General features: G+C 72.5%; 54 protein-coding genes and 1 pseudogene (1 of these 55 cut by a window edge). 26 read left to right on the forward strand and 29 right to left on the reverse strand.

What is annotated here, in order from left to right:
* Window positions 1–112: pseudogene (locus ABT127_RS27385) on the forward strand (phospholipid scramblase-related protein); the annotation flags it as partial.
* Window positions 113–2143: 2031 nt separating this feature from the next.
* On the forward strand, window positions 2144–2602 hold the full coding sequence (locus ABT127_RS27390; RefSeq protein WP_351455300.1) for an ATP-binding protein: 459 nt from the start codon (window positions 2144–2146) through the stop codon (window positions 2600–2602).
* Window positions 2603–2610: 8 nt separating this feature from the next.
* On the opposite strand, the gene ABT127_RS27395 is transcribed toward ABT127_RS27390, so the two are convergent.
* Window positions 2611–3489 carry a SigB/SigF/SigG family RNA polymerase sigma factor gene (locus ABT127_RS27395; RefSeq protein WP_351455302.1) on the reverse strand — a complete coding sequence of 293 codons (879 nt, stop codon included), beginning with the start codon at window positions 3487–3489 and terminating at the stop codon, window positions 2611–2613.
* 143 nt (window positions 3490–3632) lie between these two features.
* Here ABT127_RS27395 and ABT127_RS27400 point away from each other — a divergent pair, with 143 nt between their 5' ends.
* Window positions 3633–5018, forward strand: coding sequence for an FAD-binding oxidoreductase (locus ABT127_RS27400; RefSeq protein ID WP_351455305.1), 1386 nt, complete (start codon window positions 3633–3635; stop codon window positions 5016–5018).
* 18 nt (window positions 5019–5036) lie between these two features.
* On the opposite strand, the gene ABT127_RS27405 is transcribed toward ABT127_RS27400, so the two are convergent.
* Window positions 5037–7442 carry a GH92 family glycosyl hydrolase gene (locus ABT127_RS27405; RefSeq protein ID WP_351455308.1) on the reverse strand — a complete coding sequence of 802 codons (2406 nt, stop codon included), beginning with the start codon at window positions 7440–7442 and terminating at the stop codon, window positions 5037–5039.
* Between the two features lie 269 nt (window positions 7443–7711).
* Between ABT127_RS27405 and ABT127_RS27410 the strand changes: the two genes are divergently transcribed.
* Entirely contained in the window at window positions 7712–8584 is an 873-nt protein-coding gene (locus ABT127_RS27410; protein ID WP_351455311.1) for a universal stress protein, read from the forward strand.
* A 25-nt stretch (window positions 8585–8609) separates the two neighbouring features.
* On the opposite strand, the gene ABT127_RS27415 is transcribed toward ABT127_RS27410, so the two are convergent.
* From ABT127_RS27415 to ABT127_RS27430, 4 genes are all read right to left on the reverse strand, one after another.
* Complete coding sequence (locus ABT127_RS27415; protein WP_502971798.1) at window positions 8610–8810, reverse strand: ferredoxin; 201 nt, start codon at window positions 8808–8810, stop codon at window positions 8610–8612.
* A 5-nt stretch (window positions 8811–8815) separates the two neighbouring features.
* Entirely contained in the window at window positions 8816–10066 is a 1251-nt protein-coding gene (locus ABT127_RS27420) for a cytochrome P450 (protein WP_351455317.1), read from the reverse strand.
* Window positions 10067–10358: 292 nt separating this feature from the next.
* On the reverse strand, window positions 10359–11174 hold the full coding sequence (locus ABT127_RS27425; RefSeq protein WP_351455319.1) for a family 1 encapsulin nanocompartment shell protein: 816 nt from the start codon (window positions 11172–11174) through the stop codon (window positions 10359–10361).
* Window positions 11175–11179: 5 nt separating this feature from the next.
* Window positions 11180–12166: a Dyp-type peroxidase gene (locus tag ABT127_RS27430; RefSeq protein WP_351455322.1), complete on the reverse strand. Its 987-nt coding sequence runs from the start codon at window positions 12164–12166 to the stop codon at window positions 11180–11182.
* Between the two features lie 303 nt (window positions 12167–12469).
* Between ABT127_RS27430 and ABT127_RS27435 the strand changes: the two genes are divergently transcribed.
* From ABT127_RS27435 to trpS, 3 genes are all read left to right on the forward strand, one after another.
* Window positions 12470–13510: an NAD(P)-dependent alcohol dehydrogenase gene (locus ABT127_RS27435; RefSeq protein ID WP_351455324.1), complete on the forward strand. Its 1041-nt coding sequence runs from the start codon at window positions 12470–12472 to the stop codon at window positions 13508–13510.
* Window positions 13511–13649: 139 nt separating this feature from the next.
* On the forward strand, window positions 13650–14873 hold the full coding sequence (locus ABT127_RS27440) for a cytochrome P450 (RefSeq protein ID WP_351455327.1): 1224 nt from the start codon (window positions 13650–13652) through the stop codon (window positions 14871–14873).
* Window positions 14874–15073: 200 nt separating this feature from the next.
* Window positions 15074–16162, forward strand: coding sequence for a tryptophan--tRNA ligase (gene trpS, locus ABT127_RS27445; protein WP_351455330.1), 1089 nt, complete (start codon window positions 15074–15076; stop codon window positions 16160–16162).
* A 15-nt stretch (window positions 16163–16177) separates the two neighbouring features.
* Here the strand turns inward: trpS and ABT127_RS27450 are convergent, their stop codons facing one another.
* From ABT127_RS27450 to ABT127_RS27485, 8 genes are all read right to left on the reverse strand, one after another.
* On the reverse strand, window positions 16178–17428 hold the full coding sequence (locus ABT127_RS27450) for a cytochrome P450 (protein ID WP_351455333.1): 1251 nt from the start codon (window positions 17426–17428) through the stop codon (window positions 16178–16180).
* Window positions 17425–18042, reverse strand: a complete 618-nt coding sequence (locus ABT127_RS27455; RefSeq protein ID WP_351455336.1) for a GTP-binding protein — start codon at window positions 18040–18042, stop codon at window positions 17425–17427. The genes ABT127_RS27450 and ABT127_RS27455 overlap by 4 nt, the downstream gene beginning before the upstream one ends.
* Window positions 18023–18382, reverse strand: a complete 360-nt coding sequence (locus ABT127_RS27460; protein ID WP_351455338.1) for a DUF742 domain-containing protein — start codon at window positions 18380–18382, stop codon at window positions 18023–18025. The genes ABT127_RS27455 and ABT127_RS27460 overlap by 20 nt, the downstream gene beginning before the upstream one ends.
* Window positions 18379–18798 (reverse strand): roadblock/LC7 domain-containing protein, encoded by a 420-nt coding sequence (locus ABT127_RS27465; RefSeq protein ID WP_351455340.1) that lies wholly within the window; start codon window positions 18796–18798, stop codon window positions 18379–18381. Before ABT127_RS27465 ends, ABT127_RS27460 begins: the two co-directional genes overlap by 4 nt.
* A 142-nt stretch (window positions 18799–18940) precedes the next feature.
* Complete coding sequence (locus tag ABT127_RS27470; RefSeq protein ID WP_351455343.1) at window positions 18941–20743, reverse strand: sensor histidine kinase; 1803 nt, start codon at window positions 20741–20743, stop codon at window positions 18941–18943.
* A 348-nt stretch (window positions 20744–21091) separates the two neighbouring features.
* Window positions 21092–21283, reverse strand: a complete 192-nt coding sequence (locus ABT127_RS27475) for a hypothetical protein (protein WP_351455346.1) — start codon at window positions 21281–21283, stop codon at window positions 21092–21094.
* Between the two features lie 252 nt (window positions 21284–21535).
* On the reverse strand, window positions 21536–21817 hold the full coding sequence (locus tag ABT127_RS27480) for a zinc-ribbon domain-containing protein (RefSeq protein WP_351455349.1): 282 nt from the start codon (window positions 21815–21817) through the stop codon (window positions 21536–21538).
* 76 nt (window positions 21818–21893) lie between these two features.
* Window positions 21894–22535, reverse strand: a complete 642-nt coding sequence (locus tag ABT127_RS27485; protein ID WP_351455352.1) for a MerR family transcriptional regulator — start codon at window positions 22533–22535, stop codon at window positions 21894–21896.
* 86 nt (window positions 22536–22621) lie between these two features.
* Between ABT127_RS27485 and ABT127_RS27490 the strand changes: the two genes are divergently transcribed.
* Together ABT127_RS27490 and ABT127_RS27495 are read left to right on the forward strand one after the other, a co-directional pair.
* Entirely contained in the window at window positions 22622–23083 is a 462-nt protein-coding gene (locus tag ABT127_RS27490; RefSeq protein WP_351455699.1) for a DUF4188 domain-containing protein, read from the forward strand.
* Window positions 23084–23185: 102 nt separating this feature from the next.
* On the forward strand, window positions 23186–23677 hold the full coding sequence (locus ABT127_RS27495; protein WP_111664444.1) for a peptidylprolyl isomerase: 492 nt from the start codon (window positions 23186–23188) through the stop codon (window positions 23675–23677).
* A gap of 82 nt (window positions 23678–23759) precedes the next feature.
* On the opposite strand, the gene ABT127_RS27500 is transcribed toward ABT127_RS27495, so the two are convergent.
* From ABT127_RS27500 to ABT127_RS27525, 6 genes are all read right to left on the reverse strand, one after another.
* Window positions 23760–24503 (reverse strand): ferredoxin reductase, encoded by a 744-nt coding sequence (locus ABT127_RS27500; RefSeq protein WP_351455356.1) that lies wholly within the window; start codon window positions 24501–24503, stop codon window positions 23760–23762.
* Complete coding sequence (locus ABT127_RS27505) at window positions 24496–25107, reverse strand: sulfite oxidase-like oxidoreductase (protein ID WP_351455359.1); 612 nt, start codon at window positions 25105–25107, stop codon at window positions 24496–24498. Before ABT127_RS27505 ends, ABT127_RS27500 begins: the two co-directional genes overlap by 8 nt.
* A 105-nt stretch (window positions 25108–25212) precedes the next feature.
* Window positions 25213–27453, reverse strand: coding sequence for an FUSC family protein (locus ABT127_RS27510; protein ID WP_351455362.1), 2241 nt, complete (start codon window positions 27451–27453; stop codon window positions 25213–25215).
* A 266-nt stretch (window positions 27454–27719) separates the two neighbouring features.
* On the reverse strand, window positions 27720–29303 hold the full coding sequence (locus ABT127_RS27515; RefSeq protein WP_351455365.1) for a penicillin-binding transpeptidase domain-containing protein: 1584 nt from the start codon (window positions 29301–29303) through the stop codon (window positions 27720–27722).
* A 100-nt stretch (window positions 29304–29403) separates the two neighbouring features.
* Entirely contained in the window at window positions 29404–30282 is an 879-nt protein-coding gene (locus ABT127_RS27520; RefSeq protein ID WP_351455368.1) for an SGNH/GDSL hydrolase family protein, read from the reverse strand.
* A 175-nt stretch (window positions 30283–30457) separates the two neighbouring features.
* Complete coding sequence (locus ABT127_RS27525) at window positions 30458–30619, reverse strand: hypothetical protein (RefSeq protein ID WP_351455371.1); 162 nt, start codon at window positions 30617–30619, stop codon at window positions 30458–30460.
* A gap of 235 nt (window positions 30620–30854) precedes the next feature.
* On the opposite strand from ABT127_RS27525, the gene ABT127_RS27530 reads away from it, so the two are divergent.
* From ABT127_RS27530 to ABT127_RS27585, 12 genes are all read left to right on the forward strand, one after another.
* Window positions 30855–31064, forward strand: a complete 210-nt coding sequence (locus ABT127_RS27530) for a hypothetical protein (RefSeq protein ID WP_351455374.1) — start codon at window positions 30855–30857, stop codon at window positions 31062–31064.
* 35 nt (window positions 31065–31099) lie between these two features.
* Window positions 31100–31585: a GNAT family N-acetyltransferase gene (locus ABT127_RS27535; protein ID WP_351455377.1), complete on the forward strand. Its 486-nt coding sequence runs from the start codon at window positions 31100–31102 to the stop codon at window positions 31583–31585.
* 514 nt (window positions 31586–32099) lie between these two features.
* Complete coding sequence (locus ABT127_RS27540) at window positions 32100–33245, forward strand: ROK family transcriptional regulator (RefSeq protein ID WP_351455380.1); 1146 nt, start codon at window positions 32100–32102, stop codon at window positions 33243–33245.
* A gap of 104 nt (window positions 33246–33349) precedes the next feature.
* Window positions 33350–34159: a Cof-type HAD-IIB family hydrolase gene (locus tag ABT127_RS27545; RefSeq protein WP_502971799.1), complete on the forward strand. Its 810-nt coding sequence runs from the start codon at window positions 33350–33352 to the stop codon at window positions 34157–34159.
* Window positions 34160–34224: 65 nt separating this feature from the next.
* Entirely contained in the window at window positions 34225–34494 is a 270-nt protein-coding gene (locus tag ABT127_RS27550; RefSeq protein ID WP_351455386.1) for an HIT family protein, read from the forward strand.
* Window positions 34495–34657: 163 nt separating this feature from the next.
* Complete coding sequence (locus tag ABT127_RS27555) at window positions 34658–35809, forward strand: S1 family peptidase (protein WP_351455389.1); 1152 nt, start codon at window positions 34658–34660, stop codon at window positions 35807–35809.
* 75 nt (window positions 35810–35884) lie between these two features.
* Window positions 35885–36598, forward strand: coding sequence for a hypothetical protein (locus tag ABT127_RS27560; RefSeq protein WP_351455392.1), 714 nt, complete (start codon window positions 35885–35887; stop codon window positions 36596–36598).
* Between the two features lie 120 nt (window positions 36599–36718).
* Window positions 36719–37657: a dioxygenase family protein gene (locus ABT127_RS27565; protein WP_351455395.1), complete on the forward strand. Its 939-nt coding sequence runs from the start codon at window positions 36719–36721 to the stop codon at window positions 37655–37657.
* A gap of 102 nt (window positions 37658–37759) precedes the next feature.
* Entirely contained in the window at window positions 37760–38824 is a 1065-nt protein-coding gene (locus ABT127_RS27570) for a maleylacetate reductase (protein WP_351455398.1), read from the forward strand.
* 166 nt (window positions 38825–38990) lie between these two features.
* Window positions 38991–39422 (forward strand): hypothetical protein, encoded by a 432-nt coding sequence (locus ABT127_RS27575; protein ID WP_351455401.1) that lies wholly within the window; start codon window positions 38991–38993, stop codon window positions 39420–39422.
* A gap of 117 nt (window positions 39423–39539) precedes the next feature.
* Complete coding sequence (locus ABT127_RS27580; protein ID WP_502971795.1) at window positions 39540–40310, forward strand: NPP1 family protein; 771 nt, start codon at window positions 39540–39542, stop codon at window positions 40308–40310.
* A 236-nt stretch (window positions 40311–40546) separates the two neighbouring features.
* The gene (locus ABT127_RS27585; protein ID WP_351455407.1) at window positions 40547–40957 is read left to right on the forward strand and encodes a RidA family protein; all 411 of its coding nucleotides are present in this window, start codon (window positions 40547–40549) and stop codon (window positions 40955–40957) included.
* Between the two features lie 71 nt (window positions 40958–41028).
* On the opposite strand, the gene ABT127_RS27590 is transcribed toward ABT127_RS27585, so the two are convergent.
* The 5 genes from ABT127_RS27590 to ABT127_RS27610 form a co-directional block, all read right to left on the reverse strand.
* Entirely contained in the window at window positions 41029–42483 is a 1455-nt protein-coding gene (locus ABT127_RS27590) for a SulP family inorganic anion transporter (protein ID WP_351455410.1), read from the reverse strand.
* Window positions 42484–42491: 8 nt separating this feature from the next.
* The gene (locus ABT127_RS27595; protein ID WP_351455413.1) at window positions 42492–43073 is read right to left on the reverse strand and encodes a carbonic anhydrase; all 582 of its coding nucleotides are present in this window, start codon (window positions 43071–43073) and stop codon (window positions 42492–42494) included.
* 920 nt (window positions 43074–43993) lie between these two features.
* The gene (locus ABT127_RS27600; RefSeq protein ID WP_351455416.1) at window positions 43994–45358 is read right to left on the reverse strand and encodes an FAD-dependent oxidoreductase; all 1365 of its coding nucleotides are present in this window, start codon (window positions 45356–45358) and stop codon (window positions 43994–43996) included.
* Window positions 45359–45463: 105 nt separating this feature from the next.
* A complete protein-coding gene (locus ABT127_RS27605) occupies window positions 45464–46435 on the reverse strand; it encodes a serine hydrolase (protein ID WP_351455419.1) in 972 nt (323 codons plus the stop codon).
* On the reverse strand, window positions 46432–47376 hold the full coding sequence (locus ABT127_RS27610) for a LysR family transcriptional regulator (RefSeq protein WP_351455425.1): 945 nt from the start codon (window positions 47374–47376) through the stop codon (window positions 46432–46434). The genes ABT127_RS27605 and ABT127_RS27610 overlap by 4 nt, the downstream gene beginning before the upstream one ends.
* A 199-nt stretch (window positions 47377–47575) precedes the next feature.
* Here ABT127_RS27610 and bla point away from each other — a divergent pair, with 199 nt between their 5' ends.
* Complete coding sequence (bla, locus tag ABT127_RS27615) at window positions 47576–48544, forward strand: class A beta-lactamase (protein WP_351455428.1); 969 nt, start codon at window positions 47576–47578, stop codon at window positions 48542–48544.
* Between the two features lie 383 nt (window positions 48545–48927).
* Entirely contained in the window at window positions 48928–49137 is a 210-nt protein-coding gene (locus ABT127_RS27620; RefSeq protein ID WP_351455431.1) for a hypothetical protein, read from the forward strand.
* An 88-nt stretch (window positions 49138–49225) separates the two neighbouring features.
* On the opposite strand, the gene ABT127_RS27625 is transcribed toward ABT127_RS27620, so the two are convergent.
* From ABT127_RS27625 to ABT127_RS27640, 4 genes are all read right to left on the reverse strand, one after another.
* Window positions 49226–50428: a CU044_5270 family protein gene (locus ABT127_RS27625; protein WP_351455434.1), complete on the reverse strand. Its 1203-nt coding sequence runs from the start codon at window positions 50426–50428 to the stop codon at window positions 49226–49228.
* Window positions 50425–50988 (reverse strand): RNA polymerase sigma factor, encoded by a 564-nt coding sequence (locus ABT127_RS27630; protein ID WP_351455437.1) that lies wholly within the window; start codon window positions 50986–50988, stop codon window positions 50425–50427. The genes ABT127_RS27625 and ABT127_RS27630 overlap by 4 nt, the downstream gene beginning before the upstream one ends.
* 125 nt (window positions 50989–51113) lie before the next feature.
* A complete protein-coding gene (locus tag ABT127_RS27635; protein ID WP_351455440.1) occupies window positions 51114–51614 on the reverse strand; it encodes a GNAT family N-acetyltransferase in 501 nt (166 codons plus the stop codon).
* 60 nt (window positions 51615–51674) lie between these two features.
* The gene (locus ABT127_RS27640) at window positions 51675–52940 is read right to left on the reverse strand and encodes a bifunctional class I SAM-dependent methyltransferase/NUDIX hydrolase (RefSeq protein ID WP_502971796.1); all 1266 of its coding nucleotides are present in this window, start codon (window positions 52938–52940) and stop codon (window positions 51675–51677) included.
* A gap of 157 nt (window positions 52941–53097) precedes the next feature.
* Here ABT127_RS27640 and ABT127_RS27645 point away from each other — a divergent pair, with 157 nt between their 5' ends.
* From ABT127_RS27645 to ABT127_RS27655, 3 genes are all read left to right on the forward strand, one after another.
* The gene (locus tag ABT127_RS27645; RefSeq protein ID WP_351455443.1) at window positions 53098–53937 is read left to right on the forward strand and encodes an IclR family transcriptional regulator; all 840 of its coding nucleotides are present in this window, start codon (window positions 53098–53100) and stop codon (window positions 53935–53937) included.
* Between the two features lie 134 nt (window positions 53938–54071).
* Window positions 54072–55745 (forward strand): OPT/YSL family transporter, encoded by a 1674-nt coding sequence (locus ABT127_RS27650; protein ID WP_351455446.1) that lies wholly within the window; start codon window positions 54072–54074, stop codon window positions 55743–55745.
* A gap of 66 nt (window positions 55746–55811) precedes the next feature.
* Window positions 55812–56371: the 5' portion of a 2,5-dihydroxypyridine 5,6-dioxygenase NicX family protein gene (locus ABT127_RS27655; RefSeq protein ID WP_351455448.1), read on the forward strand. 508 nt of this gene lie beyond the right edge of the window; the window shows 560 of its 1068 coding nt (coding positions 1–560); the start codon lies at window positions 55812–55814; the stop codon falls past the right edge of the window.

The following is a 56371-nucleotide window of genomic DNA, read 5'->3' on the forward strand; positions in this document are numbered from 1 at the left end:
CAAGACGTGGGAGGGCCTGGCCAAGACGATGTTCACGACCGCGGACAACTACGTCCTGCAGATCCACTTCCAGCTGCCCGACCCGCTGCTCAGCCGGGTGGTGTCGACCGCGCCGCTCGCCGAGATCCCGACGACCGCACGGCTGCCCGCCGCGACCAGGTACCAGTGGTCCTTCGGCGACTTCCACCGTGTCGACGCCACCACGTGCTGCCCGAACCGGCTGCACGCCGCCGTGTTCCGCGCCTGCCCCACCAGCTCGGCGGGCGCTGTCAGCGACGAGGTGGGCGTGCGCAGCAGCAGCGCCACGTCGCCGGGTCCCCGCCACGTCGTCGCGCGCGCACACATCCACACCGCGTGGCCGCCGCCCTCCGGCAGCTCCTGCTCGGCGTAGTCCCAGGCGTTGACGGCGCGCACCGCTCCGCCCTCCCACGATCCGAGCCGGCACGCGCTGCGCGCCCACGCGAGCAGCGCCTGACTGCTCGTCGCCTCACGGGGCTGGCGCGCCGGGGGAGTGCCGTGCCCCGGCAGCGGCGTGTACGTGAGGTGCACGGGCGAGAGCCCGCCGAGATCCGCGACCACGAACGCGTGGTGCTCCACGATCCGCGACGAGGAGCGCAGTTGCAGCACCGGACGCCGCGCGCAGTCCCCCGCCGCGACCACCGGGACCGCGTCGGTCACGCCGTCCCCCGACACGTGCAGCGGCCGGGCCGGACTGTCCGGCCGCAGCAGGTCACGGGTCGTCGACTCGGCGACCCACGGGGCGGTCAGATAGCGGGCCGAGCCCTTGGACCGGGCCAGCACGACGACGGCGGCCGAGGTGACGTCCGCGTCGTCCGCCCGGGCGAGGGCGAGCGCGGCGGGCCTGTCGCCGTCGGCGTCGGTGTACCGCGCCAGCCGCTCGCCGTCGCTGAACAGCACCACGCCCCGGCCGCCGACATCGCCCGCGTACAGCAGTTGCGGACTGCGCGGCGGCGCGTCGACCGGAGTACCGGGCGTCGACGTCACCCGTACGTCGGTCGTGGGCGCCGCCCAGGTGCCGAGCGCGCGGGAGAGCAGATCCTTGTCGTCGGTGCGGTCGCCGCGGGCCGGCCACGCCGTGAAGTCGACGCGGGAGGTGTCCGCCCACTGCCCCGCGCCGGTCCGCACCAGGCGGTCGGCGGAGAGGTAGCGGGGCGTGGCGGCGCGCGCCGACGTCGTGGGCCGCCCGGATCCGTCGGTGGTCTGCGGGACGATCACCGCGGCCAGCGCGACGGTGGCGGTGGCGGCGGCGAGCCACACGGCCCGCTTGCGCCGGCCGCGACGCACCAGGTCGGTGGGCCGGCTCTGGATCGAACAGGCGTCGAACTCCTGTGAACGCAGCAGGGCTTCGGCGGCGGCCCCCGCGCCCTTGTCCAGGGCCCTGGCCGCCCGGACGCTCGTCGCGCCGTCGGGCACCCCGGCCGCCTCGAGGAGCGCGGCGGTCCGCTGGTCCGGCAGACCGTCGACGCGGCGCAGCACGAACGCGGCACGCGTCGGCGCGGGTGCGTCGGCGAGCGCCTGCCCCAGTGCGATCTCCTCCGCGCCGCCCGCGTGCGGGAACAGCCGCAGCCCCCACACCACGGGCAGCCGCGGCACGAGGGTGCGGGGCGGTGGCAGCGCGCCGGGCCAGCCCGCGGGCCGGTGGGCGGCGGACAGGGCCGCGCGCAGGACCCGTACGCGCAGGGCGTCCCCGGTGACGGCGTCGCCGTCCTGCGGACCGCGCGGGCGGGGCACGAGCGTGCCGCGCGCTCCGGGCAGCGCCCGTTGCGCGGCTCCGTGGGCCAGCAGCACCCGCCGATGACGGGAGAGAGCGGCCGGAAGCGTGAGATACGCGAGGCGTACCAGTGCCGTGTACTGCGCCACGAGTGCGGCCTCGGCGCGGTCCTTGGCTATCCTGGTGCGCTTGATCGGACGGCCGGTTCGGAGAACGGACATGATCGGGCCTTTCGGGTCGGAAGACGGACCGAAGGACACGTCGGACCACGAGACGTGTCGACGACCGTCAAACGACCGGAACCCGATGCGGTCACTCGGCCGGCCCGATCAGGACTGCGGAGCCCGAGTCGGGGTATCAGCATGGCTGCGGAGGCCGTGCCACGCGGGCCGGCCGGCGAGAGAGACATGGATGAGCGAGTACACCGAGTGCATGGGCGGAGAAGTGATCCGATCGGGCTTCGAGGCGTCGGTCGAGCCGCTGCGGCAGGTGACGCACTACACCGGTGAACCGGGTTGCATAGCCGACGCGCGCGCCTTCACCGGTGCCTTCCTGACCCGGCTGCGCCAGGAGTGGTGCGTGGGTCTCGCCCCGCACGTGACCGGCGACGTGATGCTCATCGTGAGTGAACTCGTCACCAACGCGGACCGGCACAGTGCGGGCCCCTACGTCCTGGAGCTGGAGGGGACGGAACGGCACATCGCCGTCACCGTCTACGACAGCAGCGCGGCCGTGCCCCTGCGCTACCCGAAGGACCCGGGGCGCATCGGGGGGCACGGCCTGGAGATCGTGGACGCGCTCGCCGAGGTCACCGTGGAGCGGGTGCCCGTCGGCAAGCGCGTACGGGCAGTACTGGCACTGCCCTCCTGAGGTCCGCCTCAGCCGTTGTCCGCCTCGGCGAGCATTCCCGACCGCAGCCGGGAGATCACCTGCTTGATGAGGCGCGACACGTGCATCTGCGAGTACCCGAGCCGCTCGCCGATCTCCGCCTGCGTCAGCTCCTCGACGAACCGCAGATGCAGCAGCTGCCGGTCGCGGTCGCGCAGCCCGGCCACCAGCGGGGCGAGCGCCTGGAAGTCCTCGACGAGCTCCATCGCCCCGTCCTCGACCCCGATGAAGTCGGACAGCACCGACTCGCCGTCCTGCCCGCCGTCACCGGTCAGCGCCGCGTCCAGGGACGCGGACGTGTACCCGTTCGAGGCGAGCTGCGCCTCCACGACCTGGCTCTCCGAGAGGTCCATCAGGGTGGCCAGCTCGGCGGTGGACGGCTCCCGGTCCAGCCGGCTGCACAGCTCGTCGCGCGCCTTGGCCAGTTCGATCCGCATCTCCTGCAGCCGGCGCGGCACGTGCACGGCCCAGGTCGTGTCCCGGAAGAAACGCTTGATCTCGCCGGAGATGTAGGGCAGCACGAACGAGGTGAACTCGACCTCGCGCGAGATCTCGAACCGGTCGATCGCCTTGATCAGGCCGATCGTGCCGACCTGCACGATGTCCTCGAAGTCCCCGGTCGAGTCGCCGCGGTGCCGGAAGCGACCGGCCGCGAAACGGACCAGCGACATGTTCATCTCGATCAGGGTGTTGCGCGTGTACTGGTACTCGGCGGTGCCCTCCTCCAGCTCCGCGAGGCGCCGGAAGAACTGGCGCGACAGCTCCCGCGCGTCCCGCGGCGCCACCCGGCCGGGGTCGGAAATGTCGTACGCGGATGCCTCACCGACCGTGGTCCGGGTCCTCTGCGCAGTGACGTCCGTCCCGCTCATGGTGGAATCCACCGTCCCTCCCGCGCCGTGAGCCGGCGCAACACCCTGTTCCATCATGGTGTTCGGCAGTTACCCGCGAACTCGCCGGTCATGCACATTTGCTCAGGAGGTACGCCATCAACACGGCAGACACAGCAGAGGCGGTGCGCGAACTCGCCGCCGCGCTCCCCGACAGCACCCTCGTCACGGACCCGGACGTGCTCGCCTCACTCGGCCACGACGACGCCGAATGGGCGCCCGCGGGCCGGGCCCTGGCGGCGGTGCGCGCCACGTCCGCCGACGAAGTACAGGCCGTCGTCCGGGCGTGCGCCGCCCGGCGGATACCGGTCGTCACCCGGGGCGCGGGCACCGGCCTGTCGGGCGGCGCCAACGCCGTGGACGGCTGCCTCGTCCTCGACGTGTCGCGGATGAACCGCATCCTGGAGATCGACACCGAGAACCTGATCGCCGTCGTCCAGCCCGGCGTCGTCAACAACGACCTCAAAGCGGCCGTCGCCGAACACGGCCTGTGGTACCCGCCGGATCCTGCCAGCGCCCCCTGGTCCACGATCGGCGGCAACGTCTCGACCAACGCGGGCGGCCTGTGCTGCCTCAAGTACGGCGTCACCCGGGACTACGTCCTCGGGATGGAGGTCGTCATGGGCGGCCCCGCGGGCGAGTACGGATCCCGCGTCCGGCTCGGCCGGCGCACCACCAAGGGCGTCGCCGGGTACGACCTGACGAGCCTGTTCGTCGGTTCCGAGGGCACCTTCGGCGTCGTCACCGAGGTCACGCTGAAGCTGCGGCCCGCCCCGGTGGCGGAGCCCCGCACCGTCGTCGGCGCTTTCGACAGCCTGGTCGCCGCGGGCGCGGCCGTCGCCCTGGTCACCAGCCGCGGCCTGGCCCCGGCCGCCCTCGAACTCCTCGACCGGGCCTGCATGCAGGCGGTCGAGGACTGGAAGCACCTCGGCATCGAACCGGGCGCCGAGGCCCTGCTGCTCGCCCGGATCGACGCCCCCGGCGACGCGGGCGCGGCCGAGGCCGACGCCATGGCCGCCGCGTTCCGCGAGGCCGGGGCGCTGTGGGCCGAGCAGTCCACCGACGCCGTCGAGGCCGAGGCCCTGTTCGACGTACGCCGTCTCGCCTATCCGGCGCTGGAGCGGCTCGGCCCGGTCCTCACCGAGGATCTGTGCGTGCCGCGCTCCGCCGTGCCCGAGATGCTCGCCACCATCGAGAAGATCGGGCACCGGCACGGCGTGCGCATCGCCACCATCGCCCACGCGGGCGACGGCAACCTCCATCCGCTGCTGATCACCGAGCCCGGCGACGAGGCGGCCCGCGTCGCCGCGCAGGCCGCCTTCGAGGAACTTCTCCAAGCCGCGATCGCCGCGGGCGGCACCGTGACCGGGGAGCACGGTGTGGGGTTGCTCAAGCGCGCCGGGATGCGCGACGAACTCGGCCCGTCCGTGCTCTCGTTGCAGCGCGCCGTGAAGCAGACCCTCGACCCGCTGGACCTGTTCAACCCGGGGAAGGTCGTCGGCGAGGACTGACCCTCCCCGGGCGGCGCGTCAGCGCGGCAGCCCCGTGGGATTGGTGGCCCACCGCGTGTCCGGCCGATCCGTCAGCCGGTAGGAGAGGGTGCCACCGGTCCGCAGGAGTCCGGCGTCGGTCCAGGACCGGTCGTGGTCACGGCCGTCGCGCCGCAGCCCGGCCACGTAGGCGTGGGCGTCGTCGGCCGCCGGGGCGTCGACCACCAGGTCCGCGCGCCCGGGCCGGTCCACGACCGCGTGCGGGAACAGCGGGGCGCCGAGCAGCAGATCGGCGCTGCCCGGCGCCTTCGGGTACAGCCCGAGCGCGGAGAAGACGTACCAGGCGGACATGGTCCCGAGGTCGTCGTTCCCGGGCAGGCCCGAGGGCCCGGTCCCGTACACGGTGTCGACGATCTCGCGGACCGTGGCCTGCGTCTTCCAGGGCTGGCCGAGCGCGTTGTAGAGCCACGGTGCGTGGATGCCCGGCTCGTTCGTCGGGTCGTAGCGCAGCGCGTCGCCGCCCTTCACGGACCAGGAGCCGTCCGCCTTGTGGAAGAACCCGTCGAGGCGGCCCGCGGCGGTCTCCCGGCCGCCCATCGCGTTCGCGAGGCCCCGCACGTCCTGGGGCACCATCCAGGTGTACGTGGCGCTGGTGCCCTGCGCGAACCCCAGGTCGCTGCCGGGGCTGAACGGCGTCACCCACGACCCGTCGGCGTTGCGCGCCTGGACGTAGCCGGTGTCCGCGTTGAAGACGTTGCGCCACCAGGTGCCGCGCTCGGTGAAGTACGCGGCCTCCTTCTCCCTGCCGAGCAGCTTCGCCCACGAGCCGAGCGCGGCGTCCGCGACCGAGTCCTCCAGCGTCTCGGCGGCCCCGCCCCAGCAGTGACACACGTCCTGCGGTGCGTAGTGCGAGGTCAGATACTGCGCCAGGTTGGGGCGTTGGCCCTCGCACTGCCCGGGGCAGCCGGCGTCCGACAGGCCCGCGTCGCGCGGCTCGGTCGCCTGCCGCGCCAGCGACGCGAAGGCGCCCTCGTAGTCGAAGTTCCGTACGCCCATCGCGTAGAAGGTGGCGAGGGTGGCGGCGGACGGATCGCCGGTCATGACGTGCGTGGCTCCGCTGATGTGCACCCAGCGGTCCCACACCCCGTCGTTCTGGCGCGCGAAGTTGAGGAGCGACTGCGCGAAGTCCCCGGCCACCTGCGGTTTCAGCAGCGCGAGCAGCTGGATCTGCGCGCGGTACTGGTCCCAGCCCGAGAAGTTGCTGTACTGCGCGCTCTGCCCGCGCGCGAGGCGGTGCGGGGCGCCGTCCATGCCGGGATAGCGCCCGTCGGTGTCGCTGATGATGTTCGGCTCCATCAGGGAGTGGTAGAGCGCCGTGTAGAAGGTGGTGCGCTGTGCGTCGCTGCCGCCCGAGATCCGCACGGAGCTCAGCTCGCGGTCCCAGTCGCGGGACGCCTCGGCCGCCACGGAGTCGACGCTCGCCCGCGGCGCGATCTCCTCGCGCAGATTGGTCTCGGCGCCCTTCAAGGACACGTACGAGATCCCGAGCCGCATGTGGACATCGTTGTCAGACGCCGTGTCGAAGCCGACCCAGCCGCCGGAGCCGCGTCCCGCGCGGTCCGCGCCGGTGGCGTAGCCCTCGCCGCCGTCCGCGCTGGTGGACCCGGGGGAGACGGTGGCGTCCTTCCAGGTTCCGTAGGAGGCGAAGTCCCGGTCGAAGGAGGCGCTGAAGTGGAGCTTGTAGTAGCTCTTGCGGTTGTTGGTGCCGCCGTTGGCCCGGCGCCCGCAGAACGCGCCGGTCAGCACCCAGCCGGTGACCTTGCGGTGCGCCCGGTCGATCTCGACGTGCGCGTCCTCGCTGCCGTTGAGGGAGTTGGAGGTGCGGAACAGCAGTGAGGCGGCCTTGCCGGCGGGGAAGGCGAAGTCGGCGACGCCCGCGCGGCGGCTCACCGCGAGATCGGCCGCCGCGCCCGAGGCGAGCCCGAGGGTGTAACGGCCGGGCACCGCGCGCTCGTCGGTGTGCGAGAAGTCGGACGCGTACACCGCGTCCTTCGTGTCGGCCGACGGCGACGAGGTGACGTCACCGACGAACGGCATGATCGGCACGTCGCCCGCGGCGCCCGGATGGCAGCCCGCGCCGTTGACGTGCGTGAGGCTGAGCCCCCGTATCCGGGTGGTGTTGTACGCGTACCCGTTCGCCGCGCCGGTGTTCGTCTGGTCGCCGGTGGTGCTGGTCGGGGACCAGGCGATCATGCCGTACGGGCGGGTGGCCCCGGGATAGGTGTTGCCGCCGTTCGCCGAGCCGATCAGCGGATCGACGGAGGCGGTGGGGCGGTCCTGCGGCGCGGCGGCCGAGGCGAGCGGGCCGGGCACGGTCAGGGCGAGGGCGGTCGCCAGACCGAGCACGGCGAGGCGGCGCGCGGGCGCCGCGGATCTGTCGGGCACGGAGTCGGCCTTTCGTCGTCGGGGCGAAGATCGCCGCCGAGCGTAGATCCCAGCACCGTCCCGGGGAACCGGGCGGTACGGATCGCAGATGAACACCCGGTGAAACCAGGCCACTTGAGTCACTTCGCCCGCGCCGGGCCACCGGGTCGGCGAGACTGCGGTGGGGACAAACCCGGCAGTAGGGCAAGATCGACGACAGCGGCCCGTCCGCGGCGGTGCGGAACGGGCGACAACCGACAGTGCAGTGCACGGATGAGGGAGGCGGTCCCATGGCTCGGCCGATCACCGCGGGAGTGGACGGATCACCCGAGAGCGCGGCGGCGGCCGCCTGGGCGGCACGCGAGGCGGTACGGCGCGGGCTGCCGTTGCGTCTCGTGCACGTGAGCGAGGCCGTGCCGGAGAGCCTTGCGCTCGCCGCCGACGAGGCCGCCCGCGTGCAGTGGGCGCACGACCTGCTGGAGGACGCCGAGCAGGAGATCGCCGAGCGCCACCCGGGTCTCTCCGTCACCATCGACGTCCTCGACGACGGTGCCCCCGCGGCGCTGACGGGCGCCGCGCGCGATGCGGAACTCCTCGTGCTCGGCTCGCGCGGGTACGGCACCCTCGTCGGATTCCTGCTCGGCTCCGTCGGCCAGCAGGTCGTCGCCACGGCGGAGCGGCCCGTGGTCCTGGTCCGGGCCGGTGACGAGGCGAGCGGTGAGGCGGCCGGGCGCGAGGTCGTCGTCGGGCAGGAGGGCGACGCCGAGGACAGCGCCGCCGCCCTGGAGTTCGCCTTCCGCACCGCGGCAGCCCGCGGCGCGACCGTGCGGGCGGTGCGCGCCTGGAGCCTGCCGCCGGTGTTCGCCTACAGCCCGGCCTCGCTCCAGCTGCTCGACGAGTCCGGAGGCATCGAGCCGTACGAGAAGAAGGCCCTGGGCGCGGCCCTCGCACCCTGGCGGGAGCGCTTCCCCGACGTGCCGGTCGTCGAGCACGTCGAGATCGGCAGCGCCGGCCAGGTGCTCCTGTCGGTCGCCGCAGGGGCCCAGCTCCTGGTCGTCGGACGCCGGGCCCGGCGCACCGCCGTCGGCGCTCGCATCGGTTCCGTCGCGCACGCCGTGCTGCACCACGCGCCGTGCCCGGTGGCCGTGGTGCCGCACGTCTGAGGGCCTGTCCCGGAGTACGGCCGGGTCAGTCCTCGGCGGTCAGTGACACCGCGCTGACCGGACAGGCCCGTACCGCCTCCTTCAGCAGGGGGTGTTCCCCGGCCGCCGTGGCGCGGCCTGGGAGCACCTCGCTGAGTCCGTCGTCGTCCTGCGTGAACACGTCCGGCGCGGTCAGCGCGCACATGCCCGCGCCCACGCACCGCTCCTTGTCGATGTCGACCCGCACGGCGCTCACCACGCGACCGGCAGTTCGAGCATGCCCTGGATGGTGTCCCCGGGCTTGAACGGAATGTCCTCGGCGGGGGCCGCGAGCCGCAGCGCGGGGAACCGTTTCAGGAGACTTTCGAGAGCGATCTCCAGCTCGGCGCGCGCGAGGTTCTGGCCCAGGCACTGGTGGATGCCGAACCCGAACGCCAGGTGGTGGCGCGCGCTGCGGTCCCAGTCGAGGCTCTCCGGTGCCGCGAAGGCGCCGTCGTCGCGGTTGATCAGCGACGTGGAGAACACCACGCCGTCACCGGCCCGGACCGTCGCCCCGGCCACCTCCATGTCCTCCTTGGCGATCCGCAGCAGCCCGTCCGCGATGGACAGGTACCGCAGCAGCTCCTCCACCGCGACGGTCGTCGAGGTGCGGCCCGCGCGCAGCGCCGCCAGCTGCTCGGGGTGGCGCAGCAGCGTGAAGGTACCGAGCGAGATCATGTTCGCGGTCGTCTCGTGCCCGGCGACGAGCAGGATGACGGCGTACGCGATCAGCTGATCGCGGTCCGGCGGACCGTCCGGTCCGTCCCGGTGGATGAGCTCGTCGAGGAGCCCGTCGCCCGGATCGGCGCGCTTGCGGTCGATCAGGTCTCCGAGATATCCCTCCAGCTCCTCCCTGGCCCGCTGGACGTCGGAGGGGGCCGGGCCGCGCAGGAGCCGCCGTGAGCGCTCCTCGAAGAACTCGTGGTCCGCGTACGGCACTCCGAGCAGCGCGCAGATCACCATCGAGGGCACGGGCAGCGCGAACGCGCTGACGAGGTCGGCGGGTGGGCCCTGCCGCTCCATCGCGTCGAGCAGCCCGTCCACGGTCTGCTGGATGCTCGGGCGCAGCCCGGTGATCCGTTTGAGCGAGAAGCTCGGGATCAGCATCCTGCGCTGGGAATTGTGTTCGGGATCGTCCACGCCGAGCAGCGCCAGGCGGCGCGAGGCCGCCTTGGCGAACCGTTCGGTGGGCGCCGGGAAACCGGGCCGTTCGCGGTCGCTCGACAGCCGGGGGTCGGCGAGCAGTTCCCGGGCCAGGGTGTGCCCGGTGACGGCCCAGACCGTGCTGCCGTCGTAGAACGTGACCCGGCCGAGCGGGCCCTGCGCGCGCAGGGGCGCGTAGGCGGCCGGCGGGTGGTAGGGGCAGCCGCGGTCCTGCGGGAAGGGGACCGGGCCGGTCGATGAGCTGGACGTGTGCGATGTGTGGGGGGCCTGGCGGGCCGGTTCCGTCGTGGATTCCGTCATGGATCGGATCGCCTCGCAGTGCTCGGTCGTGCGCGCGGAGCTGGCCGTTCCGCGCTCCCTCGTCATTGGATGCCCCTACCACCGATCAGGTCGACACGAAGACCGGCCAGTTCGTACGCATGGGGTATCTGGCCGGGGTTTTTCGTCCCCGGCCGGGGGCTGAGGCCGCATCTCGGCCCGGGACGGCGGTACGGGAGGGGCGCCGGGCGCGCGATGCGGCCCCTCGGTGGCCGGATCGGGGTGTGAGAGCGACCTGAATCGTGCCGTCCCGGGGCGCCGTGATCGCGTCCCCTCAGGCCTGCAGCGCGACCACGGCCTCGTCGGTGTACGGCAGGAAGGTCAGCGTCTGGTGGAAGTACAGCTCGATGCCGCGCGCGTCGTGCGCCGTGTAGCCGATCGCCAGATCCTGGCCGAGGCGCAGTTCGAAGTCGCCGCCGCGCGTCGAGATCACGAACGCGCCGTTGAGGGCCGGGGCCCAGATCAGCTCACCGTCGAGGATGCGGCTCAGGTGGTTGGCGACGGGGTAGCCGTGGTCGGAGGTCTCGCTGACGGCCGTGTACGCGTCGGCGCCGAGCAGCAGCGCGTACGGACCGTCGACGCCGGCCAGGCGCAGCGCGGTGAGGGCGCGGCTGATGGTGTCGGGATAGTCGCGCGGCTCGGCCGGCAGGCTCAGCACCGGGTTCGAGGTCCGCTCCCGCAGCCCGGGGATGCCGGCGGCCTCGTAGCCGTCGAAGATCGCCCGGTCCTCGGCGAAGGCCATGGACCGTGCCGCGTCCTTGACCGGCTGCCAGTCGGAGTCGAGCGACCCGCGCTCCACGTCGTCGACCGCCTCCCGGCTCACGACGAACGGGACCCGCAGCTCGACGAGCGGTCGGGCCCCGCGCAGCCGCGCGGTGACGCCCGGCGCGGGCGGGGCGATCTCCGCGAGGTGACCGGTGCCGACGGCCGCGAGCTCCGGCCCCTGCGGGCCGGTGACGTCCACGACGCGACGCCCCGCCACGTGGCGCTGGAACGTGCGGCGCGCCTCCTCCTCGATCTCCGCCCATGCGGCGGGTGTGATCGGCGCGAGCTCACGGTGCAGATTGGTGCTGGATGTGGGGGTGCTCATGGTGCTCAGGCTCCTTTGAGGCTGCCGATGCCCAGCGAGCCGTCGACGAGGTCGGCCGCTGCGGGCGGTGGGTCGGGCAGGTCGTCGAGGAAGTCGGCGCTCGGCACGTGGAAGAGACACCCCGTGATCGCCGTCGAGAAGTCGAGGATGCGGTCGTGGTTGCCGGGCGGATCGCCGAGGAACATGTTCCGCAGCATCCGTTCCGTGACGTCCGGGGTGCGTGCGTAACCGATGAAGTAGGTGCCGAACTCGCCCCGGCCGAGGCTGCCGAACGGCATGTTCTCGCGGAGGATCTGCCGCTCGGTGCCGTCCTCGTCGACGATCGTGTTCAGCGCGACGTGCGAGTTCGCGGGCTTGACGTCGTCGGCCAGTTCGACGTTCGCGGTCTTGGTGCGGCCGATGACCCGCTCCTGCTCGTCGGAGGGCAGCGCCTCCCAGGCCGCCATGTCGTGCACGTACTTCTGCACGATCACGTAGCTGGAGCCGCGGAAGTCCGGGTCCTCGTCGCCCACGTACACCGCCTCGGCGGCCGCTCCGCCGACGGGGTTCTCGCTGCCGTCGACGAAGCCGAGCAGGTCGCGCTCGTCGAAGTACTTGAAACCGTGCACCTCGTCCACGACGGTGACGGCGGAGCCGAGCCGGTCGACGAGGAGCCGGGCCAGCTCGAAGCAGAGGTCCATCCGGCGGGCGCGGAGGTGGAAGAGCAGATCGCCGGGGGTGGCCGGGGCCAGGTGGCGCGGTCCTGCCAGGGCCTGGAACGGGTGCAGCTCGCGCGGCCGTGGACCGGCGAAGAGCCGGTCCCAAGCGGTGGAGCCGATTCCGGCGACACAGGTCAGTCCGTCGTCGGGGGAGCGGAAGGCCACCGAGCGCAGCAGCCCGGACAGGTCCTCCAGGGTGTCGCGCACCGCGCTCTCGCCGCCGGGCGCGACGGTGACCACGAGGAACACCGCGGCCTTCGCGGGCGGGGTGAGGACGGACTGGGGCTCGACCACGAAGTCTCCCGTCACAGCTGCCGTGTTTCTAGTTTTGTCACTTTATGGGTAGATTCGGGGCGCGGCATGTGCGGCAAGTTGGGTGGGTGTGCCCCATCTCACCTGGAGGGGGCCGCCGAAGGGGGAGGAGCACGGTCGGTTCACTGTTAAACTTTGAACCAAGGCCCCGACCGTTCTCCCCCGTACGGTCGGGGTCCTTTTTTTGTCGTGTCGCATGTCTCATTGGGACACATGTCTCAATGGGACGCGAGAGAGTTACTGTGGCAGGGCGGGGGTGAGTGAGATTGACGAAGGAGTCGAGTCATGAAGGCACTTCAGTACCGGACCGTCGGAGCGGCGCCCGAGGTCGTCACCGTTCCCGACCCCGAGCCGGGTCCCGGACAGGTCCTCCTGAAGGTGACCGCTGCCGGCGTCTGCCACTCCGACATCGCGGTGATGAGCTGGCCCGCCGAGGGATTCCCTTATGAGCTGCCGCTGACCCTCGGCCACGAGGGCGTGGGCACCGTCGCCGCGCTCGGTGCGGGCGTGACCGGCCTGAAGGAGGGCGACCCGGTCGCCGTCTACGGCCCGTGGGGCTGCGGCACCTGTGCGAACTGCGCGCAGGGCAAGGAGAACTACTGCCTGCGCGCCGACGAGCTGGGCATCCGCCCGCCCGGACTCGGCGCCCCCGGCTCCATGGCCGAGTACATGATCGTCGACGACCCGCGCCACCTCGTGCCGATCGACGGCCTCGACCCCGTCGCCACCGTGCCCCTCACCGACGCCGGCCTCACCCCGTACCACGCGATCAAGCGCTCGCTGCCCAAGCTGGTGCCCGGCTCCACCGCCGTCGTCATCGGCACCGGCGGGCTCGGCCACGTGGCCATCCAGCTGCTGCGCGCCATGACCGCCGCGCGTGTCGTCGCCCTCGACGTGACCGAGGACAAGCTCGCCCTCGCCCGCACCGTCGGCGCCCACGAGGCGATCCTTTCGGACAAGGAGGCCGCCGCGAAGGTGCGCGAGCTGACCGGCGGACGCGGCGCCGAGGCCGTCTTCGATTTCGTCGGCGTCCAGCCCACCGTCGAGACCGCCGGCGCCATCGCCGCGGTGGAGGGTGACGTGACCCTCGTCGGCATCGGCGGCGGCACGCTCCCGGTCGGCTTCGGTGCGACCAACTTCGAGGTCAGCGTCACCGCGCCCTACTGGGGCAGCCGCGGCGAGCTCATCGAGGTACTGGACCTGGCCCGGGCCGGAGCCGTCTCCGTCCACACCGAGACGTACTCCCTCGACGACGCGCCCCTGGCGTACGAGCGCCTGCACGACGGCAAGATCAACGGCCGCGCGGTGATCCTCCCGAACGGCTGACCGAGGATGCATACCGTGGTCGAATTCCGGCCACGGTATGCGTTCATCATTCAACTGTCGGCGTGGAGAGGTCTGTTCCGGCCCACGGGTGATCAATAGCCTGAGGTGAACCGTCCGTACATCCCACTGAGGGAGTGCCATGTCCACCGCGCAGATCCCCGACATACTGTCGCCGGAGTTCGCCGCCGACCCCTACCCCGCCTACCGCCTGCTGCGCGAGTCGGCGCCGCTCCTGTGGCACGAGGCGACGCAGAGCTGGATCGTCTCGCGCTACACCGACGTGGAGCGCGTCTTCAAGGACAAGGCGGGCCAGTTCACCACCGACAACTACGACTGGCAGCTCGAGCCCGTCCACGGCAAGACCATCCTCCAGCTCAGCGGCCGTGAGCACGCCGTGCGCCGCGCCCTGGTCGCCCCGGCCTTCCGCGGCAGCGACCTCCAGGAGAAGTTCCTGCCGGTCATCGAGCGCAACTCCCGCGCCCTGATCGACCAGTTCCGCGCCACCGGCTCCGCCGACATCGTCGGCGACTACGCGACCCGCTTCCCGGTCAACGTCATCGCCGACATGCTCGGCCTCGACAAGGCCGACCACGCCCGCTTCCACGGCTGGTACACCGCCGTCATCGCCTTCCTCGGCAATCTCGCCGGGGACCCGGACGTCACGGCGGCGGGCGAGCGCACCCGGGTCGAGTTCGCCGAGTACATGATCCCGATCATCCAGGCCCGCCGCGAGAACCTCGGCGACGACCTGCTCTCCGCCCTGTGCGCCGCCGAGGTCGACGGCGTACGGATGAGCGACGAGGACATCAAGGCGTTCTGCAGCCTGCTCCTCGCGGCCGGCGGCGAGACCACCGACAAGGCGATCGCCAGCATCTTCGCCAACCTCCTGGTGAACCCCGAGCAGCTGGCCGCTGTGCGGGAGGACCGCTCGCTGATCGACCGGGCCTTCGCGGAGACGCTGCGGCACACGCCCCCGGTCCACATGATCATGCGGCAGTCGGCCACCGACGTGGAGCTGTCCGGCGGCACCGTCCCCGCGGGCGCCACCGTCACCTGCCTCATCGGCGCGGCCAACCGCGACGGCGACCGCTACGCCGACCCCGACCGCTTCGACATCTTCCGCGTTGACCTCACCACCACGACGGCGTTCTCGGCCGCCGCCGACCACCTCGCCTTCGCGCTCGGCCGCCACTTCTGCGTCGGCGCCCTGCTGGCCAAGGCCGAGGTCGAGATCGGTGTGAACCAACTCCTCGACGCGATGCCCGACGTACGCCTCGCCGACGGCTTCGACCCCGTGGAGCAGGGCGTGTTCACCCGCGGCCCGCAGTCGCTCCCGGTGACGTTCACGCCGGTCGCCCCCTGAGCTCCCGGGTGTTAGCCTCGTACACATGCTTCGTTCCACGTGTCTGAACTGGGCGCGCCTCACTTAGAGGCGGCCGCAGCCATGCACGAACAAGGGCCGTCCCCGGACGGCCCTTCTTGCTTTCCTCCCGCGGATCTCCGCCGACGGAGGCCGGGCCGCCCCGAGGGCGGCCACGACCCGTCGAACCGCAGGGAGAGACCATGACCACCACCCTCGAACACCCCACCACCGACGTCCTCGGCACCACCGCCGCACGGGCCCGCAGCGCCGAACTGGAGCGACTCGTCCGCAGCGACCCGGGCCGCTTCCGGGTCCTCACCGGGGACCGGCCGACCGGACGACTGCACCTCGGCCACTACTTCGGCACGCTCCACAATCGCGTCAGACTCCAGGACCTCGGCGTCGAGACCTTCGTCCTCGTCCCCGACTACCAGGTCCTCACCGACCGCGACGTGGCCGAGAACCTCAAGCAGTACGTGGCCGAACTCGTCCTCGACTACCTGGCCATCGGCATCGACCCGGACCGCTCCACGATCTTCACGCACAGCGCCGTCCCCGCGCTGAACCAGCTGCTGCTGCCGTTCCTCAGTCTCGTCTCCGTCGCCGAGCTGAACCGCAACCCCACCGTGAAGGACGAGATCGCCCACTCCCGGCAGTCGGCCGTCAGCGGCCTCATGCTCACCTACCCGGTGCACCAGGCCGCCGACATCCTCTCCGTCAAGGCCAACCTGGTGCCCGTCGGCCAGGACCAGCTGCCCCACCTGGAGATCACCCGCACCGTCGCCCGCCGCTTCAACGACCGCTACGGCCACGGCACGGAACTCTTCCCGCGCCCCGAGGCGTTGCTGTCCGAGGCGCCTCTGCTGCTCGGCACCGACGGCACCAAGATGAGCAAGAGCCGGGGCAACGCCATCGCGCTGTCCGCCGACGCCGACGAGACCGCACGCCTGCTGCGCGGCGCGAAGACCGACGCCGAGCGCCGCATCACCTACGAGCCCACGACCCGCCCCGAGGTCTCCTCCCTCGTCCTGCTCACCGCGCTCTGCGAGGGCACCGACCCGCGGCAGGTCGCCGAGGAGCTGGGCGACGGGGGAGGGGCCGCGCTCAAGCGCCGCGCCACCGAGGCGGTGAACACCCGCCTCGCGCCGATCCGCGCCCGGCGCGCCGCCTGTGCCCGGGACCCGCAACTGGTCAGGGACGTGCTGCGGGCAGGCAACGAGACCGCGGGCGCCGTCGCCGAACAGACCCTCGACGACGTACGCGCCGCCATGGGCACCGACTACCGCTGACAGCCGGGGGCCGGCTCAGTGCACGACCGGTGTGAAACTCACCGGCAGCGCGGTCAGCCCCCGCATCCAGATCGACGGCCGCCAGGACAGCTCGGCGGGCTCCACCGCGAGGACCAGATCCGGCAGCCTGTCGAGCAGGGTCTCCACCGCGGTGCGCGCGATGACGTCGGCGAGCAGCGGAGCGGGGTAGGGGCAGCGGTGCTCGCCGTTGCTGAACGACAGGTGCGCCGCGTTCTCCGCGCCGACATGGCCCTCCGGCCAGATCTGCGGGTCCGAGTTCGCTGCCGCGAGCCCCAGGACCACACAGTCGCCCGCGCGGATCTGCCGGCCACCGAGCTGGGTGTCGCGCACCGCCCAGCGGCCGATGAAGTTCTGTGTCGGGGTGTCCAGCCACAGCACCTCGTTCAGCGCCTCGCCGACGCTGAGCCGGCCGCCCGACACATTGATCGCGAAGCGCTCGTCGGTGAGGAGCAGCCGGAGCGTGTTGCAGATCCAGTTCGCCGTCGGCTGCTGGGCCGCCGCGATCACCGAGATCAGGTCCTGCACGATCTCCTCGTCGGTCAGCCCCGCCGGATCCAGGATCATCCGGGACGTGACGTCGGCCCCCGGCCGTTCCCGCTTCTCCCGCACCAGGCGCGCGATGCGCTCACCGACCCGGACGTACGCCGCCACCGGGTCGTCGCCCTCGTGGGCGTCCAGGGAGATCCGCAGATCGTCCACCAGATCCTGGGTCTCGTCGGCGAGTTCCGGCATCCCGCACATCTGGACCGCGGCCCGCATCGGCAGCGCGTGCGCGTACGCGGACATCAGCTCGGCCTGCCCGCTCCCCGCGAACGCGGTGATGAGGCGGTCGGCGATCTGTGCGCAGTCCCGCGCCAGTTCGAACTGGTCGACCTGCTCCAGGGCGTGCGTGATCACCCCCGCGCGGCGCCGGTGCTCGTCGCCCTCGGTGAACAGCACCGACGGCTGGTACCCGACGAACGGCATGAGCGGCCAGTCGGCCGGGATGTGCTCCCACTGGTTCCAGCGGCGCGAGTCCCGCGCGAACAGCTCGTCGTGCGAGGTGACGTAGCCGAGCTCGGCGTAGCCGAGCACCAGCCACGCGGGCACGTCCCCGTCGAGCAGCACGGGCGCGACCGGGCCGTGCTCCGAACGCAGCGCGCGGTACAGCTGCGACGGTGTCTGCTGGTACTGCAGGCCGCTGAGCGGGACGGCGCCCGCGTGCGCGGGGCAGGCCGATACGGCGGGGGGCGTCGATTCCGTCACGGTGTCGTCTCCTGGGCCATGGCGATGGCGTAGAGGTGGTCGACGAGGGTGATCAGCACGTCCTTGCCGGACGACCTGACCCGCGCGTCGCAGTCGACCATCGGAATGTGCGCGGGCAGCGCGAGGGCCTGACGGATCTCGTCCAGGGAGTGCCGCACCGGCTCGTCGTCGAACCGGTTGACCGCCACCACGAACGGGGTGCCGTGGTGCTCCAGGCGGTCGATCGCGTACCACGAGTCGTCCATGCGCCGGGTGTCGACGAGCACGACCGCGCCCAGCGTCCCGGAGAACAGCCGGTCCCACAGGAACCAGAACCGCTCCTGGCCGGGGGCGCCGAACAGATAGAGCACCATGTGGTCGTTGAGGCTGATCCGGCCGAAGTCGAAGGCGACCGTGGTGGTCGTCTTGGAGGACACGGCCGACGTCTCGTCGACGCCGACGCCCGCCTGCGTCATGACCTCTTCGGTGTTCAGCGGACGGATCTCGCTGACCGAGCGGACCAGTGTGGTCTTGCCGACCCCGAACCCGCCGACCACGACGATCTTGAGGCCGGTGTCCGCGCCGGCGCCGAGCGGTGTGCGCTGCGCGGGCAGCTCAGAGGTTGCGGAGCCCATGGAGCACCTCCTTGAGAAGAGCGGAATCGGGGAGTTCGGCGACGGACGGGGCGGCCCCCGGATGGCGGGCGGTGATCTTGCCGCCCGCCTGCAGGTCGCCGAGCAGGATCCGGACGACCGTGATCGGCAGCCGCAGCTCGGCGGCGACCTCGACGACGGCCGTGGGCCTGCGGCACAGTTCGAGGATGCGGACGTGCTCGGACTGCATCCCCGAGGCCGGCTCGCACTCGCTCACCACCAGGGTCACCAGGTCGAAGGAGGCGTCGTCGGCACGGCTGCGGCCCCCGGTGACCGTGTACAGCCGGTCCGGGGCGCCGGTGTCCACCGGCCGCCGCGTCACTGGACTCCGCCTCCCGCGCCGGCCTGGCGCGGAGCGGCCCGCAGATGCTCCCCGATCTGCTCGACCAGCTCCGACATCTGGTGGCCCACGACGCCCGGGTCGGCCTCCTCGTCGGCGACGACCGCGAGGTGCGCGCCGTCGCCCGCGTCCACGATGAAGAGCAGCCCGCCGTGGAACTCGGTCATCGAGTGGCGTACACCGCCGCTGCCGTTGCCGAACTCCACGGACGCGCCCTGGGCGAGCGCCTGGATCCCGGAGCAGATCGCCGCGAGCTGGTCGGCCTGGTCGAGTGTCAGATGCTCGCTCCAGCAGAGCTTCAGGCCGTCGCGGGACAGGACGAGGGCGTACCGGGTGCCGGGCGTGCGCTCGAGCAGGTTCTCCAGGAGCCAGGTCAGGCTGGTGTCAGTGGTCTGCATGGCGGGGTCGGGACGGCCCTTCCGGCGGTCCGGAGGGCTGCCCGTGCCTCCAATCTCACGGTGTAGAGCGGTGAAGAGCGGCGAAGATCAGTGCGGAGCGGGGGTGGTGCGGCCGGGTGGTGCGGCCGGGTGGTGCCGGAGCTCAGTCCGTGGCGCCCGGCCGCTCGGCGCCCCGGGCCTCGGCGTTCTCGGCGTCAGGGGATTCCGGCCTGCGGCCTTCCTTCGCCTTGCGCGCGGCGTGGAAGGCACCGAAGCGGGCACCGGCGTCCCGGGACGGCGCGCGGTCGGCGGCGGGGGCGGGGCGCGAGCGCTCCTGCTCGACCGCGGCCATCGTGCGGCCCGGCGGGCGGACAGGCAGCCCGTTCGGCGTCGACCCGACAGCACCCGCCGGGCGCGGCACGGCCGTGTCCGTGGTGTCCGGGGTAGCCGAGGCGTCCGTGCTGCCGGTGGTGGTCATGAGGTGCACGGTGTCCGGACTGTCCGTGGTGGCTGGGGCGGGCGCGGCGGCCGGGGGTGCCGGAGTGGTGTCCGCGACCGGCGCGTCGGCGCGCTGGTGCGTCTCGGCGGGCGCGGGGCGCGGGATGTGGACGGGCGGGGCCTGCTCGCGCTGCTGGGCGAGGACCTGGGGCGGCAGCAGGACCACGACGCCGGTGCCGCCGCGCGAGGACGGCCGGTAGTTCACCGCGATGCCGTACTTGGCGGCGAGCCGGCCCACCACGGCGAGCCCGAGCCGGGTGCCCTGGAGCGAGGCGAGGTCGGTGACCTGGCCGGAGACCGCGTCCTCGGCGCGCCGCATCGCCGCGTCGGCCATCTTCAGGCCGCTGTCCTCGATGGTCACGACGAGGCCCGCGGAGCGCTCCTCCACGTACACGTGCACCTCGTCGATGGGCGGCGAGAAGTTCGCCGCGTTGTCCATCAGTTCGGCGAGCAGGTGCATCACTCCCTCGGCCGCGAAGCCGGCGATCGCCGCGTCCGTCGCACAGTGCAGCCGCACCCGCTGGTAGGCGGCGATGCGTCCGACGGCGCCGCGCAGCACGCTCTCCATCACGATCGGCCGGTTCCAGGCGCGACTGGAACGGCCGCCCATCAGCAGTGCCAGCCGGTCCGTCATCAGCCCGAGCTGGGAGGTGGCGTGGTCGAGGCGCAGCAGGTCCCCGAAGACCTCCTCGCCGTGGCGCTCCTGCATGGTCCGCAGGTCGGCGAGCATGCTCACGGCCTTCGCCTGTACGCGGCCGAGCGCCTTCGCCGACGCGGCCTGCGCGGCGGCACCGCGCCGCTCGCTGAGGGCCAGTTCCCGCAGGAACGCCTCGGCCGGAACCCTCAACAGGGGGTTCTCGGGCCAGATCGGCTCGGCGAGCACGGTGTCGGCCGAGGCGCCCTCGCGCAGCCGCTCCACCGCGGCCGGGAAGGTCTTGACGGTCAGCCGGTCCAGCTCGCTCGCGGCCTGGCGCAGTTCGTCGCGGGCGGCATCGCGCTCCGCGGCGGTCCGCTCGGCCTGGTGCACGGCCTCACCGAGAGAGGTCGTGAACTCCTGGAGGATGCGCGCCAGTTGGGGATCGAAGGGCGGTGCCGGAGCGGGGAGCCGGCCGTCGTTCAGATGCCGCACCACGCCCGGCAGGGTGACGTTCACCAGCTGGGCCGCCTCCGCGGACTGCTGCGTCAACCGGCTGTTCGCCAGGGCCAGTTCGGCACGCGCGGCCTCCGCGTCGCGGCGGGCGCGGCCCAGGGCCGCCGTGTGCACGGCGAGGACGACAGCCACGCATCCCCAGGCGGCCAGGGCCGTCCACACCGCCCAGGTGCGCGCGGCCGCCGGAGCGAGCGCGGCCGCGCCGCCTGCCGCGGCGGCCGCCACCACCAGCACGGTGAGCGCCGCGACCAGGGACGGTCGGCCCGCCCCGGCTTTCGGCTGAGAGCGGGCAGAGGAGGGTGGAGCAGGCACTGACATTCCGCGGTCCCTCGGTCGTTGCGTGCGGGGAGCGGCCACGCGACCGGTCGGGTCGGCGGCGGATCCGGGCCGTCCGCGCCGAAGAGGACGCCGATCTTCCGGACCGTACGAACGCTCATGCTAGTCACGCCGCGCGACGGGAAGACCGGACAAGCCGGGCAGTTCTCCCGGCGGACGAGTTCGTCGTGAACTCGCCCTTGGCTCAACCGATCGTGGTAGCTGCCGGTCCGACCTTATCCGTGCCGTGAAGTCGAGGTGGGGGTGGGGGTATTGGGGCGGGGAGAATCACCGGAAGGTGTCGGTCCGTGCGATTTCAATGCGCCGTCGAGCGAGAGGATTCGGCCAACATCAGCTGTTCTCCACGATGTTCCAGTGGCCGACCTGTCGGTACTGGGAATCGTGGATCGCCGCGCCGTCACCCGGTGTCAGGGCGAAGTGGTGGAGATTGCCGCCCCAGTACCGCAGCGCGCGGCCCAGCTCACGTGCCGCGTCGCCGTCGAAGGCGCTGTCACCCATGTCGATCTCGAGAAGGAACTTCATGCCTTCCACCCTGTCATTGAACCGCCCTTTGAGACTTTTCCGGCGGCACCGCCCGCCGTTCGGACCGGCCGGAAGTTTTCTGCGAAAGGGTGTGCATGCTCGCGGCGATCCCGGGCACCAGACAACGGACAGGCTCTGGCAGCCCCGCCCCCCCCGGGCGCTCGAGCATGAGCCCCGCCGCCTCTGCTTCTCCCCCCTGCGAGGCGGCGGGGCTGTCGTCTGTCCGGCGTGCTCCGCCCCGACGTGCGGCCGCTAGCCCTGGTGGTGCGGCTGCTGCTGCGACGGGTGGCCCTGCGGGGCGGTCGCCGTGGCGAGCATGCCCTCCGCCTGCTCCTTGGACAGCTGGTGCTCTATGCCGCAGAACGTGCACTGCGTGCGGTACTTCGTCGAGACGGGGAACAACGGGACGAAGAAGAGCGTGAACTTCGTGAGGTATTTGCGCAGCGAGTGCGCCGACGGGTTGCCGCAGCCGCCGCAGACGAGCGTGAGCATCGCGAGCTGGTACACGTAACCGCGCGTGCCGAAGATGATCATGAGTGGTCCCCTCCCGGTCGATGGCCACCGCCGAGCGTGGGGCCTCGCGCCATCGTAGGCAGCCCCGGTGCCCGCCTCACAAGCCGTACTTGCGAGTGGAGTGCTCCTCCTGTGCGAGGCGGCGCAGCGCCAGCAGGACCGGCTCGAAGAGCACGGCCGCCGCGACCACCAGCTCGGCCTTCTCGGCGTCGCCCGCCAGGTCGTCCAGCCGCTCCATGTCCAGCCGTGCCACCTCGTCCATCCGCCGCGCGTACGCCAGGAGGATCGCCGGGTCGCTCGCGTATCCGAGCCGGACGACCGTGGCGACCGTGGTGATCAGCTGGCGGTAACTGGGGGAGAGGGCGCCGATCTCGCGCGCGTGCGCCCAGCCCACCTCACCGAGGCACCAGTCGACCGCCTCGGTGACCTCGGCCGTCAGCGGGTCGTCGGCCGGTGCCTCGGGCGGCTGCGGCAGCGCCCACAGCGCGGCGCCGAGCCGGAAGGTCGTGCCGAGCGAGTCGTCGTCGACGTGCCGGAGCACCTCCCGTGCGGTCGCCACCGGCACCCGGCCGATCTGGATCAGAGCGCGCACCAGATTGAGCCGTCGCAGATGGGCCTCCCCGTACTCGGCCTGCGTCTTGCTCAGCCGCCGCCCCGGCGGCAGCAGGCCCTCCCGCAGGTAGTACTTGATCGTGCCGACCGGCACCCCGCCGCGCTCGCTCAGCTCCGCCAGCCGCATCTCTTGTGCCCTCCATTGGGAAGTGCCACTATCCAATCACGCGAACACCGGGAGTCCTAGGGGGAGTTGTGCCCGTGAAGCCACAGATGGGACGGACCGCGGCCGACGTGGAGGGCGAGGTCGTCGTCTTCCTGATCGGGATGCGGATCAATCGATTCTGGGCCGTGCACCACTGGCTCCCGGTGTTCTGCGCCATGCCCATGATGCTCAGGGAGCTCGGCAGGGACCCCGGTCTCGGACTGCTCCACCACGTCCTTGGCACGGCGAATCCGCGCACGTACTACGTCGTCCAGTACTGGGAGTCGAAGGAGAAGCTGCTCGCGTACGCCGCCGCCCCGGACCGGCGGCACCGGCCCTGGTGGGCGCGGATGAACCGCTTCGCCCGCAGGAGTCGCGGACATGTCGGCCTGTGGCACGAGACGTACATCGTGCCCGCGGGCTCCTACGAGACGATCTACGCCGACATGCCGCCGCACGGCCTCGCCGCGGCGCACGGCGTGCGCCCGCTGGGCGACGGGGTGCAGGCGCGCGACCGGCTGGCGGTCTGACTCGGCCACTTTGCGCGGCCGGAGCGCTACGGACCGTACGGATGCGGCCACGCCGCCTGCCCGAATCGGCATTTCGGGGCTCGTGATGAAAGGATTGCTCCCATGGCAATCAAGACCTACTTCGACATCACGATCAACGACGAGCCCGCCGGGCGGATCACGTTCAACCTCTTCGAGGACGTCGTCCCGAAGACCGCGGAGAACTTCCGTGCCCTGTGCACGGGCGAGAAGGGCTTCGGCTACGCCGGCTCGTCCTTCCACCGCGTCATCCCGCAGTTCATGCTGCAGGGCGGCGACTTCACCGCCGGCAACGGCACGGGCGGCAAGAGCATCTACGGCGAGAAGTTCGCCGACGAGAACTTCCAGCTCAAGCACACCAAGCCGGGCCTGCTCTCCATGGCCAACGCCGGTCCGAACACCAACGGCTCGCAGTTCTTCATCACCACCATCGTCACGGACTGGCTGGACGGCAAGCACGTCGTCTTCGGCGAGGTCGAGGACGGCATGGAGCTCGTGAAGAAGATCGAGTCGCTCGGCTCGCGCAGCGGTGCCACCGCCGCGAAGATCACGATCGCCGAGTCCGGTCAGCTCTGATCCTCGGCGCGCAACGACGGAGGCCGGGAACCCGCCGCACGGCGGGTTCCCGGCCTCCGTCGTCGTGGCCGTCGTCGTGGGACTAGCCGAAGCGCTCGATCCGGATCCGTTCCACGGGCTGACCGAGGTCGACCAGCAGCCTGGAGGCGTGCTCGGCGAACGCGTTGGAGCCGCACACGTACGCCTCCCACGCGGGAGCGTCCCGTGTGAAGCACGGCGCCAGATGGTCCGCCGCCAGGCGCCGGCGCTCGCCCTCGCGGGTGAGCACCGGCGTCGTCTCGTCCCCGTACTCGGCGGCGTAGATCAGCTCCTCGGCCGTCCGCGCGGACACGAACAGGCGCAGGGGGAGGGCCGACCGCCGCAGCCGGTGATGGCGCAGCATCGACATCAGCGGCACCACGCCCGAGCCCGCCCCGATCAGCAGCGCGGGCCGGTCGCCGGGCCAGGCGAAGAAGCCGCTGAGCGGACCGCGGACCTCCACCGTGTCGCCGACCCGGGCGACGGCGTGGAGGTGGCCGGAGACCTCGCCGCCGTCCACGTGGTCGAGGGTGAGCTCGATGTGCCCGGTGTCGTCCGGGGGAGAGGCGAGCGAGTAGTGGCGCTGCGCGGTGTAGCCGTCCTCGGCGGTCAGCCGCAGGATCAGGTGCTGGCCCGGCAGATGGCCCTGCCAGCCCGGTACCGCGAACCGGAACGTCGACGCGCGGGGCGTCTCGCGCCGGATCTCCGTGATCACCGCGCGCTGCCAGGCGGCCGCGGTCTGCCGGCCGACGGCGATCCGCCCCGGCACGGCGAACCGGGTGGGCGGCGTGAAGGTCGTCTCAGTCACCGGAGTACCGCTGTTCCTCCCAGGGGTTGCCCCGCGCGTGGTACCCGTTCTGCTCCCAGAAGCCGGGCTCGTCGTGGTCGAGGAGACGCAGGCCCGCGAGCCACTTCACGCTCTTCCAGAAGTACAGGTGCGGCACCAGCAGCCGGGCGGGCCCGCCGTGCTCGGCCGGCAGCGGCTCGTCGCCGTAGGAGAAGGCCACCCAGGCCCTGCCCCCGCTGACATCGGCGAGCGGCAGGTTCGCCGAGTAGCCGGTGTGGGAGTACGCGACCACGTGCGTGGCCGCGGCGTCGGGGCGCACGGCGTCGAGGAAGGCGTCCAGCGGGACGCCGCCGAAGCGCACCCCGAACTTCGACCAGCCCGTCACGCAGTGGATGTCGCCCTCGTACGCGGACGTGGGCAGGGCACGCGCCTCCTCCCAGGTCCAGCTGCGCTCCTCGGCGACCAGACCGTCGACACGGAAGGTCCAGTCCCGCTCGGCGATCCGCGGCGTCACCTCGGCGGAGAGGACGGGCCACTCGTCCCGCGCGTCGTACTGGCCGGGCGGCAGCCCCGGATCATGGCTGCGGGGGCGCCCCACGAAGCCGCGGGTGACGGGGACGGTCATGCGAAGAACTCCAGGTCGAGAAGGGTTCGGCACGCATACGTGCACGGGACAAGCCTGCCATCCCGCGGCCCTGCGACGCACATCCGTTCGGCCGCGGCCGCCGTCCTACGCGCGCGGTCCCACCGGCACGCCCAGCGGCCGGGCCAGACCCGTGATGCCCTCGTCGAGCCGCTGCAGATGGCGCAGCACCCGGAACGTGACGGTGTTCGCGGCCGGCATGCCCAGACCGTCGGTCTCCAGCATCGCGGTGATGCTCGCGCCGGACTCGACGCGGCCCGTGTCCTCCGTCTCGTTCACGTGCGCGACCAGGACGTCGATGTTGTGGTCGATCCGCCGTGCCGCGCGAGCCAGGCGCGGGTCCGCGCCGATCCGCTTGCTGTACGGGACGAGCTCGGCCGTCGCCGCCAGCGAGCGGGCGTGGTACGCCGAGGTCTCCAGCAGCGCCACCAGATAGCGGGCGGTCTGGCGGCGCTCGCGCAGCGGCGTGATCGGGTGCGTCAGCGGCTGGGTGGCCGCCCGCAGCTCGTCCAGCGCCGTGTCCAGGTCACGGGCCTTGTCGAGCAGATCGACGGCGGGACCGCCGCTGAGCTGTGCCACGGCCCCCTCGACGACGTCGCCGAGCCGTTCCAGGACGGCGGCGAGCTGTTCGTCGGTGCGCCGGTCGGTGCGGACCGGGAGCACCAGCATCGCCGCGACGATGCCGCAGGCCGCGCCCAGTGCCGTCTCCTCGATCCGCAGGACGAGCACGTCGAGGCTGTAGGTGTTCAGGAGGGTGTAGAGCAGGCCCAGCATCGCCGTCACGAAGAACGACATGAGCGCGTACGACAGCGGCGCCGTGAAGAACATCGCGAACACACAGACCAGGACCAGCACGAACGCCAGCCACGTGTGGTGTCCGACGGCGCCCGCGAGCGCCACACCGGCGACGACCCCGAGCACGGTGCCGAGCAGCCGCCGGTAGCCCTTGACGACGATCTCGCCCGTCGACGCGGTGTTCAGGAAGACGACCCAGCAGGTCAGGACCGCCCAGTACCAGCGTTGCGAGGACAGGAACTCGCCGCCGACGATGGCGAGCGACGAACCGACGGCGACCTGGAACGCGGCCCGGGTGGTGGGCCGCTGGAAACCCGACGGCTCGGGGGTCTCGTCCTTCTCGGTGCTCGTGATGGAGACGTCCTCGGCGTCGAACTCCTCGCGGGAGCGAGTCGTCGCGGGGGAGTCGTCCGACTCGTCCTGCGGCCCGTCGAGCGCGAGGCGCAGACCCAGGACGGCACGGGCCGCCTCACCGATGCCGCGGAACACGTCCTGCACGGCGAGCGTCGTGCCCGGCGGGATGCACTCCTCGTCGCGGTAACCGAGCAGCCGGTTGCGGACGTGGGCGACGGCCGTGCCGCGGTTGGCCTCGGCCGGGCGGGCCATCATCAGGTGCAGGGCGTTCAGATCGCGGCGGAGCAGCGCGGTGGACTCGTCCTCGGCGCGCAGCAACTTGCCGGGGGCGGGCACCGGGGCGCCCGGCAGGTGCAGGGTCAGGGTGTCGGCGCGCTCCGAACTGCGAGCGGTGAGCAGCAGCATGCCGAGGCGCTCGGCGGCCACCTCGGCGTCGGCGACGCGGCGCTGGATCAGCGCGGCCGCGGCGTCGTCGCGGGTGCCGTCCTCGAGGCGGCCCTGGATCATCAGCGCGGTCTCGTGCAGACGGGCGGTGCGCCGGCGCAGCTCGTCTAGGACGTCGTCCAGGTCCCCCGGCGGCGCGTCGAGCAGCAGAGTCTGGGCGTCCACGAGTTGCGCCAGCCGCGCCCGGAACGCGTCACGCAGCCGTCCGAGCACCCGCTGCGGCGTCTCCGGCACCAGCGCGAACCTGGCCACGGCACTGCAGGCGAACGCGATCGCCAAGGTGCCGAACAGGACGGGCAGTTGATCCACCGACGCGTTCACGAACAGGGACACGAAGTACACCTGGAAACCGATGAGGCCGAGCGCCGTGCCCCGGTCGCCGAACCTGCGGCTGTAGACCGCGCCGAAGATGAGGGCGACGAAGAACGCGTCCCCGATGACGACCAGGCTGTGCAGCAGCGCGCCGAGCGTCATCGCCACGAGGGCGGTCGGCAGCCCGAGCGCGAGGGTGAGCGCCTGCCCGCGCACGGTCTTCTCACGGATCGCGAAGGTGGCGACCATCGCCGCCATGGCGCCCGCCACCATGTGCGTCACGTCCGTGCCGAGCAGAGCGAGCACGCCGAGCGCGAGCCCGATCGCCGCCACGGTGCGCACTCCGGCCGTCAGCCGCAGCAGCCCGGGGTCGGAGGCCACGAAGCGGTCCCATGTCGCGGTCAGGGTCGGCCGTCGCGCCACCTGCGTCACTCCAAGATCGATCCGGCGTTCGTCCCCCGAGCATACGAGCACGTGGGCGCGGCCCTGACGCCTGGACGGTCCGGCTCCGGAACGGCGGAAGAGCGAGGTCGGCGGGGGTGCGACGGCTACGGGCGCGAACATGAGGGGTCCGCAGCGGAGTTGAGCCCGCGACAGAGCGGACCGCCCGGCCGGGTGCAAACCCCGGCGGTCTCTCCTGTTCGCTTTCTCTACGGTTTCTCCACTGCTGCTTCTCTACCGCTGCTTCCCTACTGCGCGGACTTGAGGACGGCCGCCACGAGCGGCCCCGACGACTCGCCGCCGCGGCCGCCGCGCCGCATCACGGCCGCCGCCGCGAGATCGCCGTGCCAGGCGGCGAACCAGCCGTTGGGCTTCTTCTGCCCGATGACCTCGGCCGACCCGGTCTTCGCCCCGATGTCGCCGGTCAGTCCCGCCATGGATCCGGACGCGGAACCGGAGGTCGCCGTGGTGTGCAGAAGATCACGCAGTTGCGCGTGCGCCGCCGCATCGAGCGGCCGGTGCGCTGTGGCCAGTGTGCGGTGGTCGACGTCCGGAGCGACGAGATAGGGCTGCCGGAATTGTCCCGTCCGCGCGGTGGAGATCACCGACGCCATCGTCAACGGATTCATCCGCACCCCGCCCTGCCCGATCATCGAGGCCGCCTTCGACGCGGCGTGCTCGACCGGGACCGCCCCGGCGAACACGTCGACCCCCGCCGACCAGCGCTCCCCGATCCCGAACACGTCCCGGGCCTGCCGGGACAGCGCGTCGTCGGAGATCTTGCCCGCCTGGGTGATGAAGGCGGTGTTGCACGACGCGGCGAAACTGCTGCGGAACGTGCCGCCGACGATGTCGAAGTCGTCGACGTTGTGGAACTTCCAGCCGCCGTACGAGGCGTTCTTCGGGCACGGATGCGGCCGGTCGGGAGCGGCGAGCTTCTTCTCCAGGAGCAGCGACGCCGTGATCATCTTCATGGTGGAGCCGGGCGCGAGCCGCCCTCGCAGCGCCGTGTCCGGCCCCTTCGCGCCGGAGCCCGCGACGGCCAGGATCTCGCCGGTCGAGGGCCTGAGCACCACCAGCGAGGCGTCCGACCGCAGCGCGACCTCCCGCTCGGCCGCCTTCTGGACGCGCGGGTCGATCGTGGTCCGCACCCGCCCGGGCGCGCCCTCGGCCACGGACGCCAGCACCTGACCGCCGGGCGCCGTCCGCAGTTCGACACCAGGCCGGCCGCCCGCCGAGCCGCCGCGCAGCCCGTCCACCACCTGCGCGAGCGAGGGGAAGGCACGGGTGTCGAGCGGTCGGCCGGACCGGTCGAGAGCGTCGACGTGCGCGGGGGTCGTCTCCCGCGCCTCGAACCGCGCGCCGTCGACCAGCCGGGGATGCAGCACCGCCGGCCGCCAGGCGACGACGGGCTCCCCGTCCCCGGCGCGCCGCACCACGGTGAGCCCGGAGTCGTAGGACACCGGTGCGCGCCCGCCCTCGTACGAGAACCGGGCGCGCACGGCGAAGGGGACACGGGTGCCCTTCGGAGTACCCGCGGTGAGACGTACGGGGGTGAGGTGACCGTGTTCCCGGTAGTCGCGCAGCGCCCGGCCCGCGGCCGTCGCGTCGTCCGTGCGGTCCGCGGCCCCGTCCGTGTCGCCGTCGGCCCAGGCGTCGAGGAACCCGTCGGCGGCGCCGCGGATCTCGGCGGCCGACAGCGGACCGGTCCGGGGAGCCGGATCGTCCGCCGTCGCGAGCGCCCAGCCGCCCGCTCCGAGGGCGACGACGGCCAGCGCGCCGCCGATCCACGGACCGCGTCCCCCGCCGGTGCCCTGCCGTTCGCCGCCCACGGGTTCTCCGCCCTGCCGAAGCCTCGAGATCCTGACGCTTCACGGTAGGCAGGTCCCCCGTGTGCCTCCCTGGCGGAGTGAGCCGTTCAGGGGTGCGGGGTCACCCCAGACCGAGCGCGCCCATCGTCAGGCCGGCCAGGGCCGACTCCCCGAGCGCGTTCGGATGCACCGGCACGAAGTTGGTGCCGAACAGCGCGGGCTCGACCCAGCGGGTGCCGATCGGCTGACAGGCGTCGTGCCCCTCGGACGCCTGGGCCACATCCACGTACGTGGCGCCCGTCTCGGCCGCGGCCCGCCGGACCGCGGTGTTGAGGTGCGTCTGGATGTCGCGCACGTACGGCACGTCACCACTGGCGATCGGCATCTTCGCGAAGCAGCCAGACTGCGCCTTCGCCGGCATGATCCACGGATAGCCGAGGATCGCGACGCGCGCGTCCGGGGCCTTGTTCCGCACCGCCTGCAGCGCGGCCTTCACCGCCGGATACGTCTTCGTGTCGATGTCGTCGCTGAATCTGGTGCCGTTCTGGTCCTTGCACGGGCTGCCCTGACCCGCGGTGAGCACCCCCGCGGTCGCACACGCGAGGATCGTGTTGATGAAGGTGCTGTTGTCGTTGCCGCCGATGGTCATCGTCACCAGCCGGGTGTCCGCGCCGAGCGCGTCGAGCTGCGGCGCGACGCCCGGGTACTGGGCCCCCACGAAGTCCTTGGTCTGTGCGCCGCCGCAGGTCACGTCCTTCAGCGTGGCGCCGGTGCGCTCCGCGACGACATGGGGGTAGTTCTTCGTGGAGCGGGCGCACAGCAGGGACGCGGACGGGTCGAGCGGCAGGACGCCGGAGGCCGCGCTGTAGCTGTCGCCGAGCGCCACGTAGGGCAGGGGTTGACCGGTCGCCTGTGCGGGTGCGGCCAGCCCCACGAGGGCCGCGCCGGCCGCCACCGCGACTGCCGCTGAACGTCCGCCCCGGAACGCGCGAATCACCATCTGAAGCTCCTTCGAAACCGGCTCGGCTCATGGCCAAGTTCCGTATGCGACAGGGGATTTCAGCGCGCTGACAATTGAAGCTACCGACGGGTTAGAAAACGAGTCAATAGGTGTGCACGGGGTCGTGACCAGGGGCGGCCGGGGCCGGTGGTCGTGGTGTGTCCGGCCGGCGGCCTCAGGCGGACTGCTCCGCCTGCGGGGCGTGGCCGAAGTCGAGCACGTTCTCGGCGGTGCGCTCGGTCTCCTGCGCCGCTTCACGGGCGACGGCCAGGACGTCGCCCTGCTCGTCGACCAGCTGGTCGTAGATCGGGGCCGGGGCGGTGGACGGTGCGGGCACGGCGAAAACTCCAGGTGGATGCGGTGCAGGGGGACCTGCGCTACGGACAAAAGGGGACCCTACGACGACCCGGTCGCGCCCGGTCAACCGGGGTCGGATTGGACGCTCGACCCGCTTTCGGGCATGCGAGCCGCTTCGGGCCAACCCTGACCGGGGCGGGGACAGCGAACGGCGCGGCCGATAGACAGGACGGAGGGGGTCGGCGCCCGTCAGTCGACACGGGGAGGGCCGTCACATGATCACCATCGACGTCGCCGTCTTGCTGGGCATCATCGCCTTCTTTCTGTTGCGACGCCCGGTCGGGCCGAGAAAGCGGGTCGACACGTTCTTCGTGATGCTGGTCTCTCTCGTCCTCGGTGTTCTCATCGCCCCCACACCCTTCGGCGAGGGCATCACCAACGTGATGAACCAGCTGGCCACCAGCATCTCCAACTGGGGTAACTGACCAGGTCAGGACCGTGCTGTGCCAGACTCGGCCGCATGAGGATCCGAGACTTCCGGGCCGACGACTGGGAGTGTGTCTGGCCGTTCTGGCGGCAGATCGTGGCCGCGGGCGAGACCTACACCTGGGACCCCGGCACGAGCGAGGCGGAGGCCCGCGCCCTGTGGACGCAGGGCGCGGGCAAGCGGGTCGTCGTCGCCGAGGACGTGGCGGGCGAGATCGTCGCCACCGCGTACGTGAAGCCCAACTACGGCGGTCCGGCCGGCGACGTCGCCAATGCCGGATTCATGGTGGACCCGGCCCACGGCGGCCGCGGGTACGGCCGGGCGCTGGCCGAGCACGTCCTGGCCGCCGCGCGGGCCGACGGGTACCGCGCGATGGTCTTCAACGCCGTCGTCGAGACCAACCCGGCCGTACGGCTGTGGACCTCCCTGGGCTTCACGATCCTGGGCACCGTGCCCGACGCGTACGACCATCCCCGCCACGGCCGCGTCGGCCTGCACGTCATGCACCGCGCGCTCTGACCGTGGCGCGCGCCCGGTGTACGGATCGGGCGTGACCCTGTCTCCCTCAGCACGCTGCGGGAGGTCGGTGTGGACGGCCTCGGCCCCTGGGCGGAACCACCTGCGCGCAGGCAGCGGCACGTGCGGGACGGATGCGCTCGCCAGGGAGGAGACCGCCGCGACGGTGTGCCCACCGCGCAGGAGCCGGCAGGCGGCGAGAGGCGATGGTTCGCGTGTCCGGGCGGCGAGGGGAGGCCCCGCTCGGCGGGACACGTGGTCGCGGGGACAGGGGCGCGGTTGTGCCGTCGCGGGGTCGGCTCGTCGCGTACGTAGGCGGATCCGCCCTGTCAGGCCGGTTCCCGCGGTACCTCCGAGCGCCAGGGCGACGCGTCCGTTCCGCACGAGGAGTTCCTCGGCGCCCCAGCCGAACGGCGCGCCGGTGCGGCGCCGAGCGGTCACGGTGCGCCGATCCGCCTGATCGCGGGGGCGGACGGATTTGGGAAGGACTCCTTACTTGAGTGACTAGACTGAGGGCATGTCCTCGTCACCCCCGACGCCGCGCCCCTCCCTGGAGATGCTGCGCGCGCTCACCGACGAGAACGTGCTGCGCTCCCTGATGTCCGAGAGCCGGCTCACCCGGGCAGAGATCGCCGCCCGCACCGGCATCTCCCGTCCCACGATCTCCGACAGCGTGCGACGGCTCGCCGCCTCGGGCCTGGTCGTCGACACGGGGGAGCGCACCACCGGACGCGGCCGCGTCGGCTCGTACTACGGACTCGCACCCGGGCTCGGCGCCGCGCTCGTCGTCGGGATCACTCCGCGCGGGATCACCGCGGAGGCCGTCGACGCCCTCGGCCGCGTACGGGCGCGCGAGGAGACGGGACTCGGCCACGACGCGGGCCGACAGGCCGCCGGCGACGCCCTGGACACGGCCGTACGACGCCTCGCCGAGCGCACCGGGGACCGGCTGCGCACCGCCGTCGTCAGCGCCGCGGACCCCGTCGACCGCGGCACGGGCCGTCTCGCGCACCTGCCGGACGCGCCGTTCCTCGTCGGTGACCTCGATCCGCCGGGTGTCCTCGCCCCCTGCGTGGACGGTCCGGTGCTCGTCGACAACGACGTCAACTGGGCGGCCCGCGCCGAACGCGCCGAGGGCTGCGCCCGGGGCGTCGACGACTTCGTCTACCTCCACCTCGGCGAAGGCCTCGGCGGCGCCGTCGTCTGCGACGGCGACGTGCGCCGCGGCGACCACGGCTTCGCCGGTGAGATCGCCCACCTGTGTGTCCCGGGCCCGGGCGGCGGCGCCCTGCCGCTGACCGAGGTGTTCGCCGCGCTCGGCCTGCGCCGAGCGGGTTCCACGGCCGTCGACGTCGCGGCCCTGCGATCCCGGCTCGCGGCGCCCGGCGACCGGGCCACGCGCACGGTGCTCACCGACGCGATCGGCGCCGTCGTCGCGGCGGCCGTCGCCTTCGCCGACCCCCGCACGGTCGTCGTCGGCGGCGACTGGGGCCCCGACCTGGTCCCCGCACTCGACGGCCGCTTCCGCCACGGCCCGCGCCCCGTCCCGGTCACCGCGGCCACCCTGGCCGCCCCCGCACTGACCGGTGCCCGCGCCCACGCGACGGACCGCCTGCGCACCCTCGTCGTCCAGTCGGCCCACCCGGCCGTCACCACCACCTGACCACCCGTCACCACCCAGAACCAGGAACCACCGTGACCACCCAGCAAGACCAGCAGGCCGCCCGCTCCACCACTCCGCCCGACATCCGCCTCGTCGTCACCGACATGGACGGCACGCTCCTCGACGCCGACGGACGCATACCGGACGAGGTGTGGCCCCTCCTCGCGGAACTGGACCGGCGCGGCATCGTCTTCTGCCCCGCCAGCGGCCGCCAGTACGCCACGCTCGCCGCCCAGTTCGCCCCCGCGGACGACGGCGGCATGGTGTACGTCGCGGAGAACGGGACCTACGTCGTGCGCGGCGGCACCGAACTCAGCTCGAACGTGCTCGACGCCGCGGTCGTCTCCTGGATCGTCAAGTCGATTCGTCAACTCGTCGACGAGGGCGCGAGTGCGGACGGAGACGGGACGGACCTGGGTGTCGTCGTCTGCGGCAAGCAGTCCGCGTACGTGGAGCGTTCCGACGAGGCGTTCATGACCGAGGTGCGCAAGTACTACCGCAACCACCGCGTCGTCGACGACATCACGGCCGTCGACGACGACGTGATCAAGGTCGCCGTCTTCGACTTCGGCCAGGCGGAACGGACCGTCGCCCCGGCCCTCGCGGAGCTCAAGGAGACCCACCAGGTCGTGGTCTCCGGCGAGCACTGGGTCGACGTCATGAACCTCACCGCGAACAAGGGCGTCGCCGTCCGCGGCCTCCAGCGCGAACTGGGCATCACGCCCGCCCAGACCATGGTCTTCGGCGACTACCTCAACGACCTCGAGATGCTGGACGCCGCCGACTGGTCGTACGCCATGGAGGGCGCCCACCCCGAGGTCGCGCTCCGCGCCCGCCACCGCGCCCCCGCGCACACCGACAACGGGGTCGTCCGCACCGTGCGCGCTGTCCTCGGCCTGCCCACCGGGCACTGAGGAAAGGCACATCGGGGCGGGCTGAACCCCTACGACACCCCCGCCCGCTACGGCACCGTGGGCCCATGACCTCGCTCCAGCCCGCGACACCCGCGCCCGCCGACTGCTACGCCTGCGCCAACGAAGCCCGGTTCGACGAGCTGCCGCCGCGCGAGCGCATCGCCCACGACGCCCACTGGCGCATCGCCCACGCGTTCACCAGCGCGCTGCCCGGCCGGCTCGTGCTGCTGCCCCGGCGCCATGTGACCGCCGTGCACGACCTCGACGACACCGAGGCGGCGACCCTGGGCGGCTGGCAGGTGGCCGCGTCGCGCGCGCTGCGCGCCCATCTCTGAGAGGCGTCGACCATGGCCGGATCGCGCCCGTGATTGGCATGGACCTGCCCATGATCCCTCGCTAGGCTGCGCCACCGGCACGCAAAGGGAGCGCTCCCAATCCGTGCCGTGCCATTCCGTTCGGTTCCACCCCCACATCACTGGAACAACGAAGGGTCGCACCATGAGACGTACGAGACGTCGCACCACCTCCCTGCGCACCGTCCTGTCCGCCTTCCTCGTCACGGGCGCCTGCGCGACGGCAGGGTTCGTCCCGGCCGCCACCGCCACCGCCCAGCCCCCCGCCTCCGACGGCGTGCTCGCCGCCATGCAGCACGATTTCGGCCTCACCCGCGGCCAGGCCGAGACGCGCCTGGCCACCGAGAAGACGGCCGCCGCCACCGAACGGCAGGCGCGCCGGGCCGCCGGATCCGCCTATGCGGGATCCTGGTTCACCGCGCGCAGCGGCCGGCTCACCGTCGCCCTCGCCGACAGCGCCAAGGCCGACGCCGTACGGGCCACCGGTGCCGACGTGGAGCTCGTCGCCCGCAGCGCCCGGCAGCTCGACGCCGCCAAGGCTCGCATCGACGACCTCAAGGCCCCTGCGGGCATCGCTAGTTGGCGCGTCGACTGGCAGGCCAACAGCGTCGTCGTGGACGTCGTCGCGGGACAGCAGGGCGACAACGATGTCAAGAGCTTTCTCGCACGGGCCCGCCGGACGGGCGGCGCCCTGAAGGTCGAGACCACCGACCGCGCTCCCAGCACCCTCGCCGCGGGCACCGTCGGTGGCGACCCCTTCTACACCGGCAACGTCCGCTGTTCCATAGGCTTCTCGGTGCAGGGCGGCTTCGTCACGGCCGGCCACTGCGGCGGCGCCGGTCAGGGCGTCAACGGCTGGGACGGCTCGTACGTCGGCAACATCCAGGGCTCGTCGTTCCCCGACAACGACTACGCCTGGGTCAACGTCGGCAGCGGCTGGTGGACGGTGCCGGTGGTGCTGGGCTGGGGCACGGTCTCCGATCAGCTCGTGCGCGGCTCGAACGAGGCCCCGATCGGCGCCTCCATCTGCCGCTCCGGCTCCACCTCGCACTGGCACTGCGGCACCGTTCTCGCCAAGAACGAGACCGTCAACTACAGCCAGGGCGCCGTGCGCGAGATGACCAAGACGAACGTGTGCGCCGAACCCGGCGACTCGGGCGGCTCGTTCATCAGCGGTGACCAGGCCCAGGGCGTCACCTCCGGCGGCTGGGGCGACTGCACCGGCGGCGGCGAGACCTGGTACCAGCCGATCAACGAGATCCTGAACCGCTACGGTCTGGCCCTGACGACGGCCTGACCGGCGTCCGGCCGGGGCGTCGGCGCCGCCCGAATCCACTGGCGCCGATGCTCCGGACCGGTCATGATCCCCCTCATGGCAACGGTTCCACAGCAGTCACCGGTCCACGCGGCCGCCCGCAACAACGCCCTGTGGTGCGACGCCATGAGCCGTACCCACGGCGTCACCGGCACGTTCACCGACGATTCCTGGGCGGCTCCGGTCCGCACACCTCCGTACTACCCGGACGCGGTGACCCTGGTGCCCGGCGCGGATCCCGCCGCGCTCGTGCGGCGGATCGACACGGTCGCGCCGGGAGCCACCGTCAAGGACAGCTTCGGCGATCTCGACCTGACCGGCGCCGGATTCCAGGTGCTGTTCGAGGCGAGCTGGATCCACCGCCCGGCCGGCGCGGCCGCCACGGAACCGGTCCCGGCCTGGGAGGTGGTGCGGGACGCCGACATCCTGCGCGCCTGGGCCCTCGCCTGGGACGACGGCGACGGCGACGCGGACCTCTTCGGGCCCGGACTCCTCGGCCTGCCCGACGTCCACGTGATCGCCGGGCTCGACCCGCAGGGCCGCGTGACCGCAGGTGCCGTCCTGAACCGGGGCGCCCACGCGGTCGGAGTCTCCAACGTCTTCTCCCGCGACCCGGCGCCGCACACCGTCTGGCCGCGCGTCCTCGACGCCGCCCACCGCCTCGGCCCGGACCTGCCCGTCGTCGGCTACGAACACGGTGACGAACTGACGATCGCGCTGCGGCACGGCTTCGCGGCCGCCGGAACGCTCCGGATCTGGCTCAAGCCCTGACGGCCTGCCGCGTGACCCGCAGCCCGCGCTCGGCCGACTGGAGCAGAGTGCGCAGGAGTTGCTTCCGCCGGTGATGTGATGGGCGGGGACACGCACCCGACCGAGCCGGGCAGGAGCCTCATGACCACCGACCAGACCGACGCCGGTACCCGCACCCAGGACGACACGGAGGCCGCCGCGCCTGCGCCTACGCCACTGTTCACGGCGGAGCGCTCCGCCGAGGCCGTCGCCGACAGCTTCGCCGGCGCCCCCGACCCGCGGCTGCGCGAGATCCTCGGCTCACTCGTCCACCACCTGCACGCCTTCGCCAAGGACGTGGACCTCACCGTCGACGAATGGGCCGCCGGGATCCGCTTCCTCACCGAGACCGGCCACACCTGCGACGACACCCGGCAGGAATTCATCATGCTGTCCGATGTGCTCGGGCTCTCCATGCTCGTGGAGACCCTGGCCCGTCCGAGCGACGGCCGGTTCACCGAATCGACCGTGGAAGGCCCCTTCCACCTGGTCGACTCGCCGCCGCGCGCCCTCGGCGACACCATCGACGAAGCGGCCGCCGGAGGCGAGGCGTGCCTGGTCACCGGCCGGGTCACCGACGGCGACGGCGCGCCTGTCCCGGGTGCGCACGTCGACGTGTGGCAGGCCGACGCCGACGGCTTCTACGACGTCCAGCGCCCCGGCGCGGTCCCGGACCGCAATCTGCGCGGACTGTTCACCGCCGACGACGACGGCCGGTTCTGGTTCCGCACCATCGTGCCGCGCCACTATCCGATCCCCACCGACGGCCCCGTGGGCGTCCTCCTGCGGGCCACCGGACGGCACGGCTTCCGGGCCGCCCATCTCCACGTGGAGGTGACGTCGCCCGCGACCCGTACCCTGACGACCCATCTGTTCGTCGCCGGTTCGCCCTACTTGGACTCCGACGCGGTCTTCGGCGTCAAGGCGAGCCTGATCCGCGACTTCGCCGAGATCGACGACGCCGAGCGGGCAGCCGCCCACGGCCTGCCCAACCCGTTCCGGCACGTCGACTTCCCGATCACCGTTCCACGCGAGGTCTGACGATCGGACGCTTTCCGGCCACCGTCCGGCCTCTCGGCCGACGACGGCCGGCGCGACGCGCCACGAAGCACGCCCACCGACGACACCCCGGAGCACGGAGCCATGACCGACCACCCCGCAGGAACCCCGCCGGTGACCGTCCACGAGTCGCTGCCCGTGCGCGTCCTCATCGGCCCCGGCGCCCGTCATCGCGTCCCCGACGAGTGCGAACGCCTCGGCGTCCGGCGCGTCCTGCTCGTCTCCACCCCGTCCGCCGCGGCACACGCCGACGAACTCGCGGGCGCCCTCGGCCCGCGCCTCGCCGCCCGCTTCGGCCGCCCGGCGGCGCACACCCCGGTCGCGGTCACGGCCGATGCGCTGCACCTCGTCGGCCAGGTGTCCGCCGACGGCGTCGTGGCGTTCGGCGGGGGTTCGGCCGTCGGCCTGGCCAAAGCCCTCTCCGTGCGCACCGGCATCCCGCAGATCGCCGTCCCCACCACCTACGCCGGCTCGGAGGCGACCCCCGTCCTCGGCGAGACCGAGAACGGCGTGAAGACCACCCGCCGCGCGCCCGCGATCGCACCCGGCACGATCGTCTACGACCCGGAAACCACCCTGACCCTGCCTCCCGGCCTCACGCTCACCAGCGCCCTCAACGCCCTCGCCCACGCCGTGGAAGCCCTGTGGGCGCCGGACGCCACTCCCGTGAGCGACGCACTCGCCACCGAGGCCGTCACCGGCCTCCTCACCGCCCTTCCCCGGGTGCTCGGCGAACCCGCGCACCCGGGACATCGCGGACGGCTCCAGTCGAGCGCCTGGCTCGCCGGGCTGTGCCTCGCCGACACCCGCATGGGCCTGCACCATCAACTCGCCCACGCCCTCGGCGGCACCTACGACCTGCCCCACGCGGCCCTGCACGCGCTGCTCCTGCCGCACGTCATGGCCTTCAACCTGCCGTCCGCCCCGGACGCCGCCGCCCGGCTGTCCCGCGCCACGGGAGGCACCGACCCGGTGGCGACCGTCGCCCGCCTCGCCCGCTCCTACGACGGCCCGACCACGCTCGCCGCCCTCGGCGTCCCGCGCGACGGGCTGCTCGCGATCGCCGAACGCGTCGCCGCCGCGCCCCACCCCAACCCCCGCCCGGTGACCGCCGATTCCGTCCGGGGACTCCTCGAAGCAGCCTTCTAGCGGAGCGGCGCACGTGCGCCGCTCCGTGCCTCAATTCTCCCGCCATGCGCCGGAGGCTCTCTCTCTGCGCATGCGGTGCGCCCCCTCCGGGGTGCTTCGCCGTGCCCGACCCGGGTGATACCGCTGGAGACACGGCTCTGGCACAGGGGGGATGAAAGGATTCGGCATGACACCTCAGACTCATCTCGAAGCGGGGCGGCTGTCCGCCATAGCGAAGATCCTCGACCGCGCCGACGGCCATCTCAGCGCCGCGGTACGCGAATGGGCCACGCTCCCGGCCCCCGTCGACGACCGGGACCTGAGCGGGATCCAGTCGCTGCTCGAAGTGTCGCGCAGCGCCTCCCGCGACGTGACGTGCGCCGTGCGCCACGCGGGCAGCGGCGATCTGGCCCAGGCGCACTTCCACCTCGAAGCGGCCCGCACCGCGCCCGACAAGCACCCCGCGCTCGCGGCCGCCATGTACGGCCCGCTGCCCGCCGGTGTGCGCACCGCGCTCCAACTCCTGCGCGGCATCCGGGGATTCTTCAGCGCGGAGGCCGAGGACGCCTTCGTCCGCGCCCTCACCGGCCACGCCCAGCCGCAGGGCCTCGCGAGCTGACACCGGCCCGCCACGCACCTCGGTCAACTTCCGGGCCCACAACCCGAGTCTCCGGCACTCGACAGGGGCATGACACTCACGGCATGCGTCATCCCCCCATCGCAGTGACAGGAGAGCGTGTTGAAGCCCCTACGGACCCTGCGCAGAGCGTCCCTCGTCACCGGCGGCGCCCTCGCCCTGGTCGTCGCACTCGCCGGCAGCGCCCTCGCCGCCCCGCCCGGCGCCCTGCCCGGCAACGCGGACGGCACGGAGGCCACGTTCCAGCCCGCGTACGACTACGACACCGACGGCTGCTACCCGACACCCGCCATCGGCGCCGACGGAACCTTCAACGGCGGACTCAAGCCCAGCGGTGCCCTCAACGGCCAGTGCCGCGACGCCGAAGACCTCGCCAACACCAACGGCTACGCCCGCACCAAGTGCAACAACGGCTGGTGCGCCATCATCTACGGCCTCTACTTCGAGAAGGACCAGGCGGTGCCCGGCAGCGGTCTCGGCGGGCACCGGCACGACTGGGAGCACGTCGTCGTCTGGGTGAAGGACGGCACCGCCCGGTACGTCGCCACCTCCGCCCACGGCGACTTCGTCGTCCACACCCGCGACGAGATCCGCTGGGACGGCACCCATCCCAAGATCGTCTACCACAAGGACGGCATCGGCACCCACTGCTTCCGCGCCGCGACGGCCGGGGACGAGCCCCCGGAGAACCATCGGGGCACCTGGCAGTTCCCCACCCTCGTGGGCTGGAACGGCTATCCGCCCGGTCTGCGCGACGCCCTGAGCGCCCACGACTTCGGCAGCGCCACCTTCGGCCTGAAGGACTCCGCCTTCCCGAGTCATCTGGCCGCCGCCCTGCCCGACGGTGTCCCGTTCGACGTCAACGCCTGAAGTCCCGCACGCCACCGCCAAGTTCATGGATCGCCGGCTCCTGAGGGCTGCCGGTGGTGACGGCCTGATCGACACCGTCCCCCGCGACGCGCGGGGACGGTGGGTCGTCCGTCCGCGCGCCGTACCTTCCCACCTCGCGCTGGGGAAACAATCCGGGCGCGTCGGCGCGCGCCCCTGTGGCAGCATGTCCGGGCTCCCTGCCCGGGGGAGCGACCGCCGGAAGGAACCCCAGGCCCGTGCCCCGCTCCGTCTCCCTGATCCGCTCCGCCGCCCTGTCCGACGTCGCCGAGTACGCGTACGCGGCGACCGCACCCGCCGCCGCGCGGCTCGTCTTCCTCGCGGGGGCGTGCCCGCTCGACGCGGACGGCGCGACCGTGGCCGTCGGCGACCACGCGGGACAGGCGGCGCAGTGCGTCGCGAACATGACGACCGCCCTCGCCGCGGCCGGGGCCACCCTGGAGGACGTCATCAGCACCCGTGTCCTGGTGGCCTCGACCCGGCAGGAGGATCTGGTCACGGCCTGGCAGGTGGTCAGGGACGCCTTCGGCGCGCACGACGTACCGAGCACCCTGATGGGTGTCACGGTGCTCGGGTACGCCGACCAGCTCGTGGAGATCGAGGCCGTCGCGGCGGTCCTCGACGACTGACACGGACGGCGGAGCGGCCCGACCGCCGTGGAGGCGCACGGCGGTCGGGCCCGGATCCGGATCGGGTCGCCTCAGCCCGAGGTGACCCTCACCGGTTCCGTCTCGGCGGAGCTGTGCCGCTGGGCCCAGCTCTCCAGCGCCGTCCGGCAGGCGTGGTCGAGATGGTGCAGACCCGACAGGTCCACCTCGACGGGCCGGTCGTGGGGGAGTGCCTCCAGACTGTCGAGGATCTTCGGCAGCCGCAGGAACGTCGCGTTGCCCGACAGGTGCGCCTGCACCGGGCCCGCGCCCTTGTCGACGACCTCCAGCTTCACCTGCGAGGCGTCCCACGCCGTCTTCACGACGGACAGCGCCACACCGACGAGGACGCCCTCGAACATGCTGACCGACACGATCGACACCGCCGTGACCGCCAGGATCAGCACCTCCCCGCGCTGCTCGCGCCACAGAGCCACCGCGGACCGTACGGGAATGAGCTTCGCCCCGGCGTGCACGAGGACACCCGCGAGCGCCGGGACCGGGATGTAGGCCAGCGCGGCCGGCAGCAGTGCCGCGAACAGCAGCAGCCACACGCCGTGCAGGACCCGGGACGCCTTGGTACGGGCACCGGCCTGCACATTCGCGGCGCTCCGCACGATCACCGCGGTCATCGGCAGCGCGCCGAGCACGCCGCACACCGTGTTGCCCGCGCCCTGCGCCAGCAACTCCTTGTCGTAGGAGGTCCGGGGACCGTCGTGCATCCGGTCCACGGCCGCCGCGCTGAACAGCGACTCGGCCGACGCGATCAGGGTGAACGCGACGATCGTCCCGGCCAGGCTCAGCCCGGCGAGCTCGGTGAAGGTGTCGAGGGACGGCGGCTGCACGGACTCCACGAGCCCGCTGACCTCGACGGTCGCCACCCGCAGGTCCAGGACGAGAACCGCGAGGACGGCGAGGCCCACCGCCGCCAGGGGCGCGGGCACGACGCGCACCTGCCGCGGCAGGTGCTTCCACAGCACCAGGACGGCGACGGTGGCGGCTCCCAGGGCCAGCGAGGCGATCGAGCGGGTGCTGCCGAGGGCGTCGACGAACGCGCCGGGCAGCCCCATCACCTTGTCGACCCCCGACTCGGGCGCCTTCGCCGCGAATATCGAGTACAGCTGGCCGGCGATGAGGACGAGCCCGATGCCGGCCAGCATCCCTTCCACCACCGAGACCGAGATGGCCCGGAAGTAGCGCCCGACCTTGAGCGCGCCCATGGCGATCTGCAGCAGGCCGGTGGCGAGCACGACGACACCGAGCCCGGGAAGGCCGAACTCCCGCACCGCCTCGTAGACGAGCACGGTCAACCCGGCCGCGGGGCCGGAGACCTGGAGGCTGCTGCCGCGCATCAGCCCGGTGACGATGCCTCCGACGATGCCGGTGACCAGACCGAGTTCGGCCGGCACACCGGAGGCCACCGCGACCCCCACGCACAGGGGGAGCGCGACGAGGAAGACGACGAGTGAGGCGGTGAAGTCCTGCTTGAAGTGAGGGTATTTGGTCATCACGGCACTCACAGAGCCTCGAACGAGTCGGTGGCGGTGCGGTGTTCGTGCACCCTTCCCGTGTGCACTTCGTAGTACCAGCCGTGCAGGCGCAGTTGCCCCGTCGAGAGCCGCTCCTCGACGCACGGGTAGGAGCGCAGGCGGAGCAGCTGGGTGAGCACGTGTCCCTGCACTGCTTCGGAGACGGTCGGGTCGGCGGGATCGGCGGCGGACGGCGCGTCCGCGGCGTGCGCGAGCCAATCGCGCACCGCGGGTACGGCGTCGAGGTCGTCGCCGCGCACCAGGGCGCCGACGGCGCCGCAGTGCGAGTGGCCGCAGACGACGATGTCCCGGACCCCGAGCACCTGCACGGCGTACTCGATGGTGGCGGTCTCGCCGCAGGGGCGGTCGGTGGCATGGGCGGGCACGATGTTGCCCGCGGTGCGGAGCTCGAAGAGCTCACCGGGGCGGGCGCCCGTGATCAGGGCCGGCACGACGCGCGAGTCGGAGCAGGTGATGAACAGAACCTGCGGCGACTGGCCGTCGGCGAGCCGGGCGAACTCCTCAGGGCGCCTTCCGAACGTGCGGGCGTTGTCGATGAGGGGCTGCATGCGTTGATTCCTCCTGGCGCGCTGTGGGGAGCGCGTCGGGCTTGCAGGACGGGTGCGACTGCTCTGTCGCGGTCTGGGGCGGGGGCCTTTCGGGGCGTGGTCGGCCCCGATCCGCTCGGGCGTGTGTGCGGGAGCGAACGGGCGCGTGACGGCGCGCCGCGACTGCGGTGGCGCGACGGCGTGCGGCGGTATGTCCACCGCGCGCCCCTTCACCTCGCAACACGTGACTCCCCACCCGTTGTTCATGGATCAAGGGAATGCCAACAGAAGGTCAACTGATGGTCAAGAAGCAGGTTAGCTGTGCAATGGCGATCGTGGGGTTAACGCGAGGTTGCGAAGCTGAGGATGCGTGGAAACCGCGGTTCGTTTGGCGTGAACAACACCGTGGGGACGCGGCAGTTCGGACGGACGTTCGCGGTGTTCGACAGCGGCCGCCGCCGGGGGCCGTGGGGCCCGCGCCGGCGGCGGCCGCCCGTGCGCGGCGCCGGGGCTCCCCTCCCGGGCGCGGCGCGCACCCCGCCCTCGACGGAGCCGGGAGGTGCGGGAGGCATCCCGGGCTGGCCCACGAGGACGGAGGGCCGGGCAGCGTGTCGGCGTAGGACGCCGCTCCGGCCGTTCTGGGCGCGGCCCTGGGACTGGGGGCCTCGACCTCCGCACGGCATATGCACGTGACCGCCGAAGCGGAGGTATGGGCAGCACTTTAGGCGCTCACGGCGATCAGGCACAGACCCTCTGTATATGCCTGAGTCAGGCAACTGGTGCGCGAGTGGTGCCTGTTGCGGGAATCGACTGCTGTGCCGGGCCGGTCGGCTCAGGTGTCGGGCCGGGAACGGACGGCCGTGATCGGGTGCCTACGAACCTGCCGGGACATGCGAAGGGGCCGCGTCGTGGTCGACGCGGCCCCTTCTTGCGGGCGACGGTCAGGCGCCGCTGGCGTCGAGCATCTCGTGGCGCTCGACGAGCTTCACGCGCTCGCGGCCCTGCGGCTCGCCGAGCGCCCGCTCGGCGGCGTCGAGCCGGTGCCAGCCCTCCCACGTGGTGTAGCGGACGCCCCGGTCACCGAGGTACGCGTCCACGGCCTCCGGCGCCGGGGACGCCGGGGTGTGCAGCCGGCCGGCGGTGAAGTCCTCCAGGAGGCTGCCCACGGTCTCGTTGGCGTCGCCCTTGGTGTGGCCGATCAGGCCGATCGGGCCACGCCGGATCCAGCCGGTGACGTACGTGGACGCCAGGTGGTCCCCGCTGTCCTCGATGACCCGGCCCGCCTCGTCGGGAACGGTGCCGGAGGCCACGTCCCAGGGCAGCTTGGGCAGTTCGTCGGAGAGGTAGCCGACCGCGCGGTACACCGCGGTGACGTCCCAGTCGGTGTGCGTGCCGGTGCCCTTGACGTTCCCCGTGCCGTCGAGCTCGGTGCGCTCCGTGCGCAGCCCGACGACCCGGCCGTCCTCGCCGAGGATCTCGCTCGGCGACTCGAAGAAGTGCAGGAACAGCTTGTGCGGCCGCTCACCGATGTCGCGGATCGCCCAGTTCTCCAGCGTCTTGGCGACCATGTCGGCCTGCTTGTTGCCGCGCCGGGTGGCGATGGACCCCTCGTCGTAGTCGATGTCCTCGGGGTTGACGATGACCTCGATGTTGGGGGAGTGGTCCAGCTCGCGCAGCTCCATGGGGCTGAACTTCGCCTGCGCGGGACCGCGCCGCCCGAACACGTGGATCTCCTTGGCCCGGCTGGCCTTGAGCCCGTCGTACACGTTCGCCGGGATCTCGGTCGGCAGCAGTTCGTCGGCGGTCTTGGCCAGGATGCGGGCGACGTCGAGCGCCACGTTGCCGACGCCGAGCACGGCGACCTTCTCGGCCTCGAGCGGCCAGGTCCTGGGCACGTCGGGGTGACCGTCGTACCAGGAGACGAAGTCCGCGGCACCGTAGGAACCGTCCAGCTCGATCCCCGGGATGCCGAGCGCCCGGTCGGCGGTCGCGCCGGTCGAGAAGATCACCGCGTCGTAGAACGACCGCAGCGTGTCGAGGTCGATGTCACGCGGGTAGTCGACGTTGCCGAACAGGCGGATCTGCGGCTTGTCGAGGACCTGGTGCAGAGCGGTGACGATGCCCTTGATCCGGGGGTGATCGGGCGCCACGCCGTAGCGGATCAGGCCGAAGGGGGCCGGCATGCGCTCGAAGAGGTCGATGGACACCCCGGGTTCGACGGCCGTCGCGGACTTCAGCAGCGCGTCAGCGGCGTAGATACCGGCCGGGCCGGCGCCGACGATGGCGACCCGCAGAGGGCGAGGCATGGTGAGGTTCCCTTCGAGTGGGGCGGGTGGTGCTCGAAGAGAATCTTAAAGTAAGGCAAGCCTTAGTTGATAGGCGGGTCCCTTCTATGACCCCATAAGTATGGGTTATGGGGTCGATCGGTCTTCCTTTGGGGTGGTCGCGGGCCGCTCCGGAAGGCCGTTCGCGGTGACGCGGACGCGACGTCGCAGGTGATCGCGCAGGGCCCGGGCGGCCTGCCCCATCAGCGCCTCCGCGCCGGGCTGGACACCGGCGGGGACCAGGGACTCGGTGAGGACCACCACGGCGAAGCGCTGCCCGTCCGTGTGCTCGACGACCCCGGCCTCGTGCCGGAGGTTGAGCAGCGTGCCGGTCTTCGAGGACCAGACGGTCGCGTCCGAACTGAAGTCCGGGGCGAGGCGGTGCCGGATCAGATTGTGGCGCATCAGCTCCCGCACCCGGGCGGCCGTGGAACCCGGCACCGCCGACGGCAGCCACATTGCCTGCAGCAGGTCGGCCCAGGCGCGGGCGGTACCGGTGTTGGCCCGGCTGGTGTCGAGCTGCGGGACCCGATGGCCCCGTCCCGCGGTGCTCGCCCCGATCGCCAGCGCGTGCGCGAGATGCGCCTGGCCGGGTCCCAGATGCTCCTGCGGCGTTTCGGTCAGCTCCTCGGTGCGGTGCCGCACGGTGATCCCGGTCAGGTCCCAGGCACGCAGCTGCGCGGTGACCGCGTCCGGCGGCGTGAGGTCGAACAGGGCGTCCGCCGCCCTGCCGTCGCTCAGGCACGTACTGAGGTAGAGGAGATCGTCGAGGGCGACGCGGGCCGGGTGCCGGAAGCGGCTCAGCCCGGTCGGACCGGCCGTGTCGATCCGCCCCGGCGCGACCTCGACCGCGTGCGCGCCGTCCAGCTCCCCGCGCCGGATCCGGTCCGCCGTGGCCAGCGAGAGCGGCAGCTTCACCAGGGAGGCGGACGGCAGCGGCACGTCCGGATCGATGCCGATCTCCTCGCCCGTCCCGAGATCGCGGACGAGGAGACTGGCGCGGAGCCCGCCGTCGGTCAGATCCTCGCGCACCCTGCGCAGGAGGGCTTCGGTGGTCATGCGCCGACTCCTTCGTTGGCCGTGTCGGTTGTGGGGGTGGTCGCGTCCCGGGAGGGATCCTCCGCGCCGTCGTCGTCGGCGCCGAGGCACCGGCCGATCCGGACGCCGAGCCGGGTGAGCGCGGGCGGAGGGGAGCCGTGCGCCGCCGTCCGCAGCACGTATCCGCGCAGTGGTGTGAACTCTCCCATCGGCCGCCAGTGCAGACCCAGCGCGCGGGCCTGGGCGGCCGAGCACAGCAGCAGGTCGGGCGCCGCGTGCACCTCGGCCGCGGCCGAGGTCAGGTCCTTCGCCATCGCCAGCTGCGCGGGCCGCAGCCCGACCGCGTCGCGCAGCCGGGCCAGCGGATCCCGTACGTGCGGGACGTCGTCCTCCGGCTGCAGCCAGACCCGGCGGGCCGGACCGCGCTCGGTACGCCCCAGCCGCAGCGTCTCGACGTGCAGGTATCCCTCGCCCGGATCCTCGGCTGCTGCCAGGCCGAGCGCCACCGGCCACACGGCCTCGGCCGCGGGCACCGCGAGCAGCGCTGCCTGGACCCGGCCCGCGAGCAGGAGCTCGGCGCGCCGGGCCGGTGGTTCGGTGCGGGGTTCCAGGGCGATCCCGAGCCCGCGGGCAGCGGCGATCAACCGGGCGAGACCGCTCGTCGTGCAGATGTCCGGCACAGCGAGCCGCCAGGGTCTGCGGTGCGCGGCCGCCGCCTCGTCCAGCAGGCCGTCCGCGTCCTCGACGAGCCGACGGGCGTGCGGCAGCATCTCGCGGCCGAAGGAGGTGAGGACGGCCCGTCGCACCGTCCGTTCGAACAGCCGCGCCCCCAGCAGCTCTTCGAGCGCGGCGACCCGGCGACTGGCGACCGGCTGGGAGACACCGGCGGCCGCCGCGCCGTCGGTGAACCCGTTGTGGTCACTGACGCTGACGAAGGCGCGACATGCTCCGAGCAGATCCACCCGGTCACTCTATGCGGATTCGGCATGGAAACCGGGGCGAATGTATTGGCCGTCGTACGGGGTGACCGACAAGGGTGTGCGACAGGGCGTCACCGATGCCCCGGCCGGGGCCCGTTGGGGGAGCCCGGCCGTCCGTACCCCCTGCGCCCGGGATCGTCCGCGGTCCGCGGCGCGGGGACCCGTCGAAGGGACTCGACCGATGCAGCACCACCGACCGAGCCGTCGCCGACCCGCCGGTGCCGGCCGTGCCGTGCTGGCCGCCTGTGCCGCTCTGGCCGTCCTCTCCACGACGGGCTGCGGACAGGAGGGCCGCGCCGGAGCCGGGGGAGCGGCCACGACCACGGCCGCCGCCGACCGGTCCGGGAACGCCTCGGCGCAGGACGCGTTCGCCCGCCTGGAGCGGACCTACCGGGCGCACCTCGGTCTCTACGCGATCGACACCGGCAGCGGCCGTGAGGTCACCTGGAACGACAAGCGGCGATTCTCCTACAACTCGACCGTCAAGTCCTTCCTGGCCGCTGCCGTCCTGAAGAAGAACGGCAGCGACGGCATGGACCGCGTACTGCACTACGACCGCGCGGACGTCATCGCCAACTCACCCATCAGTGAGAAGCACGTGGACACCGGCATGACCCTGCGCGCGCTGTGCGACGCCGCCGTCCGTTACAGCGACAACACCGCCGCCAACGTCCTCTTCAAGGACCTGGGCGGTCCCGGCCGCCTCGGCACATTCCTCACGAAGGAACTCGACGACTCGGTCACCCGCACCGACCGCGTCGAACCCTTCCTGAGCCAGTGGACCCCGGGGGAGCGGCGCGACACCTCGACACCCCGTCAGATGGCGGACGACCTGCGCGGCCTCGTCCTCGGCGACACTTTGCCCACGGCCGAGCGGCGCCAGTTGACGACCTGGCTGCGGAACAACACCACGGGGGACACGACCATCCGTGCCGGTGTGCCGAAGGGCTGGATCGTCGGGGACAAGACCGGCACCGGTTTCTACTTCGGCGCGCGCGACGACATCGCCGTCATCTGGCCGCCCGGCCGCAAGCCGCTGGTGATGGCGATCCTGACCTACCGGGAGGGCGCGAAGGACGGCACGGCCGACGACAAGCTCCTGGCCGACGCGGCGAAGGCCGCGGTCACCGCCCTCGGCACGGATCGCTGACAGCTCGGATCGCTGACACCGCGGGGCGCTGCTCCCGACGCGCCGACGAGAGGGCGTGACAATCCGACGAGTGTCAACGCGGGAAGTGCGCGTTCAGCCGTAAGGAGTGCATCCGAGAACCCCTCGGAGGTCGTACCGGTTGATCCGGTGAGAGCGCGCGGTTCACCGTCAGGGACGGCGGGTGGTGCACAGCCGGCCGCGAGCTCGGCGCCGGTCCGGCGTTCGCATCCCCTCGGGGCCGGACCGGCGCCACGCGGCGGCCCGACCGTGGTGGGCCGGGCCGCCGCGTTCGTCATGTGGGCTGCGGATCCACGGACGCATGAACCGACGGGCTTTTCGCCTCGTCCCCGTGCCGTGATCCGCCCGGGCAGGTTGGACTGAGCATGGACGACGAGCCGAACCGTTTCTCTCACCGGGACTACGCGCGCCTCACGGACGCGTACTGGCTGGACGCACCGCACTGCGCCGACGGTCTGTGCGCGTGCCCCCTCGACCACGACGAGCCGCGCGACCTTGAGGGCCTCGCACGCCTGGTCATGCTCGGCGTGGCCACCGGCACCATCGCCGTCGGCGTCGTCCGTGCGCTGAAGTGACGTGCCCTGGGCGGGGGCCGGGCTCCGGGGCACGTTCCTCGGCTGCCCTCCGCGGCCGGGCGCACGCCCAGGGGTCTCCGCCGATGAATCAGTGGCGTGCGTTCCCCGGGACCGTGATCTGGTCCTCGGACCAGGCCGCCTCGGTGGTCGCGGAGTAGTTGACCGCCGTACCCGCCTTCAGCCCTGCCTCCCGGGCCCTGGCCGACGGTTCGGCGAGCAGGGTCTCGTCGGCGAGCAGCTCACCGGTGGACGGGTCGACGACGAGCCGTTCCCGCACCCGGCCCAGCGGAGTCCGATCCGTTCCGGGGAACGTCACGCCGACTCCCTTGCGCCCCAGCGGATCGCTGACGTCGTCGCTCAACCGCACGCCCGGCAGGTCCGCCATCACCCGGTACGCGGCGGCCCGGACACCCGGCTCCACCGGCATGGTGACGAGGTCGGCCGTGACGCGCAGCAGCCACGCCGAGCGCTGGGCGCCCTGCCCCGTGACGCCGTCCTGCGTGGACAGCCGCTCCAGCAGCCGGCGCAGTTCCGCGGTCCCGGTGGGCAGCCGACGCAGTTCCTTGTAGGTGACGTTGCGCGGGCCGAGGGCGTAGATCCTGTCCCCGAGGGCGGTCCGGTCGACCGTCGGGTGCCCGGTTCCCAGGGTGTAGGCCCGCTTGGGGCCGTCGTCCGACGAGGAGACGGTGGCCTCGACCGTGCCGGGCGATCCCGCGTCCCGCCAGCGCCGCTTGTCCGCCGCCGTACGGGGCTCGACCGTGGAATCGAGGCCGGAGACCAGCAGACTCTCCGTTCCCTTGCGCACGCCCACCGACCACTGGGACGACGACACGTCGCGTACGGCGAACAGGTGCCCTGCCTTCCCGACCACGTCCACGACCTCCGACCGCGACTCGGTCCGCCAGTACGTGCCCTCGGACGGCGCCGCCGCCGCCTTCGTGGCCGCGCTGAGCAGCACGAGACGGGCGTCGGTCACGGCGGTCGCGGAGGAGCGCGGGACGGCTTCGGGCCGCCCGGCCGGGGCCGGCCGCTCGTCGACGCCGGTCACGATCACCGCGGTCGCGGCGACGGCCGTGAGTGCGGCGACCGCGCCGAGCGGCTTGAGCAACGCCGGGCGGCCGCGCGGCGCCGGTGCGGAGTCGCGGTCCGTGACCTCGGAGAGGATGCGGGCCAGGTCCTCGCGCTGGCGGGCCGAGCCGGACAGCCGGGCCGGGTCCAGTGCGTCGGGCCGGGCGGCGGCGAGGGCCCGCAGGGCGTCGGGACGCCCGGAGGTGTCGGCGCTCGTCTTCACGTCAGTGCTCCTTTGTGGTCGTCGAGGTGGGCGGCACGCGCGTCCGGTGCCGGCGGCGAGGGCACGGATGCCGTCTGCAGCGCCTTCTCCAGGCGGCGCCTGGCCCGGTGCAGCCGGACGGTGAGGGTCGCCGTGGCGCAGCCCATGACCCGTGCGGTCTGCTTCGCGGTCAGGCCGTGCCAGGCGAGCAGCGTCAGCAGTTCCCGGTCGGCGTCGGAGAGGCTCGCCAGGGCCTGCAGCGCCGCCTCCCGGTCGCTCACGTCCGCCGCGACATCACCGGTGTCGGCCCCGCCGCCCTGCCCGATCCGCCGGGCCTCCTCGGCGGCCAGCGCGTACTGGTGGCTGTCGCGGCGGCGCAGTTCGCGCACCAGATTGCGCGCCACGCCCAGCAGCCAGGGCAGTGCGGGACGCGGGATGTCCCGCACCCGCCGCCAGGCGATCGTGAAGGTCTCGCTGGTGATGTCCTCGCCCACCTGTCGGCCCACCAGACTGGTGGCATAGGCGAGGACGCGCGGGTAGCACTCCTCGTACATCTCCCGAAAGTGTTGGGCCTGTGTCACGCGCCGTCCCTTCGTGTCGGTGTCTACGCCAAGCAATGCGCGCAACGACCCACTTCTTACAGGGCACGGTGAAATTCCTCGGGAGAGCCCGCCTCTGAGCCCGAGAGGAGCACCCGGGCACCGTGTCAGGACGGGCCGGCCGGTCGATCCGTGCGAGGAGCCTGCGCCGGGAACCGGGTCCTGCGCATCAGCGCGGGATCACGGGTGAATCCGAGGTGCTCGTACAGCGGCGCCGACCCGTCGTGTGCGTAGAGCTCGAAGAGCGTGACGCCGTCGTGTTCCAGGGCGGCGAGGAGCGCGCGGAGCACCTCCGTGGCGTATCCGCGGTGGCGGAACGCCGGGGACGTCGCCACGACCTGGATCCGTGCCGCCCTGCCCGCGGGGTACTTCGGCGCGGGCAGCACGGGGTGGACCAGGGCGAGGGCGCAGGAGGCGAGGCCGCCCCCGGGCGCCTCGATGACAAAGGCGCGTGCGTCACCGTTCGGGAGCAGACGCCCGGCCAGGTCGTCGGTGCAGCGGGCGAGCCAGTCCTCGTCGAGAGGCTGTGACAGCAGGAGTGTGGACCGCAGGCGGGTGATCTCGCCCGCGTCGGCGGGAACGGCGGGCCGGACTGTGGGCAGGGGCATGTCTTTTCCGCTTCTCCTCCGTGGGAGGGCGAGGACAAGTGGACCGCGGGAGGTGCGCGGTCAGGACGGGGAAGCGGTGGTCCCGCCGTCCTCCGGCGGCCGTGCGCGGTGCGCGTACGGGGTGAAGTGGGCGTGAGGGGCGTCGATGGGCAATTCGGGGCGCCAGGCGGTGAGGATCTGCGCGCTGCAGTCGAACAGCCCGTCCGGGAGCCGCTCCAGGGGCCACCACCCCCAGTCGCCGACCTTCTCGTCCGGCTGGCTGGCGGGCTCACCCCGCCAGTGCGAGACGATCGCGCCGACCGTGACGCGTACGACGTCCTCGACACGGTCGACGAGCGTGCCCAGCAGGGTGACGTCCTCGGTCCGGGCGCGCAGCCCCGTCTCCTCGGCGAGTTCGCGTACGACCGTCTCCTCGAGGGATTCACCCGGTTCGACGGTACCGCCGGGCAGTTCGATCGTGCCGCGGTGATGGCGGCCCAGCAGCAGCCCGTGCTCCCCGAGGAGGATCGCGCCGACGCCGATCGCCGCGTGCGCCACCGGAGCACCGCGAGTGCGGGGCCGACAGGAGATCCGGACCGTGGGATCGGGGCGGCGGCGGGCCTGGAGCAGCTGCACGACGACGGGGTTGTCCGGTTCCGGAGCGCGGAGCAGTTCGGTCCGCTCCACGACGAAGCCGTAGTCGTTCAGCAGGCTCTCCCAGGCAGCGCCGGTCAGCACCCACGTCTGCACCGGCAGCGGCGCCAGGCCCTTGAGCCCGACCGTCTCCCGGCGGGGTGCCACGTCGGAGGACGGGCTCTGGCCGCGGAAGTTGGTGTGCAGGACCGAGAAGACCAGCGGGGCGCCGGGCCGCAGCCCGTCGCGCAGCGCGGGCAGCACGGCGTGCGGGTCGATGCCGGCCAGTGTGCAGATGCCGTACGCCGCGTCGTACGGCACAGCCTGCCGCAGGTGCTCGATCACGTCGCCGTGCAGGAAACGGACGCCCGGCACATCGCCGAAGCGGCCCTTCGCACGCCGGTGTTGGGTGGGTGACAGGTCGATCGCGTCGACGAGCGCGCCGTGCGCCGTGGCCAGGTGCACGGCGTAGTGGCCCGCGCCGGATCCGATGTCCAGCACACGCCGGCCGGCGAGCGGGCCGAGGACGTCGTCGCCCGGGCCGACGCCGTCCCAGAAGCCCCAGCGCAGTCGCGTCGGTGTGGGAGGCATGTAACCGCGGTCGAGCTGGAACCGGCCGTACGCGGTCCAGGCCGCCGCGTTGTCGGGGTGCGGAGTGTGCAACTCGATCCCTTCGACGAAGCGCTCACCCTCCAGTTCTGGCGAGCGGGGCATCCGGTCAAACATCGAGGCCAGAGGCCGTGACACGGGCGCCCTGACGTGCCGAAGAAAACCCTTGACACCCACCCCCCACTGAACTCATAGTTCTCGCCGCTGAGCGCAACGGCGTTGCGCTCAGCGCACCACGCGAAGCGAAGAGAGGAGCGAGGCGATGCCAGAGGCGTACGCGGACGGTACGACCGCCGAGGAAACCGCCCACCAGGCGGACCGGCCCGAAGGGGCCGACGCACTCGCCCCGGCACAGCCCGGCGTCCTTCAGGGAGCCGACCGCGCCCTGCTCGCCCTGCTGTCGTTCACCGAGCGGCGCCCCGAGTGGGGCGTCAGCGAGATGGCGCGACGGCACGGCTGGGACAAGGCGGTCGCCCAGCGCATCCTCACCACGCTCGCCTCCCGCTCGTTCCTGACCTGCGACACCACCACCCGCCGCTATCGGCTCGGCCCCGCCGTCTCCCGGCTGGCCCGCGCCGGGGAGCACAGCGGCGTGCTGCCGTCACTGGTCCGGCCGATCCTCGCGGGCCTCCTGCGCGAGACCGGCGAGAGCGTCGTGCTGAACGTGCCGCAGGGCGCCGGATACCGGTGCGCCGCCGCCGTCGACGGTACCGGCCCGGTCCGCTACACCGCGATCGTCGGCGCCGTGATGCCCGGCCACGCCGGCGCCTCCGGCCACGCCATCTTCGCCCACTACCCCGAGGCGGAGCTCCGGCGCCTGTTCGGAGCCACCCCGCTACAGCGCTTCAACGACCACACCGTCACCGGCCTCGACGCCCTCCTGGCCCGCTACGCCGACGTACGTGCCCAGGGGTACAGCGTCAGCCACGGCGAGTACGACGAGGCCGTCGCCGCCGTGGCCGCCCCGGTGTTCCAGGCGGGCACCGTCGCCGCCTCGCTCACCGTCATCGGCCCCGCGCACCGCGTCACCCGCGCCGCCGACCGCATCACCGAACTCGTCCTGGCCGGAGCCGAGGAGGCCACGGCCGCCTTCGGATCCTGACCCGGTCCGGCGGCACCGCCGCCGGACCACCCGCCCGTACGACGTGACCCGCACCGGAGTACGCGGCGTGCCGCTGCCTGCCCGAAAAGTCCCACCCCGTCCCGGGGCGGGCCCACCCAGCAAGGGGTGTCCCCGTGTCGCACCACACCTCGCCGTCGGCCACCGCGCCGCCGCCCGCCGACTCCGGCCCCGGCGTCACCTCCTCCGGCGCCGGTCACCCGAGGGTCACCGAACCCGTCGTGTTCATCGTCCTCGCCGTGCTCTCCGTCGTGGGAGCCGTCATCGGCGCGGACCTCGTCGCCAAGCTGGGCATCTCCGCCAACACCTCGGTCGTCGGCGCCCTGATCGCCATGCTCATCGGCCGCATCCCGCTCGCCGGGCTGCGCTCGATGCGCTCGGTCCACCGGCAGAACCTCGCCCAGAGCGCCATCTCCGCCGCCACCTTCGCCTCCGCCAACGCCCTGCTCACCTCGATCGCGGTCCCGTACGTCTTCGGGCGGAAGGACCTGGTGTGGCCGATGCTCGCCGGGTCCTTCGTGGGCCTGCTCATCGACACCTGGGTGCTCTACCGCTCCTTCGGCTCCCGGCTGCTGCCCGCCGACGCGGCCTGGCCCCCCGGGCAGGCCGCCGCGGAGACCATCAAGGCGGGCGACAAGGGCGGCAAGCGGGCCCTCGTGCTCGGCGCCGGCACCCTCGTCGGCCTCGGCGGCACCCTCTTCAGCCTGCCGCTGTCCGCAGCCGGCGTCGCCTTCCTCGGCAACGTCTGGGCGCTGCTGATGTTCGGCGTGGGCCTCGGCCTGCGCGAGTTCAGCCCCGACCTCTTCCACACCGACCTCGGCAGCGGGTACGTCCCGCACGGCGTGATGGTCGGCGCGGGCGTCGTCGCCCTCGGCCAGGCCGTCTTCATGCTGGTCCGCCGACGCCCGGCCCGGCAGGAGCAGTCCCACGCCGGTCCCGCCCCGGCAGAGCGGGACGAGACGACCGCGTACACGGTCGACGAGAAGGCACTGCGCCGCTCCCTCGTACGCGGCTACGCCCTCTTCGTCGCCGGCGCCGTCCTGCTCGCCGTCCTCGGCGGCCTGATCGGCGACATGAGCCCGCTGGGCCTCATCGGCTGGGTGCTGTTCGCCGCGTTCGCCGCCCTCGTGCACGAGCTGATCGTCGGCCTCGCCGCGATGCAGTCCGGCTGGTTCCCCTCCTTCGCCGTCACCCTGATCTTCCTGGTCCTGGGCCTGCTCATCGGCATCCCCTCGGTGCCCCTGGCACTCCTCGTCGGCTACGTGTCCGCCACCGGCCCCGCCTTCGCCGACATGGGCTACGACCTCAAGGCCGGGTGGCTGCTCCGCCGTGACCACCGGCCCTGGGACCCGTACGAGCGTGAGGGCCGCCGCGAGCAGTTCCGCGCCGCCCTCATCGGCTTCGCCGCCGCGCTCGCCGTCGTCGCCGTGCTCTGGCAGTCGTACTTCAAGCAGGGCCTCATCCCGCCCGTCGCCAAGGTCTACGCCGACACCGTCAAGAACGGCCTGGGCGAACCCGGCGTCCTGCGCACCCTGCTGATCTGGGCCGTCCCCGGCGCCCTGATCCAGCTGATCGGCGGCACCAAGCGGCAGATGGGCGTCATGCTCGCCACCGGTCTGCTGATCCTCACGCCGAACGCCTGCTGGATGGTCCTCGCCGCGCTCGCCGTGCGCGTCGGCTACCGCAAGTGGCGCGGCCCGCGCGCCGACGAGGAGCTGAACCTGGTCGGCGCCGGCCTCATCGCGGGCAGCTCCCTGGGCGACAGCGCCCAGATCGTCAAGGCGAGCTGACAGCGGATCCCGCCCACCCCCGAACCACCTTCTCCCACACGCACCACCCCAAGGAGACAGATTCCCATGGAGATGTTCAGCCGGCTCGAACCGCGGTCCGAGTACCTGAGCTTCGAACTCGCCCTCGCCGCCCGCAAGCTCGTCGAGCAGGTGATGCTGGTCAAGCCCGGCGAGCACGTCGTCCTCACCGGCGACACCAGCAGCGACCGCCGGGTCGTCGACGCCACCGCGCAGGCCGTCGCCGCCGCCGGGGCGCACCCCGTCGTCGTCTGGTCCGAGACGATGCCCAGCTCGTCGATGGAGCCGCCACGGCCCGTCGCCGGCGCCATCGCCGACGCCGACGTGTGGATCGAGTTCGCCGTCTCGTACGTGATGCACTCCGACGCGTTCCGCCGCGCCATGGCCAACGGCTGCCGCTACACCAACCTGACCGCCATGGACGTCCACATGCTCGTCGCGACCGTCGGCCGCCCCGACTTCGACGGCGTCATCAGGCTCGGCAAGGCGCTGGTCCACCTCCTGGAGCAGGCCGACGAGGTGCGCATCACCTCCGCGAACGGCACCGACATCACCGGCCGCAACGGCGACCGCCCCATCAACCTGCGGGGCAAGCCCGCCGAGAAGCC

The organism is Streptomyces sp. NPDC001904, assembly GCF_040297005.1.
Lineage (GTDB): Bacteria > Actinomycetota > Actinomycetes > Streptomycetales > Streptomycetaceae > Streptomyces.

What these genes read in the sequence shown, in the direction of transcription:
- ABT127_RS27390 (WP_351455300.1), top strand. Translation starts at nt 2,144, where the DNA reads ATGAGCGAGTACACCGAGTGCATGGGCGGAGAAGTGATCCGATCGGGC.
- ABT127_RS27395 (WP_351455302.1), bottom strand. Translation starts at nt 3,489, where the DNA reads ATGAGCGGGACGGACGTCACTGCGCAGAGGACCCGGACCACGGTCGGT.
- ABT127_RS27410 (WP_351455311.1), top strand. Translation starts at nt 7,712, where the DNA reads ATGGCTCGGCCGATCACCGCGGGAGTGGACGGATCACCCGAGAGCGCG.
- ABT127_RS27420 (WP_351455317.1), bottom strand. Translation starts at nt 10,066, where the DNA reads ATGACGGAATCCACGACGGAACCGGCCCGCCAGGCCCCCCACACATCG.
- ABT127_RS27425 (WP_351455319.1), bottom strand. Translation starts at nt 11,174, where the DNA reads ATGAGCACCCCCACATCCAGCACCAATCTGCACCGTGAGCTCGCGCCG.
- ABT127_RS27435 (WP_351455324.1), top strand. Translation starts at nt 12,470, where the DNA reads ATGAAGGCACTTCAGTACCGGACCGTCGGAGCGGCGCCCGAGGTCGTC.
- ABT127_RS27440 (WP_351455327.1), top strand. Translation starts at nt 13,650, where the DNA reads ATGTCCACCGCGCAGATCCCCGACATACTGTCGCCGGAGTTCGCCGCC.
- trpS (WP_351455330.1), top strand. Translation starts at nt 15,074, where the DNA reads ATGACCACCACCCTCGAACACCCCACCACCGACGTCCTCGGCACCACC.
- ABT127_RS27455 (WP_351455336.1), bottom strand. Translation starts at nt 18,042, where the DNA reads ATGGGCTCCGCAACCTCTGAGCTGCCCGCGCAGCGCACACCGCTCGGC.
- ABT127_RS27465 (WP_351455340.1), bottom strand. Translation starts at nt 18,798, where the DNA reads ATGCAGACCACTGACACCAGCCTGACCTGGCTCCTGGAGAACCTGCTC.
- ABT127_RS27470 (WP_351455343.1), bottom strand. Translation starts at nt 20,743, where the DNA reads ATGTCAGTGCCTGCTCCACCCTCCTCTGCCCGCTCTCAGCCGAAAGCC.
- ABT127_RS27475 (WP_351455346.1), bottom strand. Translation starts at nt 21,283, where the DNA reads ATGAAGTTCCTTCTCGAGATCGACATGGGTGACAGCGCCTTCGACGGC.
- ABT127_RS27480 (WP_351455349.1), bottom strand. Translation starts at nt 21,817, where the DNA reads ATGATCATCTTCGGCACGCGCGGTTACGTGTACCAGCTCGCGATGCTC.
- ABT127_RS27485 (WP_351455352.1), bottom strand. Translation starts at nt 22,535, where the DNA reads ATGCGGCTGGCGGAGCTGAGCGAGCGCGGCGGGGTGCCGGTCGGCACG.
- ABT127_RS27490 (WP_351455699.1), top strand. Translation starts at nt 22,622, where the DNA reads ATGGGACGGACCGCGGCCGACGTGGAGGGCGAGGTCGTCGTCTTCCTG.
- ABT127_RS27495 (WP_111664444.1), top strand. Translation starts at nt 23,186, where the DNA reads ATGGCAATCAAGACCTACTTCGACATCACGATCAACGACGAGCCCGCC.
- ABT127_RS27505 (WP_351455359.1), bottom strand. Translation starts at nt 25,107, where the DNA reads ATGACCGTCCCCGTCACCCGCGGCTTCGTGGGGCGCCCCCGCAGCCAT.
- ABT127_RS27520 (WP_351455368.1), bottom strand. Translation starts at nt 30,282, where the DNA reads ATGGTGATTCGCGCGTTCCGGGGCGGACGTTCAGCGGCAGTCGCGGTG.
- ABT127_RS27530 (WP_351455374.1), top strand. Translation starts at nt 30,855, where the DNA reads ATGATCACCATCGACGTCGCCGTCTTGCTGGGCATCATCGCCTTCTTT.
- ABT127_RS27535 (WP_351455377.1), top strand. Translation starts at nt 31,100, where the DNA reads ATGAGGATCCGAGACTTCCGGGCCGACGACTGGGAGTGTGTCTGGCCG.
- ABT127_RS27540 (WP_351455380.1), top strand. Translation starts at nt 32,100, where the DNA reads ATGTCCTCGTCACCCCCGACGCCGCGCCCCTCCCTGGAGATGCTGCGC.
- ABT127_RS27545 (WP_502971799.1), top strand. Translation starts at nt 33,350, where the DNA reads ATGGACGGCACGCTCCTCGACGCCGACGGACGCATACCGGACGAGGTG.
- ABT127_RS27550 (WP_351455386.1), top strand. Translation starts at nt 34,225, where the DNA reads ATGACCTCGCTCCAGCCCGCGACACCCGCGCCCGCCGACTGCTACGCC.
- ABT127_RS27555 (WP_351455389.1), top strand. Translation starts at nt 34,658, where the DNA reads ATGAGACGTACGAGACGTCGCACCACCTCCCTGCGCACCGTCCTGTCC.
- ABT127_RS27560 (WP_351455392.1), top strand. Translation starts at nt 35,885, where the DNA reads ATGGCAACGGTTCCACAGCAGTCACCGGTCCACGCGGCCGCCCGCAAC.
- ABT127_RS27565 (WP_351455395.1), top strand. Translation starts at nt 36,719, where the DNA reads ATGACCACCGACCAGACCGACGCCGGTACCCGCACCCAGGACGACACG.
- ABT127_RS27570 (WP_351455398.1), top strand. Translation starts at nt 37,760, where the DNA reads ATGACCGACCACCCCGCAGGAACCCCGCCGGTGACCGTCCACGAGTCG.
- ABT127_RS27575 (WP_351455401.1), top strand. Translation starts at nt 38,991, where the DNA reads ATGACACCTCAGACTCATCTCGAAGCGGGGCGGCTGTCCGCCATAGCG.
- ABT127_RS27590 (WP_351455410.1), bottom strand. Translation starts at nt 42,483, where the DNA reads ATGACCAAATACCCTCACTTCAAGCAGGACTTCACCGCCTCACTCGTC.
- ABT127_RS27595 (WP_351455413.1), bottom strand. Translation starts at nt 43,073, where the DNA reads ATGCAGCCCCTCATCGACAACGCCCGCACGTTCGGAAGGCGCCCTGAG.
- ABT127_RS27600 (WP_351455416.1), bottom strand. Translation starts at nt 45,358, where the DNA reads ATGCCTCGCCCTCTGCGGGTCGCCATCGTCGGCGCCGGCCCGGCCGGT.
- ABT127_RS27605 (WP_351455419.1), bottom strand. Translation starts at nt 46,435, where the DNA reads ATGACCACCGAAGCCCTCCTGCGCAGGGTGCGCGAGGATCTGACCGAC.
- bla (WP_351455428.1), top strand. Translation starts at nt 47,576, where the DNA reads ATGCAGCACCACCGACCGAGCCGTCGCCGACCCGCCGGTGCCGGCCGT.
- ABT127_RS27620 (WP_351455431.1), top strand. Translation starts at nt 48,928, where the DNA reads ATGGACGACGAGCCGAACCGTTTCTCTCACCGGGACTACGCGCGCCTC.
- ABT127_RS27635 (WP_351455440.1), bottom strand. Translation starts at nt 51,614, where the DNA reads ATGCCCCTGCCCACAGTCCGGCCCGCCGTTCCCGCCGACGCGGGCGAG.
- ABT127_RS27640 (WP_502971796.1), bottom strand. Translation starts at nt 52,940, where the DNA reads ATGCCCCGCTCGCCAGAACTGGAGGGTGAGCGCTTCGTCGAAGGGATC.
- ABT127_RS27645 (WP_351455443.1), top strand. Translation starts at nt 53,098, where the DNA reads ATGCCAGAGGCGTACGCGGACGGTACGACCGCCGAGGAAACCGCCCAC.